The sequence below is a fragment of the Corynebacterium sp. genome (assembly GCF_030538285.1).
Lineage (GTDB): Bacteria > Actinomycetota > Actinomycetes > Mycobacteriales > Mycobacteriaceae > Corynebacterium.
In genome coordinates, this window is the sequence record NZ_JAUNUG010000019.1 from 1 (window position 1) to 54,524 (window position 54,524).

The 54,524-nt window shown below is 65.8% G+C and carries 56 protein-coding genes and 3 tRNA genes; 29 read left to right on the top strand and 30 right to left on the bottom strand.

Translation table 11 applies throughout. From position 1 onward, the window contains the following. The 4 genes from yidC to rpmH form a co-directional block, all read right to left on the bottom strand. On the bottom strand, positions 1-742 hold a 742-nt coding region (gene yidC / locus Q4G50_RS07815), incomplete at its 3' end, for a membrane protein insertase YidC (RefSeq protein WP_303377095.1). Between the two features lie 6 nt (positions 743-748). Beyond that, positions 749-1,003 (bottom strand): membrane protein insertion efficiency factor YidD, encoded by a 255-nt coding sequence (gene yidD, locus Q4G50_RS07820; protein ID WP_303377096.1) that lies wholly within the window; start codon positions 1,001-1,003, stop codon positions 749-751. Beyond that, positions 996-1,352: a ribonuclease P protein component gene (rnpA, locus tag Q4G50_RS07825; protein ID WP_303377097.1), complete on the bottom strand. Its 357-nt coding sequence runs from the start codon at positions 1,350-1,352 to the stop codon at positions 996-998. Before rnpA ends, yidD begins: the two co-directional genes overlap by 8 nt. A gap of 16 nt (positions 1,353-1,368) precedes the next feature. Next, a complete protein-coding gene (rpmH, locus tag Q4G50_RS07830; protein ID WP_015402223.1) occupies positions 1,369-1,512 on the bottom strand; it encodes a 50S ribosomal protein L34 in 144 nt (47 codons plus the stop codon). Positions 1,513-2,249: 737 nt separating this feature from the next. On the opposite strand from rpmH, the gene dnaA reads away from it, so the two are divergent. The 5 genes from dnaA (at position 2,250) to gyrB (ending at position 9,281) form a co-directional block, all read left to right on the top strand. Beyond that, positions 2,250-3,722, top strand: a complete 1,473-nt coding sequence (gene dnaA / locus Q4G50_RS07835; RefSeq protein ID WP_303377098.1) for a chromosomal replication initiator protein DnaA — start codon at positions 2,250-2,252, stop codon at positions 3,720-3,722. A 530-nt stretch (positions 3,723-4,252) separates the two neighbouring features. Continuing rightward, on the top strand, positions 4,253-5,434 hold the full coding sequence (gene dnaN, locus Q4G50_RS07840) for a DNA polymerase III subunit beta (protein ID WP_303377099.1): 1,182 nt from the start codon (positions 4,253-4,255) through the stop codon (positions 5,432-5,434). 59 nt (positions 5,435-5,493) lie between these two features. Continuing rightward, positions 5,494-6,603 carry a DNA replication/repair protein RecF gene (gene recF, locus Q4G50_RS07845; protein WP_303377148.1) on the top strand — a complete coding sequence of 370 codons (1,110 nt, stop codon included), beginning with the start codon at positions 5,494-5,496 and terminating at the stop codon, positions 6,601-6,603. Then, positions 6,600-7,103: a DciA family protein gene (locus Q4G50_RS07850; protein WP_303377100.1), complete on the top strand. Its 504-nt coding sequence runs from the start codon at positions 6,600-6,602 to the stop codon at positions 7,101-7,103. The genes recF and Q4G50_RS07850 overlap by 4 nt, the downstream gene beginning before the upstream one ends. Positions 7,104-7,223: 120 nt before the next feature. Continuing rightward, positions 7,224-9,281, top strand: a complete 2,058-nt coding sequence (gyrB, locus tag Q4G50_RS07855) for a DNA topoisomerase (ATP-hydrolyzing) subunit B (RefSeq protein ID WP_303377101.1) — start codon at positions 7,224-7,226, stop codon at positions 9,279-9,281. Here gyrB and Q4G50_RS07860 read toward each other — a convergent pair. From Q4G50_RS07860 to Q4G50_RS07875, 4 genes are all read right to left on the bottom strand, one after another. Next, complete coding sequence (locus Q4G50_RS07860; protein ID WP_303377102.1) at positions 9,278-9,907, bottom strand: metallophosphoesterase; 630 nt, start codon at positions 9,905-9,907, stop codon at positions 9,278-9,280. The genes gyrB and Q4G50_RS07860 overlap by 4 nt on opposite strands. After that, the gene (locus Q4G50_RS07865) at positions 9,908-10,351 is read right to left on the bottom strand and encodes a hypothetical protein (protein ID WP_303377103.1); all 444 of its coding nucleotides are present in this window, start codon (positions 10,349-10,351) and stop codon (positions 9,908-9,910) included. Positions 10,352-10,651: 300 nt separating this feature from the next. After that, the gene (locus tag Q4G50_RS07870; RefSeq protein WP_303377104.1) at positions 10,652-10,918 is read right to left on the bottom strand and encodes a TetR family transcriptional regulator; all 267 of its coding nucleotides are present in this window, start codon (positions 10,916-10,918) and stop codon (positions 10,652-10,654) included. Further along, positions 10,915-11,127 (bottom strand): CopG family transcriptional regulator, encoded by a 213-nt coding sequence (locus Q4G50_RS07875; protein ID WP_303377105.1) that lies wholly within the window; start codon positions 11,125-11,127, stop codon positions 10,915-10,917. Before Q4G50_RS07875 ends, Q4G50_RS07870 begins: the two co-directional genes overlap by 4 nt. A gap of 128 nt (positions 11,128-11,255) precedes the next feature. Between Q4G50_RS07875 and gyrA the strand changes: the two genes are divergently transcribed. The 5 genes from gyrA (at position 11,256) to Q4G50_RS07900 (ending at position 15,511) form a co-directional block, all read left to right on the top strand. Further along, the gene (gene gyrA / locus Q4G50_RS07880) at positions 11,256-13,850 is read left to right on the top strand and encodes a DNA gyrase subunit A (RefSeq protein WP_303377106.1); all 2,595 of its coding nucleotides are present in this window, start codon (positions 11,256-11,258) and stop codon (positions 13,848-13,850) included. A 3-nt stretch (positions 13,851-13,853) separates the two neighbouring features. Continuing rightward, positions 13,854-14,198 carry a DUF3566 domain-containing protein gene (locus Q4G50_RS07885; protein WP_303377107.1) on the top strand — a complete coding sequence of 115 codons (345 nt, stop codon included), beginning with the start codon at positions 13,854-13,856 and terminating at the stop codon, positions 14,196-14,198. Between the two features lie 97 nt (positions 14,199-14,295). Further along, positions 14,296-14,372: transfer RNA gene (locus Q4G50_RS07890), tRNA-Ile, on the top strand. A gap of 9 nt (positions 14,373-14,381) precedes the next feature. Then, positions 14,382-14,454: transfer RNA gene (locus Q4G50_RS07895), tRNA-Ala, on the top strand. Positions 14,455-14,653: 199 nt separating this feature from the next. Further along, on the top strand, positions 14,654-15,511 hold the full coding sequence (locus Q4G50_RS07900) for a cation diffusion facilitator family transporter (RefSeq protein ID WP_303377108.1): 858 nt from the start codon (positions 14,654-14,656) through the stop codon (positions 15,509-15,511). Here the strand turns inward: Q4G50_RS07900 and Q4G50_RS07905 are convergent. Then, positions 15,508-15,765, bottom strand: a complete 258-nt coding sequence (locus tag Q4G50_RS07905; RefSeq protein WP_303377109.1) for a hypothetical protein — start codon at positions 15,763-15,765, stop codon at positions 15,508-15,510. The two genes, Q4G50_RS07900 and Q4G50_RS07905, sit on opposite strands and share 4 nt — an antisense overlap. A gap of 86 nt (positions 15,766-15,851) precedes the next feature. After that, entirely contained in the window at positions 15,852-16,496 is a 645-nt protein-coding gene (locus tag Q4G50_RS07910) for a hypothetical protein (RefSeq protein WP_303377110.1), read from the bottom strand. Between the two features lie 294 nt (positions 16,497-16,790). On the opposite strand from Q4G50_RS07910, the gene Q4G50_RS07915 reads away from it, so the two are divergent. The 5 genes from Q4G50_RS07915 (at position 16,791) to Q4G50_RS07935 (ending at position 22,261) form a co-directional block, all read left to right on the top strand. Continuing rightward, positions 16,791-17,765 (top strand): methylenetetrahydrofolate reductase, encoded by a 975-nt coding sequence (locus Q4G50_RS07915; RefSeq protein ID WP_303377111.1) that lies wholly within the window; start codon positions 16,791-16,793, stop codon positions 17,763-17,765. A 60-nt stretch (positions 17,766-17,825) separates the two neighbouring features. Further along, a complete protein-coding gene (gene metE, locus Q4G50_RS07920; RefSeq protein WP_303377112.1) occupies positions 17,826-20,135 on the top strand; it encodes a 5-methyltetrahydropteroyltriglutamate--homocysteine S-methyltransferase in 2,310 nt (769 codons plus the stop codon). A gap of 173 nt (positions 20,136-20,308) precedes the next feature. Continuing rightward, a complete protein-coding gene (locus Q4G50_RS07925; RefSeq protein WP_303377113.1) occupies positions 20,309-20,998 on the top strand; it encodes a hypothetical protein in 690 nt (229 codons plus the stop codon). 22 nt (positions 20,999-21,020) lie between these two features. Then, the gene (locus Q4G50_RS07930; protein WP_303377114.1) at positions 21,021-21,542 is read left to right on the top strand and encodes a peptidylprolyl isomerase; all 522 of its coding nucleotides are present in this window, start codon (positions 21,021-21,023) and stop codon (positions 21,540-21,542) included. 71 nt (positions 21,543-21,613) lie between these two features. Beyond that, positions 21,614-22,261, top strand: a complete 648-nt coding sequence (locus Q4G50_RS07935; protein WP_303377115.1) for a rhomboid family intramembrane serine protease — start codon at positions 21,614-21,616, stop codon at positions 22,259-22,261. Positions 22,262-22,711: 450 nt separating this feature from the next. On the opposite strand, the gene crgA is transcribed toward Q4G50_RS07935, so the two are convergent. From crgA to Q4G50_RS07975, 8 genes are read right to left on the bottom strand one after another with little or no spacing between them, the layout of a single operon-like run. Beyond that, entirely contained in the window at positions 22,712-22,984 is a 273-nt protein-coding gene (gene crgA / locus Q4G50_RS07940) for a cell division protein CrgA (RefSeq protein ID WP_303377116.1), read from the bottom strand. A 53-nt stretch (positions 22,985-23,037) separates the two neighbouring features. After that, on the bottom strand, positions 23,038-24,978 hold the full coding sequence (gene pknB, locus Q4G50_RS07945; RefSeq protein WP_303377117.1) for a Stk1 family PASTA domain-containing Ser/Thr kinase: 1,941 nt from the start codon (positions 24,976-24,978) through the stop codon (positions 23,038-23,040). Further along, positions 24,978-26,372 (bottom strand): serine/threonine-protein kinase, encoded by a 1,395-nt coding sequence (locus Q4G50_RS07950; RefSeq protein ID WP_303377149.1) that lies wholly within the window; start codon positions 26,370-26,372, stop codon positions 24,978-24,980. Before Q4G50_RS07950 ends, pknB begins: the two co-directional genes overlap by 1 nt. Beyond that, positions 26,372-27,805: a penicillin-binding transpeptidase domain-containing protein gene (locus tag Q4G50_RS07955; RefSeq protein ID WP_303377118.1), complete on the bottom strand. Its 1,434-nt coding sequence runs from the start codon at positions 27,803-27,805 to the stop codon at positions 26,372-26,374. Before Q4G50_RS07955 ends, Q4G50_RS07950 begins: the two co-directional genes overlap by 1 nt. Next, positions 27,802-29,157 (bottom strand): FtsW/RodA/SpoVE family cell cycle protein, encoded by a 1,356-nt coding sequence (locus tag Q4G50_RS07960; RefSeq protein WP_303377119.1) that lies wholly within the window; start codon positions 29,155-29,157, stop codon positions 27,802-27,804. The genes Q4G50_RS07955 and Q4G50_RS07960 overlap by 4 nt, the downstream gene beginning before the upstream one ends. Then, positions 29,158-30,591 carry a PP2C family serine/threonine-protein phosphatase gene (locus Q4G50_RS07965; protein WP_303377120.1) on the bottom strand — a complete coding sequence of 478 codons (1,434 nt, stop codon included), beginning with the start codon at positions 30,589-30,591 and terminating at the stop codon, positions 29,158-29,160. Continuing rightward, positions 30,588-31,052, bottom strand: a complete 465-nt coding sequence (locus tag Q4G50_RS07970) for an FHA domain-containing protein (RefSeq protein ID WP_303377121.1) — start codon at positions 31,050-31,052, stop codon at positions 30,588-30,590. The genes Q4G50_RS07965 and Q4G50_RS07970 overlap by 4 nt, the downstream gene beginning before the upstream one ends. Positions 31,053-31,055: 3 nt before the next feature. Beyond that, positions 31,056-31,853: a DUF3662 and FHA domain-containing protein gene (locus Q4G50_RS07975; RefSeq protein ID WP_303377122.1), complete on the bottom strand. Its 798-nt coding sequence runs from the start codon at positions 31,851-31,853 to the stop codon at positions 31,056-31,058. Between the two features lie 257 nt (positions 31,854-32,110). Here Q4G50_RS07975 and Q4G50_RS07980 point away from each other — a divergent pair. After that, positions 32,111-32,194 (top strand) — tRNA-Leu (locus tag Q4G50_RS07980). 120 nt (positions 32,195-32,314) lie between these two features. On the opposite strand, the gene Q4G50_RS07985 is transcribed toward Q4G50_RS07980, so the two are convergent. The 3 genes from Q4G50_RS07985 to Q4G50_RS07995 all read right to left on the bottom strand — a co-directional run bounded on the left by Q4G50_RS07985 (position 32,315) and on the right by Q4G50_RS07995 (position 33,684). Continuing rightward, positions 32,315-32,578, bottom strand: coding sequence for a hypothetical protein (locus Q4G50_RS07985; RefSeq protein WP_303377123.1), 264 nt, complete (start codon positions 32,576-32,578; stop codon positions 32,315-32,317). Then, the gene (locus Q4G50_RS07990; protein ID WP_303377124.1) at positions 32,578-32,988 is read right to left on the bottom strand and encodes an ATP-binding cassette domain-containing protein; all 411 of its coding nucleotides are present in this window, start codon (positions 32,986-32,988) and stop codon (positions 32,578-32,580) included. Before Q4G50_RS07990 ends, Q4G50_RS07985 begins: the two co-directional genes overlap by 1 nt. 99 nt (positions 32,989-33,087) lie before the next feature. Further along, a complete protein-coding gene (locus tag Q4G50_RS07995) occupies positions 33,088-33,684 on the bottom strand; it encodes a M23 family metallopeptidase (protein ID WP_303377125.1) in 597 nt (198 codons plus the stop codon). 154 nt (positions 33,685-33,838) lie between these two features. On the opposite strand from Q4G50_RS07995, the gene Q4G50_RS08000 reads away from it, so the two are divergent. The 7 genes from Q4G50_RS08000 to Q4G50_RS08030 all read left to right on the top strand — a co-directional run bounded on the left by Q4G50_RS08000 (position 33,839) and on the right by Q4G50_RS08030 (position 40,104). After that, the gene (locus tag Q4G50_RS08000) at positions 33,839-34,999 is read left to right on the top strand and encodes a CdaR family transcriptional regulator (RefSeq protein ID WP_303377126.1); all 1,161 of its coding nucleotides are present in this window, start codon (positions 33,839-33,841) and stop codon (positions 34,997-34,999) included. A gap of 170 nt (positions 35,000-35,169) precedes the next feature. Further along, the gene (locus Q4G50_RS08005; protein ID WP_303377127.1) at positions 35,170-36,582 is read left to right on the top strand and encodes a GntP family permease; all 1,413 of its coding nucleotides are present in this window, start codon (positions 35,170-35,172) and stop codon (positions 36,580-36,582) included. A gap of 18 nt (positions 36,583-36,600) precedes the next feature. Beyond that, a complete protein-coding gene (locus tag Q4G50_RS08010) occupies positions 36,601-37,347 on the top strand; it encodes a 3-hydroxybutyrate dehydrogenase (protein ID WP_303377128.1) in 747 nt (248 codons plus the stop codon). A 17-nt stretch (positions 37,348-37,364) separates the two neighbouring features. Next, positions 37,365-38,078, top strand: a complete 714-nt coding sequence (locus tag Q4G50_RS08015; RefSeq protein WP_303377129.1) for a CoA transferase subunit A — start codon at positions 37,365-37,367, stop codon at positions 38,076-38,078. Between the two features lie 3 nt (positions 38,079-38,081). Beyond that, complete coding sequence (locus Q4G50_RS08020; protein WP_303377130.1) at positions 38,082-38,735, top strand: CoA transferase subunit B; 654 nt, start codon at positions 38,082-38,084, stop codon at positions 38,733-38,735. Then, complete coding sequence (locus tag Q4G50_RS08025; RefSeq protein ID WP_303377131.1) at positions 38,732-39,895, top strand: thiolase domain-containing protein; 1,164 nt, start codon at positions 38,732-38,734, stop codon at positions 39,893-39,895. The genes Q4G50_RS08020 and Q4G50_RS08025 overlap by 4 nt, the downstream gene beginning before the upstream one ends. Beyond that, the gene (locus Q4G50_RS08030; RefSeq protein WP_303377132.1) at positions 39,892-40,104 is read left to right on the top strand and encodes an OB-fold domain-containing protein; all 213 of its coding nucleotides are present in this window, start codon (positions 39,892-39,894) and stop codon (positions 40,102-40,104) included. Before Q4G50_RS08025 ends, Q4G50_RS08030 begins: the two co-directional genes overlap by 4 nt. Here the strand turns inward: Q4G50_RS08030 and Q4G50_RS08035 are convergent. Then, complete coding sequence (locus Q4G50_RS08035; protein ID WP_303377133.1) at positions 40,089-40,721, bottom strand: flavin reductase family protein; 633 nt, start codon at positions 40,719-40,721, stop codon at positions 40,089-40,091. The two genes, Q4G50_RS08030 and Q4G50_RS08035, sit on opposite strands and share 16 nt — an antisense overlap. Before the next feature lie 178 nt (positions 40,722-40,899). Between Q4G50_RS08035 and erm the strand changes: the two genes are divergently transcribed. Beyond that, a complete protein-coding gene (erm, locus tag Q4G50_RS08040) occupies positions 40,900-41,691 on the top strand; it encodes a 23S ribosomal RNA methyltransferase Erm (RefSeq protein ID WP_303377134.1) in 792 nt (263 codons plus the stop codon). A gap of 15 nt (positions 41,692-41,706) precedes the next feature. On the opposite strand, the gene Q4G50_RS08045 is transcribed toward erm, so the two are convergent. Beyond that, the gene (locus Q4G50_RS08045; protein WP_303377135.1) at positions 41,707-42,675 is read right to left on the bottom strand and encodes a pirin family protein; all 969 of its coding nucleotides are present in this window, start codon (positions 42,673-42,675) and stop codon (positions 41,707-41,709) included. Positions 42,676-42,733: 58 nt separating this feature from the next. Here Q4G50_RS08045 and Q4G50_RS08050 point away from each other — a divergent pair, with 58 nt between their 5' ends. Both Q4G50_RS08050 and Q4G50_RS08055 read left to right on the top strand, forming a co-directional pair. Beyond that, complete coding sequence (locus tag Q4G50_RS08050) at positions 42,734-43,039, top strand: CHY zinc finger protein (protein WP_303377136.1); 306 nt, start codon at positions 42,734-42,736, stop codon at positions 43,037-43,039. An 82-nt stretch (positions 43,040-43,121) separates the two neighbouring features. Beyond that, on the top strand, positions 43,122-43,559 hold the full coding sequence (locus Q4G50_RS08055) for a helix-turn-helix domain-containing protein (protein WP_303377137.1): 438 nt from the start codon (positions 43,122-43,124) through the stop codon (positions 43,557-43,559). Here the strand turns inward: Q4G50_RS08055 and Q4G50_RS08060 are convergent. Together Q4G50_RS08060 and Q4G50_RS08065 are read right to left on the bottom strand one after the other, a co-directional pair. Further along, the gene (locus tag Q4G50_RS08060) at positions 43,556-44,392 is read right to left on the bottom strand and encodes a DUF3039 domain-containing protein (RefSeq protein WP_303377138.1); all 837 of its coding nucleotides are present in this window, start codon (positions 44,390-44,392) and stop codon (positions 43,556-43,558) included. The two genes, Q4G50_RS08055 and Q4G50_RS08060, sit on opposite strands and share 4 nt — an antisense overlap. A 299-nt stretch (positions 44,393-44,691) precedes the next feature. Continuing rightward, positions 44,692-45,492 (bottom strand): SGNH/GDSL hydrolase family protein, encoded by an 801-nt coding sequence (locus Q4G50_RS08065; protein WP_303377139.1) that lies wholly within the window; start codon positions 45,490-45,492, stop codon positions 44,692-44,694. 71 nt (positions 45,493-45,563) lie between these two features. On the opposite strand from Q4G50_RS08065, the gene Q4G50_RS08070 reads away from it, so the two are divergent. Continuing rightward, on the top strand, positions 45,564-46,202 hold the full coding sequence (locus tag Q4G50_RS08070) for a lipocalin family protein (RefSeq protein ID WP_303377140.1): 639 nt from the start codon (positions 45,564-45,566) through the stop codon (positions 46,200-46,202). A 1-nt stretch (position 46,203) separates the two neighbouring features. Here Q4G50_RS08070 and Q4G50_RS08075 read toward each other — a convergent pair whose 3' ends face one another. After that, on the bottom strand, positions 46,204-46,749 hold the full coding sequence (locus Q4G50_RS08075) for a DUF488 family protein (protein ID WP_303377141.1): 546 nt from the start codon (positions 46,747-46,749) through the stop codon (positions 46,204-46,206). Between the two features lie 80 nt (positions 46,750-46,829). On the opposite strand from Q4G50_RS08075, the gene Q4G50_RS08080 reads away from it, so the two are divergent. After that, positions 46,830-48,041: an MFS transporter gene (locus tag Q4G50_RS08080; protein WP_303377142.1), complete on the top strand. Its 1,212-nt coding sequence runs from the start codon at positions 46,830-46,832 to the stop codon at positions 48,039-48,041. A gap of 74 nt (positions 48,042-48,115) precedes the next feature. Here Q4G50_RS08080 and Q4G50_RS08085 read toward each other — a convergent pair whose 3' ends face one another. From Q4G50_RS08085 to Q4G50_RS08100, 4 genes are all read right to left on the bottom strand, one after another. Continuing rightward, a complete protein-coding gene (locus Q4G50_RS08085) occupies positions 48,116-49,111 on the bottom strand; it encodes an ABC transporter ATP-binding protein (RefSeq protein ID WP_303377143.1) in 996 nt (331 codons plus the stop codon). 1 nt (position 49,112) lies between these two features. Then, positions 49,113-50,711 carry an iron ABC transporter permease gene (locus Q4G50_RS08090; protein ID WP_303377144.1) on the bottom strand — a complete coding sequence of 533 codons (1,599 nt, stop codon included), beginning with the start codon at positions 50,709-50,711 and terminating at the stop codon, positions 49,113-49,115. A 3-nt stretch (positions 50,712-50,714) separates the two neighbouring features. Next, positions 50,715-51,794, bottom strand: coding sequence for an ABC transporter substrate-binding protein (locus Q4G50_RS08095; RefSeq protein WP_303377145.1), 1,080 nt, complete (start codon positions 51,792-51,794; stop codon positions 50,715-50,717). A gap of 209 nt (positions 51,795-52,003) precedes the next feature. Next, positions 52,004-53,329, bottom strand: coding sequence for a M20/M25/M40 family metallo-hydrolase (locus Q4G50_RS08100; RefSeq protein ID WP_303377146.1), 1,326 nt, complete (start codon positions 53,327-53,329; stop codon positions 52,004-52,006). Between the two features lie 86 nt (positions 53,330-53,415). On the opposite strand from Q4G50_RS08100, the gene Q4G50_RS08105 reads away from it, so the two are divergent. Then, positions 53,416-54,513 (top strand): hypothetical protein, encoded by a 1,098-nt coding sequence (locus Q4G50_RS08105; protein ID WP_303377147.1) that lies wholly within the window; start codon positions 53,416-53,418, stop codon positions 54,511-54,513. The last annotated feature ends 11 nt before the right edge of the window (positions 54,514-54,524 follow it).

The window sequence follows — 54,524 nt, forward strand, 5'->3', positions numbered from 1 at the left end:
CCCACAGCATCATCTTGTTCATCATGCCCATCTGCATGGCCATCATGTCGGCGTTATCGCCAGTCGGGGCTGACTGCTTGCCGGAGGCGATACGGGCCTTCTGGCGGTCGATGGACATACGCGCGTTGAAGTGGGTCGCGACGGCAATGATGATGGCCAGCGGCGCGGCCACCAGGATGATGTCGGTGCGCGTGAAGTCGACCGGCTCAAACGCCTTGTACATGTCCTGCGGCATCGAGATGTAGGAGGACAGCGGCACGCCGAAGAAACGGGCGTCGATGAAGGACTGGACCTCGTCGACACCGAAGATGTAGTTCGGGGTGTTGCGGTTTTCCTCGATGCCCATGCCCAGCTGGCCCACGCCCTCACCGGTGCGGTTGAAGGAACGCAGCACGTGGAACAGGCCGATGAAGACGGGGATCTGGATGAGCATCGGCAGGCAGCCGAGCAGCGGGTTGACGCCGTGCTCCTTCTGGAGCTTGCGCGTCTCCTCCATCATCTTTTGCTGGTCGTTTTTGTACTTGGCTCGGATCTCCGCCATCTTGGGCTGCATTTCCTGCATCTTGCGGCCCGAGCGCAGCTGATTCTGGGTGGGCTTGAACATGATCGCCTTCACCGTGAAGGTGAGGAAGACGATCGATAGCACCCAGGTGATGCCGAGGTCCGGGTCCAGCACAAAGCTGAACGCCTTGTGCCAGAACCACAGGATGGCCGAGATCGGCCAGTAGATGAAGTTGAGCACTGTGAGTCAGGACTCCTTGCTATCGGTTTTTTCAGGGACGGGATCATACCCGCCCGGATGCCATGGACCGCACTTGCTCAGTCGGGCCAGCGACAGGATAGTTCCGCGCACCGCCCCGTGACCGCGGACGGCGTCTAAGGCGTAGGCACTGCACGTCGGTTCAAAACGGCAGGACGATCCCATCTTAAGGGGCGAGATGTTCTTTTGGTAGAACAGCACCGCCGCCTCCAGGGCGCGCGCCACCGGCGACAGCCTAGTCATGCAGGGCCCCCAGGCGGGTGAGCGCCTTGCGGATGTCACGCTCCAGATCGCTTGACGACGCCCCACCGGAAGCCGGCAACGCCCGGATAACGAGGTCAGCGGTGGGGGAGAGGGCGTCGAAAAGCGCTGCCATGACATGGCGTAGCCGCCGGGAGGTGCGGTGACGGATGACCGCGTTTCCGACGGCTTTGGAAACGATGAGCCCGACGCGGGGGCCGCCCTGGTGGGCGACCGGTGCGTCGGGCTCATAGAAATGGACCACTACGGTGCGGGTACCGGCGCGGCGTCCACGTTTAATTGTCCGGCTGAATTCAGTCGGAGACGTGAACTTGTGCTGCTTCGGAAGCACCTCGGGTGCGCGTCTTTTAAGCGGTGAGCTTGGCGCGGCCCTTACGGCGACGCGCCGAGACGATGGCGCGACCGGCACGGGTGCGCATACGGGTACGGAAGCCGTGCACGCGTGCACGACGACGGTTATTCGGCTGGAACGTCCGCTTGCCCTTTGCCACGGTTGTTCTCCTTTGAGTTTCTGACGCGGTCGGCCGTACGGGACCGGCAGACCGCTGAAGTTTTCATTAACTTGATGAGATGTGCTGCGTCCGCACTGACGCGCGGCGGGTGCCGCGGCCCGGTGATCCGGTGCCGACGCTGCTCTCACACACATCCGCCGGCGCCTCCCCGTGACGGGGCGCATCCGGCGGTGTGACAGACCCTCACAGACTACGCGAGGAACCACGTCTCGAACAAATTGCCTTTTCCGGCGTGTCGCCGGGGCGGGGTCGGGGGCCCCTGAAATGACATTCTTGTGATTAGTGCCAGCTCACCGGGGATGTTTGGGCATTTTCCCAGCGGCCCTCGGGGCGGGCGGAGAAATGGCCGGGCCGTTCGATGGACACCCACGGGATTCGGTGGGTAACAATGTAGGGACTCACAGAAAACCACAGAGGACCACCAACACCCCTGTGGATAACCGTCAATCTGAGGTTGAGGGTTTTTCACAGCGGTCGTGTTTCCGCAGGTAGGGAAGTAATCCCACCGAAATCGTTTTATCCACAGCCCATCGACTAGGCTGTGGAAAGATTTCGGCCCCGGATACTCCACACCTGTGGATAACTCTGTGGATGGCGAGGTTGAGGCCACAATCCCCCTGGGGGCAGGCCTGTGAACAGATGCGGCGTGAACACCTCGTGAATTAGCCCCGGCCGCAACACCCGACGATGGAATTTTTCAAAGGAGCAGCCCCGACGTGGCGGATCAGCAACAGTCACTCGCCGACACCTGGCAGGCGATCAAGGCGGAACTCCTTGACCAATCCGAGCGGGCGGACTCCTCCATCCCGACGTTCACCCACCAGCAGCGCGCCTTCCTCGGCCTGGTGCAGCCCATCGTCCTAGTCGACGGTTACGCCGTGCTGGCCACCCCGCACGCCATGGCCAAGCAGGTCATCGAGGATGATTTCGGCCCCCACATCGTCAAGGTGCTCACCGAACGCACCGGCCGCCCCTGCAGCCTCGCCGTGTCGATCGAGCCCGAGGCCATCCCCGAACCGCCTGCACCCGAGCCCGTGACGGCGCCTGTCCAGCAGCAGATCACGGACCACCAGCTGGGCTGGAGCACCACCACCGCGCCGACCCCGGCGCCTCAGCGCCTGCACCGCGAGACCCCGGCACATGACCCGAACCGAGAGAAGTCCCTCAACCCGAAGTACACCTTCGAGAACTTCGTCATCGGGTCCTCCAACCGCTTCGCCAACGGCGCCGCGGTGGCGGTGGCCGAAAACCCCGCGCGGGCCTACAACCCGCTGTTCATCTGGGGTGGTTCCGGCCTCGGCAAGACGCACCTGCTGCACGCCGCAGGTAATTATGCCCAGGTTCTCCAGCCGGGTCTGCGTGTGAAGTACGTCTCCAGTGAGGAATTCACCAACGACTACATCAACTCGGTGCGCGATGACCGGCAGGAATCCTTCAAGCGCCGTTACCGCAATCTGGACATCCTCATGGTCGATGACATCCAGTTCCTCGAGGGCAAGGAGGGTACGCAGGAGGAGTTCTTCCACACCTTCAACGCTCTCCACCAGGCAGATAAGCAGATCATCTTGTCCTCGGACCGCCCGCCGAAGCAGCTAACCACGCTGGAGGACCGGCTGCGCACCCGCTTCGAGGGCGGGCTCATCACCGATATTCAGCCGCCGGACCTGGAGACCCGCATCGCGATTCTGGAGAAGAAGGCCCTGGCCGACGGCACCCACGTCGACCGGACGGTGCTGGAGCTCATTGCCTCGCGTTTCGAGTCCTCCATCCGCGAGCTGGAGGGCGCACTCATCCGTGTATCCGCCTACTCCTCACTCATCAACGAGCCGATCAACCAGGAAATGGCGGAGATCGCGCTGCGCGACATCCTGCCCGACGCCGCCGATGTGGAAATCACCGCGTCGACCATCATGGAGGTCACCGCCGACTATTTCGGCGTTACCATGGACACTCTCACCGGCGCCGGCAAGACCCGCGCGGTGGCGCATGCCCGCCAGCTGGCGATGTACCTGTGCCGCGAGCTCACCGACCTCTCCCTGCCCAAGATTGGCCAGGAGTTCGGGGGTAAGGATCACACGACCGTCATGTACGCCGACCGGAAGATCCGTAAGGAGATGACCGAGAAGCGCGACACCTACGACGAGATCCAGGCGCTCACGCAGTTGGTCAAAAACCGCGGTCGCGGCTAGTTTCAGCGCTTGATCACGCCCCGTTCACCCTCTGGTGGACGGGGTTTTCGTAGTTTTCCACAGCGTTATCCACACCTGTGTAATTACAGCAGTGTAATTCCGAGAAGTTTCTCACATAGTGGTGCGGGTTACTCCGCCTTGCAGCCCTGTGGATAACCCTGTTTTCCCTGTTGAGAACCGGTGAATGGATGCGGCCCCTTCTGTGGATGGATCGCACAGGCCGGAAGTTATCCACAATCGCCCAAAGTTATCCACAGTTAGTCCACACGCCGAATCACATCCCGGATCCGATCGGCTACCTTGTCGTTTAGGCCCCCATCCACAGGTTGCACAGGACTTACTGTTACTCCCATCTTTTAAACTTGTAATTTCTATAGAAGAAAGAGGATGTGGGGAGAACGCGGCCTAGTGCCTGGCGCAGAGCGAATGACAACAATCGTTGTGGGGGCGAGGCGTCGGGTACGTTGGAGTTTGTTGTTTTGAAGGGGGTCCGCGACGGCGGATCACAAATTTTCAAGGAGCCCGCAAGCATGGAGTCTCAAGCAGTGTCATTCCGGGTGGCCAGGGAGGATCTGGCCCACGCCGTCGGATGGGTGGCCCGGAGCCTGCCCACCAAGGTGACGCAGCCGGTCCTGCGCGCCATGTTGATCACAGCTGATGACAATGGTCTGGAGTTCGCGGGCTTCGACTATGAGGTTTCCACGAAGGTCAAGATCGCGGCCGAGATCGGTGACCAGGGGCGTATCGCCGTCGCCGGCAAGCTCATCGCGGAGATTGTCTCCAACCTGCCGAATAAGCCGGTCGAGCTACGGGTCGACGGATCCAAGGCACTGCTGTCTTGTGGTTCCTCCCGCTTTGAGCTGCCGTTGATCCCGCTCGATGATTACCCGCAGATCCCTTCTCTGCCGGAAGTCACGGGCTCGATCGATCCAGTCCTGTTCAACGAGGCTGTCACCCAGGTGGCCACCGCCGCAGGTAAGGATGACACCTTGCCGATGCTTACCGGTGTGCACATGGAAATTTCCGGTTCTCAGGTCAAGCTGGCTGCCACTGACCGTTTCCGGTTGGCGCTGCGCACCTTTGAGTGGGATCCGGAATCCCCGGAAGTGCAGGCCAAGCTTCTGGTTCCAGCGAAAACTCTGCTGGACAACGCCCGCAGCCTGGACACCACGAACCCGGTGGAGATCGCCGTGGGTACCGGCGAGCAGATCGGCGCGGCGGGCCTGTTCGGTATCCACACCGATTCCCGGGAGACCACGGCCCGCATGCTGGATGCGGATTTCCCGAACATCCAGCCGCTGCTGCCCAAGACACACACCTCGATCGCCAGCGTGGAGATCGCTCCGCTGCAGGAGGCGATCCGCCGCGTCAGCCTGGTCACCGAACGTAACGCGCAGATCCGCATGCAGTTCATGGAGGGTGAGCTCATCCTCTCGGCCGGTGGTATGGATTCCGGTCATGCGGAGGAGCGCCTGCCCTGCGCGTTCACCGGCAAGGAAGAGCTGGTCATCGCGTTTAACCCCGGCTACCTGCGCGATGGTCTGGGTGTCATCCACACCAACCGGGTGGTTTTCGGATTCACTGAGCCCTCCCGCCCGGCGATCCTCGTGCCGGAGCCGGAGGAGCTCCCGGAGGCAGACGCCGACGGAACGTTCCCCACCCCGGAGACGGAGTTCACTTACCTGCTCATGCCGGTGCGTTTGCCCGGATAGGTGGATGCGCCATCTACATCAGGACGCTGGATCTGCGGGATTTCCGCAGTTGGCCGGAGCTGACGCTCGAGCTGGAACCGGGAATCACCCTGTTCGTCGGCCGCAACGGCTTCGGTAAAACCAACATCATCGAGGCCGTCGGGTATGTCGCCCACCTCTCCTCGCACCGGGTGGCACAGGATGCGCCGCTGGTGCGACAGGGGGCGGACAATGCCCGCGTCTCCGCGACGGCCGTCAACCAGGGCCGCGAGCTGACCACCCACCTGTTGATCAAACCGCACGCTGCGAACCAGGCGCAGATCAACCGCACCCGACTGGGTTCCCCACGGGAATTGCTAGGGGTGGTGCGCACGGTATTATTCGCACCGGAGGATCTGGCGCTGATCAAGGGAGAGCCGGCAGAGCGTCGTCGCTACCTCGATGACATCATCGCCACCCGCACCCCCCGCTTAGCCGGGGTGAAAGCGGATTATGACAAGGTGCTGCGCCAGCGCAATGCCCTGCTGAAATCGGCGAACTCCGCTTTGCGACGCGGCTACCGCGACGATGACGGCGCCAGTGCCCTGGCCACCCTCGATGTGTGGGATGGCCAGCTGGCTTCCCTCGGCGCGCAGGTCATCGCCGCGCGCCTGGCCCTGGTCGCAGAACTCACCGAGCTCATCGCCGAGTCCTATGCTGGCATCGCACCGGAATCACGTCCGGTGCGGGTGGAGTATCGGGGGACGGTGGCGTCGATAAGCAATGAACCAGCAGTGCTCGAGGCGGAGATGCTCGCCGAGTTGGGCCGGGGACGCAACCGCGAAATTGAACGCGGCATGTCGCTGGTGGGCCCGCACCGCGATGACCTGGTGCTTCATCTGGGGGATGCGCCGGCCAAGGGTTTCGCCTCCCACGGGGAGACATGGAGTTACGCGATTGCGTTGCGGCTGGCGGAATTCACCCTGCTACGTCGCGACGGCAGCGACCCCGTTCTCATCCTCGACGATGTTTTCGCCGAGCTGGATGCCCGGCGGCGCGAAAAGCTCGTTGATCTGGCGGCAGATGCGGAACAAGTGCTCATCACTGCTGCCGTCGATGGCGATCTTCCGGCCAATATCACCGATACCGCGCGGAAATACGTGGTCACGGTGCGGGATACCGAACAGGGCAGGATCAGTGAGATCCAATGAGTGAGCAGGATCCGGTCCAGGCGGCCTTCGAGGCCATGCAGAAAGTGGCGCGCACCCCGCAGGCGCCGCACAAGCCCCGCCGCAACACCACCCCGCCACAGTTGGGGCGGCCCACCGGCAAGGATGGGCGCCGGCGGCGTCGGCCGCTGGATGTTGATAATTTGGGTTCCTTGCTCGGTAGGGAAATTGACCGGCGTGGCTGGGAGAAGGAGATAGCCGGCGGCTGGGTGTACGGCAACTGGCAGGAGTTGGTGGGGGAGAAGATCGCCCAACACACCAAAGTCGAGATGGTGAAGGACAAGAAACTGTTCATCACCTGCGATTCCACCGCCTGGGCGACGAACCTGCGGATGATGCAGAGACAGATCCTGCAGGTCATCGCCGAAAAGATCGGGCCCAACATCATCGTCGAGTTAAGGATCTTCGGACCGAAGGCACCGAGCTGGCGCAAGGGTCCGCTGCATGTGAAAGGGCGCGGGCCGCGCGACACATACGGGTGATGCGGCCATAAACGCACGAGAATGGCCCTGCGGCTCGCGTGACCCCTTCCCTGGTAGAGGCCCCCGCGGTGTAGACTGGTGAGGTCTGAATTACCTTCTAGCGAGGAGATCTCGTTTCACGTGGCTAACGCTGAACACAATTACGACGCGTCATCGATCACGATTCTCGAGGGCCTCGAAGCCGTCCGTAAGCGCCCCGGCATGTACATCGGTTCCACCGGGCCGCGCGGTCTCCACCACCTGGTGTGGGAGGTCGTCGACAACTCCGTCGACGAGGCTATGGCCGGTTACGCCTCTAAGGTCGAGGTGACCCTCTTGGCCGACGGTGGTGTGCAGGTCGTCGATGACGGTCGTGGTATTCCCGTCGAGATGCACCCCTCGGGGGCGCCGACCGTCCAGGTTGTCATGACCCAGCTGCACGCCGGTGGCAAGTTCGACTCCGAGTCTTACGCGGTGTCCGGCGGCCTCCACGGCGTCGGTATTTCCGTGGTCAACGCCCTGTCGACGCATGTCGAGGCGGATATTAAGCGTGACGGCAAGCACTGGATCCAGAATTTCAACAACTCGATCCCGGATGATCTCATTGAGGGTGGCAACGCCCGCGGTACCGGCACCACCATTCGTTTCTGGCCGGACGCCGACATCTTCGAGACGACCGAGTTCGACTACGACACGATCTCGCGTCGTCTGCAGGAGATGGCCTTCCTCAACAAGGGCCTGACCATCAGCCTCAAGGACGAGCGCGTCAGCGAGGAAGAGCTCGAGCTCGAGGCGATCGCCGAGGAGGGAGATACCGCCCAGCTTCTCGATGGCCCCTCCTTCGACGACACCGAGGTCGAGGAAGCTGCCGCTGGCGAGGCCCCGAAGACCCCGAAGAAGCGCGAGAAGAAGGTCACGTACCACTACCCGGAGGGCCTGGTCGACTACGTCAACCACCTCAACAAGGGCAAGAACGTTATCCACCCCTCCATCGTCGGTTTCGACGCCAAGGGCGAGGGCCACGAGGTGGAGATCGCGATGCAGTGGAACTCCGGCTACAAGGAGTCCGTCCACACCTTCGCCAACACCATCAACACCCACGAGGGTGGCACCCACGAGGAGGGCTTCCGCTCTGCTCTGACCTCCCTGATGAACAAGTACGCGCGTGAGCACAAGCTCATCAAGGACAAGGATCCCAACCTCACCGGTGAGGACTGCCGTGAGGGCCTGGCCGCCGTGGTGTCCGTGCGTGTCGCCGACCCACAGTTCGAGGGTCAGACCAAGACCAAGCTGGGCAACACAGAGGTGCGTTCCTTCGTCCAGCGCATGGCCAATGAGCACGTGGCCATGTGGTTGGATGCCAACCCGGCGGAGGCCAAGGCCATCGTCAACAAGGCGGTCGCTTCCTCCCAGGCACGTATCGCCGCACGTAAGGCCCGTGAGCTGGTGCGACGCAAGTCCGCCACCGACCTTGGTGGACTGCCCGGCAAGCTGGCCGACTGCCGCTCCAAGGACCCCTCCGTCTCCGAGCTCTACATCGTGGAGGGCGACTCGGCCGGTGGTTCCGCCAAGGCCGGCCGTGACTCTCTCTACCAGGCGATCTTGCCCCTGCGCGGCAAGATCCTCAACGTGGAGAAGGCCCGCCTCGACCGGGTGCTGAAGAACGCCGAGGTCCAGGCCATCATCACCGCGCTGGGCACCGGCATCAACGAGGAGTTCGACATCTCGAAGCTCCGCTACCACAAGATCGTGCTCATGGCCGATGCTGATGTCGACGGCCAGCACATCGCCACCCTGCTGCTCACCCTGCTCTTCCGCTTCATGCCGGACCTCATCGCCGAGGGGCACGTCTACCTGGCGAACCCGCCGCTGTACAAGCTCAAGTGGCAGGGCAAGGGCGAGCCCGGTTTCGCGTACTCCGATGATGAGCGCGACGAACAGCTCAAGGAGGGCCTGGCCGCCGGCCGCAAGATCAACAAGGACGACGGTATCCAGCGCTACAAGGGTCTCGGCGAGATGAACCCGAACGAGCTGTGGGAGACCACCCTCGACCCGAGCATGCGCATCCTGCGTCGCGTCGACCTAGAGGATGCCCAGCGCGCCGACGAGCTCTTCTCCATCCTCATGGGCGATGACGTCGCGGCCCGCCGCTCCTTCATCACTCGCAAGGCGAAGGACGTCCGCTTCCTCGACGTTTAAGGCAGGGCCGGGACCTCCAGTTCCAGCATCTGCCCCATGCCGATCCACCCGGTCCACGGCTCCTCCTGGAGCACGACCGGGGAATGGACATGACCCATCAGGCAGGCGGAGTAACCGCGGCTAAGCAGGAAGTCCGCGGTGATCGGCAGGCACGGATTCTTCGTGTACTGCCCCTCGACCTCGGTGTGCAGCACCGCTATGTGCCCGGGGCCGTCGACTTTCCCCAGCTGTTTGAGCGTGGTCCGGGGATCCGGATCCTCGATGACGTTGACGGCATGGAATACCAGCGGGATCCCCGGGACCTGCAGCTGCTCAATATCCCCGCCCTCCGGGCGATACACCCCCTCAATCGCGGGGAATTCATCGATGAAACCCGAGCCCACGTCGTGGTTGCCCCACACGTGGACCAAAGGTTTGCCCAGGTCCTGGGTGATGAAGCGGAAGAGGTCGATGGAATCCTCCAAGTCCGCTCGGGTGGCCTTTTTCTTGTCCAGCAGATCCCCGGTGAAGATGATGATGTCGGCGTCCGGGGCGGCGTCGACAAGCGCCTGGCGGGCCCACTGCAGGCCAGGCGCCTTCTTTCTACCCAGATGCAGGTCGGCGAAAACGGCCAGTCGGACCGACATCTACTTCATGTGCTTCTGCAGGATGCGGCCGAGCTCCGGGATCTCGGGCTCGATGAGCTTCGCAGCCTTGTTGCGCAATCCGTTGTAGGCCTTGGCCAGCGGGGCCACGGTGATGGATTCGGCGTTGCGGTCCGCGATGGCCATGAGCGAATCGCCGACCTGGGAGGAACGGGAAGCCAGGAAATCCCCGAAGTCAGTGGCATTGTCGTCGGCGTTGAAGGCCTGCCAATGGGGCTGGAGATCGCCGAGCACGTCGGGGAGCATGCGGTTGATGCCCTTCGGCACGATGTCACCGTCGACCTTCTTGGCGGCGGCGACGGCGGCCTTGATCGCGGTGCCCGTGAGCCCGGATTGCTTGGCGACGGTCGCCTCAGCGAAACCGGCCAAGTCATCGACGAGGGGAGCGCGCTTGTCGGCGCTCAGGAGCTGGGAGAGATCAGTCATGAGCCTAGGATATAAGGAAAAAGCGATCACCATGGTTGAACTCATCCGGTTGTCGGGGCCGGGTGGGGACAACGACGGAGATCGCCATCGTGTTGCAGCTCTTCCGCCACAGTTTCACGTTCGTCACATCAGCAACTCTGATTCACTGCAACCACAACGGTTACAGACCTTACACACCTCCTGCGCCTCCCGCCAATGATTGGACTTGCAAACATCTTCGCTGTGAATTTCGCTGCGCTGCGATGGGAGAAAGTAGCCCGGTGGCCTGCGAGGACGAGTATTTTCCCCCGCCGGGGGATCTTAAGCGGACAGGCGTACGTACACAGCACGGCAGGCGGCGGCGAAGAGCTCGTTGCGGGCCGTCAGAGGCCGTAGGGCGCTGACGGCCGCGGCCAGGGAATCGGCCGCGGCGGAGGAGTTGTCGTGCACCGGAATGCCAGCGATTCGCGCCCCGGGCACGGCTGCAGCGGCGACCAGCGCCCCGAAATCCTGCACCTGGGTGCCGTGGGTGGTACAAAACTCATCGGCGATGAGCAGTAACTGCTCGGGACTCAGACGAGGGATCATCCCCGCGCCCGCCTGATCCGCGACTCTAAAGCCGCCTGCCCAGGGATGACCTCACGGGCGAGTTCGGCGACGGCCGCGTCGTGAAGCAGGCGCGAGGCGGCGGTGACAATAGCCCGCACTGCAGCCTCATGCTTACTGGAGCCCTGCGCCTCGGCGAGAAGGCTCAGGGCGCGATCCTGCTCGGGGGTGAGTCGAAGTGTCATGGCCATACCCAGTTGATACCACAGCGGCGGCGAAGTTGGTATCAAAGTGATACCAACGGGACGTCGATAAGCACCGTAGAAGGCCGTACAGGTAACATTGAGGGGTATTTCAACCCCGAAAAAGATAGGTGATCATGAGCGACGACACCACGCAGGGTGGCGGCGACCTCTTCGACCGCATCCTCCCCATTGACATCAATGAGGAGATGCAGACCAGCTACATCGACTACGCGATGTCCGTCATCGTGGGCCGAGCGCTGCCCGAGGTCCGCGACGGCATGAAGCCCGTCCACCGCCGCATCATGTACGCGATGTTCGACTCCGGCTACCGCCCGGAACGCGGTTATGTGAAGTCCGCCCGCCCCGTCTCCGACACGATGGGCCAGTTCCACCCCCACGGCGACGTGGCCATCTACGACACCCTGGTGCGCCTCGCCCAGCCGTGGAACATGCGTTATCCGCTGGTCGACGGCCAGGGCAACTTCGGCTCCCGCGGTAACGACGGCCCCGCCGCCATGCGTTACACCGAGTGCAAGATGACCCCGCTGGCCATGGAGATGGTCCGCGACATCCGCGAGAACACCGTCAACTTCTCCCCGAACTACGACGGCAAGACCCGCGAACCGGATGTCCTGCCCGCGCGCGTGCCCAACCTGCTCATGAACGGGTCCGGCGGCATTGCGGTCGGCATGGCCACCAACATCCCCCCGCATAACCTGGGTGAGCTTGCCGACGCCATCTACTGGCTGCTCTCCAACCCGGAGGCGGATGAAAAGGAGGCCCTCGACGCGTGCATGAGCTACGTCAAGGGCCCGGATTTCCCCACCTCGGGGCTTATCGTCGGCGACCAGGGCATCAAGGATGCCTACACCACCGGTCGCGGCTCGATCCGCATGCGCGGTGTCACCTCCATCGAGGAGGCGGGCAACCGCCAGACCATCGTCATCACCGAGCTGCCGTACCAGGTCAACCCGGACAACATGGTGGCCAACATCGCCGAGCAGGTCGCCGCGGGCAAGCTCGCCGGCATCTCGCGTATCGACGATGAGTCCTCCGACCGCGTGGGCCTGCGCATTGTCATCACCCTCAAGCGTGATGCCGTGCCGCGCGTGGTGCTCAACAACCTGTACAAGCACTCCCAGCTGCAGACCAACTTCAGCGCGAACATGCTCTCCATCGTCGATGGCGTGCCGCGCACCTTGCGCCTGGATCAGATGCTGCGCTACTACGTCGCTCACCAGATCGACGTCATCGTGCGCCGCACCCAGTACCGCCTCGATGAGGCCGAGGAGCGTGCCCACATCCTGCGCGGCCTGGTCAAGGCCCTCGATATGCTCGATGAGGTCATCGCGCTCATCCGCCGCTCGCCCACCGTCGACGAGGCCCGCTCCGGCCTCATGTCGCTTCTCGACGTCGACGAAGTCCAGGCCGATGCCATCCTCGCGATGCAGCTGCGCCGCCTCGCCGCCCTTGAGCGCCAGAAGATTGTCGATGAGCTCGCCGAGATCGAGCTGGAGATCGCGGATCTCAAGGACATCCTCGCCAAGCCCGAGCGCCAGCGTGCGATCGTGCGCGAGGAACTCGAGGAGATCGTCCGCAAGTACGGCGATGACCGCCGCACCCAGATCATCGCCGCCACCGGCGATGTCTCCGAGGAAGACCTCATCGCCCGCGAGAACGTGGTGGTCACCATCACCTCCACCGGCTATGCCAAGCGCACCAAGGTCGACGCCTACAAGTCGCAGAAGCGCGGCGGCAAGGGCGTGCGCGGTGCGGAGCTCAAGCAGGATGACGTGGTCCGCCACTTCTTCGTCTCCTCCACCCACGACTGGATCCTCTTCTTCACCAACTTCGGCCGCGTCTACCGCCTCAAGGCCTACGAGCTGCCCGAGGCCTCCCGTACCGCCCGCGGCCAGCACGTGGCCAACCTGCTGGAGTTCCAGCCGGAGGAGCGCATCGCGCAGGTCATCCAGCTCCAGACCTACGAGGACGCCCCCTACCTGGTGCTCGCCACCGCCCAGGGCCGCGTGAAGAAGTCCCGCCTCACCGATTACGAGTCCGCCCGTTCCGCCGGCCTGATCGCCATCAACCTCAACGACGGTGACCGCCTCATCGGCGCAGCCCTGTGCTCGGACGACGACGACCTGCTGCTCGTCTCCCAGCTCGGCCAGTCCATCCGCTTCACCGCCGATGATGACCAGCTGCGCCCCATGGGTCGCGCCACCGCCGGCGTGAAGGGCATGCGCTTCCGCGGGGATGATCAGCTGCTCGCCATGTGCGTCGTCCGCGACGGCGACTACCTGCTCGTGGCCACCTCCGGCGGCTACGGCAAGCGCACCCCGATGGAGGACTACAACTCCCAGGGCCGCGGCGGCCTCGGCGTGGTCACCTTCAAGTACACCCCGAAGCGCGGCCACCTCATCGGTGCCCTCGCCGTCGACGAGGACGACGAGATTTTCGCCATCACCTCCGCCGGCGGTGTCATCCGCACCGAGGTCAACCAGATCCGCCCGTCGTCACGCGCCACCATGGGCGTGCGCCTGGTTAATCTGCCGGGTGACGTCGAGCTGCTGGCCATCGACAAGAACGTCGAGGAGGAGGGCGAGGAAGAGGCCGAGGCAGTTGCCAAGGGTGACGTCGCAGGCCCGACTGAGCGTGCTCAGCAGAAGATCGTTGTCGAGGGCATCCAGTCCGTCGACGAGCCTGCCGACTACGAGGACGAGGAGTAGGCCATGGCCAGCCGCGACATCGCCGTCACGCGCATCTCCCCGCTGTCCGCTTTCCGGGTCGGCCTGGCCATGTCCCTCGTGGGCCTGGTCGCCTGGCTCATCGCCTGCGCCCTGCTGTTCTTCGGCATGGACGCCGCCGGCATCTGGGACCAGGTCAACTCCCTGCTCGGTGACATCGGCGGCGAGCAGACCGTGACCTTCGGCCTCGTCATGTCCGTGGCGGCGCTACTCGGAGCGATCAGCGCCATCCTCACCTCGGTGCTGGCCCCCTTGGCGGCGTTGGTCTACAACGCCATTGTCGATCTCTTCGGCGGCCTGCAGCTAGGCACCCAGGAGGAAGCCTCCTAACTCGCTTATCGACGCTCGCCTGGCCCCCCATTTAACCCGGGTGACCAGGCGATTTGTCTTTAGGTGGGCGTACTGGTTAAAGTTATCAACGTTCCAAGGGCCTATAGCTCAGTCGGTTAGAGCGCATCGCTGATAACGATGAGGTCGCAAGTTCGATTCTTGCTAGGCCCACCAGGAACGCAAGGGGCATTAGCTCAATTGGTAGAGCATCTGCTTTGCAAGCAGAAGGTCAGGAGTTCGATTCTCCTATGCTCCACAGGTAGAACCCGCCACCGGATCTCGTCTGGGAGGCGGGTTCTCTGATTTCGGGTGTGTGCTCCCGGAATGGTCGAGAGGCGACGTTCGAGAGGGGACTGATCGCGAACTCTCGCGGACCCCGATGGACGGGCCCTGTCAAACGTCTCTCGAAGGTTTCGGTGGGTGTGGGGGTCGCGCATAAGCGATAGCCTGAGGTCATGGCACACGATCATGACCACGGGCACGCACCCCTGCGCGCGCTCGGCATCGCCGTCGGCATTACCGGCACCGTGTTCCTCGCCGAACTCATCGGCGGGCTCGTGTCCGGCTCCCTGGCGCTGCTCTCCGATGCGATGCACATGCTTTCCGACGCCGCCGGCCTCATCATCGCGCTGCTCGCGGCGGTGGTGGGGAAGAAGGCGGCGTCGGCAAGTGCGACCTTCAGCTACCGCCGTGTCGAAGTGCTTGCGGCGCTGCTCAACGCCATCGTGGTGAGCGGTGTGGTGATGTGGATCCTCGTGCAGGCGATCGGGCGCCTCGGCGGGGAGCACGACATCGACACCACACTCATGCTGGGAGTGGCCGTCATCGGCCTGGTGGCGAACGCGGCCTCGGCGTGGGTGCTGTCCCGGCATCGCGCGGACAACCTCAACATCCGCGGCGCGTTCCTGCATGTCATCGCGGACATGCTCGGCTCGGTGGCGGTCATCATTGCAGCCCTGGTCATCCGCTTCACCGGCTGGGCACACGCCGACACGGTGGCCTCTCTGGCGATCGTCGCGTTGGTCCTGCCCCGGGCACTCAGCCTGCTGTGGCAGACGCTGGGGGTGCTCATGGAGAAGGCGCCGCGGGGCGTCGATACGCAGGAAGTGGAACGCGTACTCTCCCGACTACCGGGCGTGATCGCCGTCCACGACCTGCACGTCTGGTCCACGGACGGACAGACCCCGCTGGCCACCGCCCACCTCGTCGTCGACGAGGCGTGCGTGCCAACGGGGGAGTGCGGGGTGCTCGGGGCGGCGCAGGAGGCGCCGCGGGAACTGCGTATCGAGCATGAGGTGGTTTGCCGGGGTTAGTGACCGCGGATGGCGGTGTCCTCCATCATCTCGACGTCGTACTGCGAGATCTCGGCGGCGGGGATGGCGCGCTGCTTCCCGTGGAGGTCCTCGCACTCGAAGGCGGCGTCCGGGTCCTCGGACTCCAGGACGGCGCGGAGGCGCTCGACGTTATCGACCTCCGGCAGGCCGTTCTCGTCCTTCTCCTTGGACTGGGCGCGGAAGTAGAGGGTCAGGTCGTCGATGGTTTTGACGGTCAGCACGTTCATTCGCATGACGCCGAGCGTACCTGTGCCACCGGTCACATGCAGAGCATGGAAAAGCGCCCTTCCCCGCGAGGGGAAAGGGCGCTGACGGGGGACTACTTCTTATCGCCGGACTCGGCATCCGGGTCGGTGACGTCGTCGACGGTCTCTTCGTTGATCGGATCCTCCTCGGTCACCTCAACCTCGTCTCCGTCCTCGGAGCGGTGCTTCTCCAGCTGCTCGTCGAGCGAGCCCAGAAGCTCCTCGTCGCGCTCGGTGGCACCCTCCTCCGGGGAGCCCGGGGTGGTGGTGGAGTAGACAAGCTTCGACTCGGTCTCCGGGGTATCTGCGGAGAAGTCCTCCACGCGCGGCGGGACATCGCCCGGGGCCTGCTGCTGGCGGGTGAACCAGTAGACGGCGCCACCGATGGCGGCGACCAGCAGGGCCGCCAGGCCGGCGAGGCTCCAGTTGCGGCGGCAGCGGGCCTTCTTCGCTCGCTTGCGGGCCGGGGTGTTGTCGGCCACCTTGGCCAGGCGCTTCTTGGCGTCATCCAGGCGCGCGTGGGCTGCCTGGGTGACTACGCCTGCTTCCTTGCGGCCTTCGTCGAGAAGCTCTTCACCGCGGGAACGCAACTCGTCGATGTCGACGTGATCGGACAGCAGATCGTAGGCCTCGCGGGCCTTCTTCTCGTTGTACTCCTTGACGCGGTCACGCACGGTGGAGAAACCGTCGATGAGCATCTTGATGGTGGCAGGGTTCATGTTCGTCTCCTTGCGGTCGGTTTGTCTGCCCTCCAGCGTAGCCAGGAACGGGGCAGTGGTGCCGGAAATTGCCGGTGCGGATCCTGGGAAAACAAAACTGAACAGCTTGGTTCATTTTTGGGCCGATTTCAGCACCGTCGGGCGAAATATATTCATCGCTGGGTGGAATGGTTGCAGCAGGTCAACGCCACAACCCTAAATAATACCTTTAGGAAAAATACCCGGAGCAAACCCTTGGCTTGCTACATTCACAGCCACTTGCCCACCGGGATGAAGAACAGGAGGAGAAACACCATGAACGCAGCCGCGCCGCACCACAGCGCCAAGCGTCGATTCTCCGCCTCTGCCCCGCTGGACACCTTCGACCCGGAGGAATACCGCCAGGCCCGCGTCCCGCAGCGCACCTCACTGTCTTTCGAGGTCATGCCCCCGCGCCACGACGCCGACGAAGCCGCCATCGAGGAACTGCTCACCACCCTCGAGTCCTACAACCCGGACTACATCTCCGTCACCAGCTCCAAAAACTCCGGCTGGCTGGAAGGCACCGCGCGCTTCATCGAGAAGATCAGCACCTCCACCCGCATCCCGACCCTGGCCCACCTGGCGTGTACCGCTGGTACCCGCGAGGAACTCATCGGCTGGATTAACCGCCTCATGGATTCCGGCGTCCGCGGTCTGCTGGCCCTGCGCGGCGACCTCGCCGAAGGCCAGACCGAGATGCCCGCCGGCTACCTGGCCCACGCCACCGACCTCATCAACCTCATCCAGTCCATCGAGGACGACCAGGTCGCCCGCTTCGGGGCCGGCCGCCTGGCCATCGGCGTCGCCGCCTACCCCAGCGGCCACGAAGAATCCGTCAACATGGATGAAGACATCGACGTGCTGCTGACCAAGCAGCGCCTCGGCGCCGACTTCGCCATCACCCAGCTGTTTTTCGACGCCGAGGACTACCTCCGCTTCAGCGAACGCGCCCGCCTCGCCGGGGTACGCATCCCGCTCATCCCCGGCATCATGCCCATGACATCGGTCGCGAGACTGCGCCGAATGGGCCAGCTCTCCGGACTCACCGTCCCCGACCGACTGCTTCGTCAGTTGGAGGCGGCCGGGCCGGAGAGCGAGTACCAGACGGGCCTCGACCTCACCGCCGAGCTCGCGCAGACCATCCTGGCCGCCGGTGCCGGGGGGATGCACGTGTACACGTTCAACCGGCCGGACACCACCACCGAACTGCTCGACCGCATCGGCATCGCTCGCCCGACCACCGGGTGAGCCCCCGCGGCACATAGCACCGATAAACCCTGAACTTATTGACGAAAGGTCCACCTCTCCATGTCTTCCTTCCCCACCTTCACCATCGAGGGCTACCCGCGCGTCGGCGCCAACCGCGAGCTCAAGAAGGCCCTCGAGTCCTTCTGGGCCGGCCGCATCGACGAGGAGACCTTCGTCTCCTCCGCGCACTCCATCCGCGTCGAGAACTACGCCCGCCTGCGTGACCTGGGTCTCGACCAGGACTACGCCATCCCGGCCGACGTCGCCCTCTATGACCAGGTGCTGGAAACGGCCGTCACCGTCGGCCTTATCGGTGGCGACGCCGCCGAAATCGACCTCACCGAGTACTTCGCCCTCGCCCGCGGTAACTCCGAGCGCTCCCCGCTCGAGATGACCAAGTGGTTCGACACCAACTACCACTACCTCGTCCCGGAGGTCTCCGCGGACACCGTCATCACCCCGCGCCCGCAGCGCATCCTCGACATCGTCACCGAGGCCAAGAACGCCGGCCACACCGTCCGCCCGTACCTCGTCGGCCCGGTCACCCTGCTGGCCAAGTCCAAGGCCACCGAGGACGCCGGCGAAGGCTTCAACCCGCTCACCCGCCTCGCCGACCTGACCGCCGCCTACAAGCAGGTCCTGGCCGCCCTCAAGGAGGCCGGCGTCGAGTGGATCCAGCTGGCCGAGCCCGCCCTGGTCGCCGACCTCACAATTGCATCTGACCAGGAGCTGGCCGACCACGCCGCCACCGTCTACGGTGAGATCCTCGGCGAGACCAACCGCCCGCAGGTACTCATCACCACCCCCTACGGCGCCCTGCGCGCCGGTCTCGACGCCCTCGTCGGCGCCAAGCCGGAGGCCCTGGCCGTCGACCTCGCCCCGGTCACCCTGGGTAACGAGGAGGGCTACGTCGAGCGTGTCGCCAAGGCTCTCGCCGGCACCGACATCACCCTCGCCGCCGGTGTCATCGACGGCCGTAACATCTGGGCCGCTGACCTGCGCGAGCGCCTGTCCGTGCTGGAGGAGTTGAAGAAGGGCGGCGTCGAGAAGCTCGCCGTCACCTCCTCTGTCTCTCTGCAGCACGTCCCGCACACCGTCGCCGTGGAGAAGAACCTCCCCGTCGACGTCGCCGGCTGGCTCTCCTTCGCCGACGAGAAGATCGGCGAGGCCAAGGCCCTGGCCGCCGCCCTCGAAGGTGGCTCCGTCGCCGCAGCCGACGCCTTCGCCCGCTCCGACCGCGCCGTGCGCACCCGCCGCGAGTCCGCACGCACCCACAACCAGGCAGTTCAGGACCGCGTCGCCGCGCTTCCCGACGGCCAGGTCGCCCGCCAGCCCGAGTTCACCGGCCGCGTTGAGGCCCAGAAGGCCCTCGGCCTGCCGCAGCTGCCGACCACCACCATCGGCTCCTTCCCGCAGACCACCGAGATCCGCAAGGCCCGGGCCGACCACCGCTCCGGCGAGCTCACCGACGAGCAGTACGTCGACGCCCTCAAGGACGAGGTCAAGTCCGTCATCGAGCTGCAGGAACGCCTCGGCATCGACGTGCTCGTCCACGGCGAGCCCGAGCGCAACGACATGGTTCAGTACTTCGCCGAGCTTCTCGACGGCTTCGTCACCACCGAGCACGGCTGGGTCCAGTCCTACGGCTCCCGCTGTACCCGCCCCTCCATCGTCGTCGGTGACGTCTCCCGCCCGGAGGCCATGACCGTCGAGTGGGCCAAGTACGCCCAGTCCCTGTCCGAGAAGCACGTCAAGGGCATGCTCACCGGCCCGGTCACCATCCTCGCCTGGTCCTTCACGCGTGACGACGTGCCGAAGTCCGTCTCCGCCGACCAGATCGGCGTGGCGCTGGCCGACGAGGTCGCCGACCTCGAGGCCGCCGGCATCGACATCATCCAGATCGACGAGCCCGCCCTGCGCGAGCTGCTGCCGCTGCGCGAGGAAGACCGCCCCGCGTACCTCGACTGGGCCGTGCGTTCCTTCCGCCTCGTCTCCCTCGACGCGCAGCCGACCACCCAGATCCACACCCACCTCTGCTACTCGGAGTTCGGCCAGATCATCGACGCCGTCGCCGCGCTTGACGCCGACGTCACCTCCATCGAGGCCGCCCGCTCCCGCATGGAGCTGCTCGCCGACCTCGACGACTCCTTCCACTCCGAGATCGGCCCCGGCATCTGGGACATCCACTCCCCGCGTGTCCCGGACGTCGCCGAGCTCACCGAGCTGATTAAGGCCGCCCTGGTCAACGTGCCCACCGAGCGTCTGTGGGTCAACCCGGACTGCGGCCTGAAGACCCGCGGTTACGAGGAGACCGAGGCCTCCCTGCGCAACATGGTCCTCGCCCGCGACCTCGTGGTCGAGTCCCTGTAGCACCTGCGTGATCGCTGCGGGCCCGGTTCCACCTCAGGTGGGGCCGGGCCCTTGTTGATTCCTGGGGGGCCTGCGTTGTGGCGTATCCCTTTGTGTCCGAAAGTGGCCAGAAAATCGGCTTGCCGGGGTGAATCGGGGTACGTGCGTACGCGGTGCCTGCTTTAGTGGGCACCATGAATATCGACCGGCTAGTGGCGTACTGCGAGGAGAACCTCGGGGATCCGGATCTGTGGCACACCCCGGACGGCTATCCGGGAAGCCTGGCGCTGTGCATCATCGACGCTCTTTACTCCACCGGTTCCCACTACACCTCCGTTGTCAACGTGATCAACCGCTACAGGAGGAAGTACCCGGAGGAGAACCACGGGCCGCAGGACCTGCTGGAGTCGATGCGGGTGGTAGGCGGTGCCAGGGCATGGGCTGAGGACGTGGTGGAAAACGTAAAACCGGCGCACACCGGTCGCAATGCCAGGCTCAAGGCGGAGGTTATCGAGCAGGCTGCTGAGCTCATGTGTGAGCGGAGCATCGCCACCGTCGCGGATTTTCGGGGGGCGGTCGCGCGTGACCTCTACGACAATGATGTTCGCACCGGTTGGCTCGGGTTGCCTAGCCAAAGCTCGGGCGTCACATACAACTACATGCTCCTTCTCGTGGGACTCCCGTCAATCAAACCGGACCGGATGGTCCTTCGTTTTCTTGCCGACGCGCTCGGCGAGGATGCGGACCTGAGCGAGAAGCAGGCGGTGGAGCTTCTGGAGCGCACCGCCGAGCGGATGAACGTCGACGCCGGGGCCCTGGACCACATCGTGTGGCGTGCTGCGTCGGGTCGTGAACTCACCGTCGAGGGTGAGCGTCGATCGTAGGGACTTCGCTAGACTGGCCGCCATGACCAACAAGACCGCAACTGCGACTCTGCACACCAACCAGGGTGACATCGTCATCGAGCTCTTCGGCAACCACGCCCCGGCCACCGTCGACAACTTCGTCGGCCTGGCTGATGGTTCCAAGGAGTACTCCACCGAGAACGCTTCCGGCGAGAAGTCCGGCCCGTTCTACAACGGTGCCGTGTTCCACCGCGTCATCGACGGCTTCATGATCCAGGGCGGCGACCCGACCGGCACCGGCCGCGGCGGCCCGGGCTACATGTTCGCCGACGAGTTCCACCCGGAGCTCCAGTTCGACCGTCCGTACCTGCTGGCCATGGCTAACGCCGGCCCGGGCACCAACGGTTCCCAGTTCTTCATCACCGTCGTCCCGACCCCGCACCTGAACAACCGCCACACTATTTTCGGTGAGGTTGTGGATGAGGAGTCCCGCAAGGTCGTCGATGCTATCGCCACCACCGCGACCGATCGCATGGACCGCCCGAACGACCCGATCTTCATCGAGTCCGTCACCATCGCTTAAGTTCCAGAAGCTGTGGCCCGCACGTCGCTTTTCGACGTCGCGGGCCTTTCCCTTTTCCTCATGGAGTCACCGTGATCACCCTGCGCCGTTTCTGGGCCGAGGCCCCGGCCACCGTCTTATTCACTGCTCTGGCGGTCATCGTGTACCTCATCACCGCCGCTGAGTCGTTGTCGCTGATGAACAATTTGCATGATTCGGCCCTGGGCCGGGCGTGGGTCCTTTATGGCCCGGAGGTGTCCTCGGGTGGGTGGGATCGCCTGCGTGCGCTGGGGGCGGTGTTCCTCCACATCGACTTAGGTCACGTGGCGATCAACAGTTTCCTGCTCATGTTGGTGGGCAGGGAGATCGAGAAGTTCGCGGGGACAGCGCTGTATGCGGCGGCGTTTCTGGCGGGCGGCATCGGGGCGAGCGCCACGGTGCTGTGGATGGACTGGGCGCAGCCGACGGCCGGGGCCTCGGGGGCACTGTTCGCGCTCATGATGTTACTCGTCGGAGTGGCGCGGGTGCGGGGTGGGGATCTGCGGGCCCCGCTGACACTCGTCGCGGTGAACGTGGCTTACACGTTTGTGGCGCCATCAGTGTCATTGTGGGGGCACCTGGGTGGGTTGTTCGCGGGGGCGGTGATGGTGTGGTTTTTCGTGCACCGGGAACACCGTGTGCGCTGGGCGGGGGTCCTTGCAGTGTTGGCTGCGTCCTGTGCGGCGGTGCTGGTCGTCTGACCTGTGAGTGGGAAGTTATCCACAGGCTGGGGATAAAACTGTGGAGAATGTGAAGAATCTCTCGATCCGGGCACACTCCACAGCCTGTGGATAACTGTGTGAACAGTTTTCCCCACCTGCGCAAATGTTCGAAACTCCTGCGGAAATACCAGGTACATTGTATGCTCTTGAGTTCTGCGGGCGTGTCATTCGAATAATGACATCCGTGTAACTATCCACAGTGTGGATAACTCCTGTGGATAGTTTCAAGGGGTGTGGATCGGTGGATAAACCGGTGGATTCCTCTACGAGGCTGGGGATAACTCACCCGGTTGTTCACAACTGTCACAACCGCCCCGATCCTCCCTGGCGAAGCACTTCACAACGTTGGCAGGTCGAACGCCGACACCAAAAAACCACCCCGCCCGCGATCATCGCGGACGGGGTGGTCAGCACCCGTGAAGTTGAGAGCTAGCGCCAGCCCATCGTCATGAGCAGGCCGATGATGAACAGGCCGAAGCCGATGCCGTAGTTCCACACACCGAGTTCCACCATGAAGGGGATCTGGTGGCCGGCGAGGTAGTTGACCACCAGCCAGGCCAGGCCGAGGAGCATGAGCCCGAACATGATGACCTTGTACCACAGCGGGGTGCCACCGGTGTTGATCTTCACCGGGGTGCGGTTGGCGCTCGAGGTGGAGGAGGTGGTGGGCAGTGCGCTGCGGGTGATCTTCGCCTTGGGCATCGTCAGGGGCCTTTCAACGTCGGGTGTCAGGTGGGTCTAAGAGTAGCAGCGGTTTAACCGCGTCGGCCGAGGAGCCCGTCGAGGGGGTTGGCCGGCCTGGGGTCGGGGTCGTCGTCGGGGATGAACACGCCGACGTCGAACTCCCACAGCCGCAGGGTGACCACCGCGTCCTTGCGGAACTCGGTGCCAGCGGTGGGGTTGTGGGCGGCGGTGAGGCCGGCGTCGACAAGCGCGCCAGTTTTGACCGGCTCGCCGATCCGCAGCTCGCCGGTCCAGCCGGCGGATTCCAGGGCCGCGCGGGCGTCGGCCTCGTTGCGGCGGGTGAGATCCGGCATGGTGATGATCATGCCGTTGGAGACCTCCAGTCGCACGGTGGTGCCCGGGCGGGCCTGGGCGCCTTCGTTTTCCACGGTGAGAACGCGGCCCTCCGGCTCGGCGGAGTCGACCATGTCGACCTGCGGGATGAAGCCCAGGCTGTCGAGGGTCGCCTCCGCCTGCTCGACCTGCATGCCGGACAGCGCCGGGATGCGGATGAGCGCAGGACCCGTGGAGACGGTGATGGTCACGCGGGAGCCCTTCGGCACCTGCGCGCCAATCGGCGGGCTCTGGTCCATGACGCGCCCAGCGGTGATGTCGTCGGAGGTATCCTCCTCGACCTGTTGCTCCAGCAGCAGGCCGACATCGGCGAGCGCGCGTTCGGCCTCGGCGGGAGTCATGTCGGTGACGTCCGGGACGTCGGTGATCTCCCGCCCGCTGGACACCGTCAGCGTGACCGAGGTCCCCGGTTGCAGCTGCGAACCGGCGGTCGGGTTGGTCCGGATGACCGTGCCGCGCGGGATGTCGGGGGAAGGCTCCTCGTTGATGTCGACGCGCAGCTCCAGCGCCTCCAGACGGGCGGTCGCATCCTGGCGGGACAATCCGGTGACATCCGGGACAGACACCATCTGCTGGGAGGACTGGTTCCGGTCGGCGACCATGTCCCACACGAAGCCACCACCAATGCCCAGGGCGATGATGGCCAGCAGCGCCGCCAGCCACACCATCCACCGGTTACGGGGTGGTTCCTCCTCGCGGACCACGGGGGTCAGCTCGGTCGGGGCTTCCGATATCGGCTCCGGTTCCGCGATGTAGTGGCGGGCGGCCTCGGTGACGGCGTTGCGGGACAGGCGCTGCAGATCCTCACCCATCGCGGCGACCGACTGGTAGCGGTCCGCGGGGTGCTTGGCCATGGCGGTGAGCACTACGGCGTCGATGTTGACGGCGGCGGTGGGGGAGAGGGCGTCGATAAGCGACGACGGTGCCTCCGGATCCTCCTGCACATGCTGGTAGGCGACGGCGAACGGTGTCTCACCGGAAAACGGTGGGCGGCCGGTGACAGTTTCGTAGAGGACGCAGCCGAGGGCGTAGACATCGGAACGCGCGTCGGCGGCCTTGCCGCGCGCCTGCTCCGGGGACAGGTACTGGGCGGTGCCGATGACCGCGGAGGTCTGCGTCATCGCCGAGGTCGAATCGTCGAGGGCGCGGGCGATGCCGAAATCCATCACCTTCACCTCACCGGTGTTGGTGATCATGATGTTCGCCGGCTTGACGTCGCGGTGGATGATGCCCGAATCGTGGCTGTGCTGCAGCGCATCCGCCACGGGCAGGAGTACACCGGCGGCGCGCGCCGGGGTCATCGGGCCGTCCTCGCGGACGATGTCGCGCAGGGTCCGGCCGTGGACGCGTTCCATGACGATGTAGGGGACGTCGATGCCGTCGATAACCGTCTCACCCGTGTCGAGCACCGCGACAATCGACGGGTGGTTCAGTTTGCCCGAGTTCTCTGCTTCTCGACGAAAGCGTTCCCGGAAACTGACATCGCGCGCCAACTCCAGGCGCAGCATTTTCACCGCCACGCCACGCCCCAGGAGGCTGTCCTGCGCGGCGAAGACCTCGGACATGCCGCCGGTGCCGATGATCTCGGCCAGCTCGTAGCGGTCCCCGACGACAGTCATCAGGTACCTCCGTTGGTGAGGTTCCCCAGATCATCGACGAGTTGATCCAGGCCGGGGATCTCCGGCGCGGCGGGTGGCTCCACCGGCGGCTCCGGTTCTGGTTCCGGAGTCGGCTCCGGGGTGGGGGTGACCCACTCGGTGACGGTCTCCGGGGCTTGTTCGGTGGTCGGCTCCGGGGTCGGCTCCGGTTCCGGGGTGGGCGTGACCCACTCGGTGATGATCTCCTGGCTGGTGGGCTGCTCGCTGGTGGTCGGCTCAGTGGAACCGCCCTCGAACAGGCCGGCCTGCCACGCCAGGTACATGCCGCCGCCGAGCAACCCCGCGATGAGCAGGGCCAGCAGCAGGCCGGTGCCGAAACCACTGTCATTGCGACGCGGCTGCACGGCTGGTTGCTGTGGCACCGGGGTGCGGGGTGCGGGGTGGATGGTCTGGGCAGGGCGGATCGTCGTGGGGTTGGTCACCGCGCCGAGCATGCGGGTCGACTCGGTCGGGGAAGGCTCCCGGGCGACCTGCGTCATCGCCGCCGATGCCGGCTGCGGGGGGCGCTTGCCCAGGCGGACGGCGGACACGGCCAGGGCCATCTCATTGCCGTCGGCGAAGCGTTGCTGCGGTTCCTTACGCAGGGCGATGCCGATGAGCTCGCGGGCCTCGGCGCTGACCTGCGTGGACAGGGCCGGCGGGGACTGCGAGATATGGGCCAGTGCTACCGACACCGAGGAGTCCCCGGTGAACGGGCGCTGCCCGGCGAGCATCTCGTAGCCGACGACACCGAGGGAATAGATGTCGGAGGCGGAGGTGACGTCCTTGCCCTGCGCCTGCTCGGGGGAAACGTACTGCGCGGTGCCCACGACCATGCCGGTGCGGGTCAGCGGCACGGCGGCCGCGGCCTTCGCGATACCGAAGTCCGTGATCTTGACCTGCCCGTTCTGGGTGATCATGAGGTTGCCCGGCTTGATGTCGCGGTGCACCAGGTCCATGCGGTGGATGATGGACAGACCATGGGCGGCCTGCTCGAGGACATCCAGGGCGAGCGACTCGTCGAGTGTCTTCTCCCGGGCCAGCAGGTCCGCCAGCGATTCGCCGCGGACATATTCCATGGCGATGAAGCAGAAGGTGTGGCCGGCGGGGTCGGGGATCTCCCGGTAGTCGTAGGTGCGTACGACGTTGTCGGAGTCGATGAGCTCGGCGGTTTCTGCTTCGTTGCGGAAACGGGTGAGGAACTCCCGGTTGTCGGAGAATTCGGGGCGCAGGATCTTCAGCGCCACCTCACGGTCGTGGACGAGGTCGTCGGCGAGCCAGACGGTGGACATGCCGCCGTGGCCGATGATCCACTGCAGCTGGTAGTCGCCGCCGATGAGTTCCTGGAGCCTGTCGCGGCCGTCGATGTCAGCCATCATGCACCTCCTGCGGCGTCGAGGACGGCACGCCCGATGGGGGAGGCCACCTGTCCACCGGTGGCGCCGGTGCCCAGGCCGCCACCATTCTTCACGACGACGCCCACCGCCACATCCGCATCCGGCAGGTACGCGACGTACCACGTGTGCGGGGCGGTGTTCTCGTCGCCGTGCTCGGCGGTACCGGTCTTGGAGGCGATGCCCGCGCGGCCGCCGGCGGTGTTGCGCTCGGAGGCCAACATCAGCTCCTCCAGCTGGGCGGCCACCTCCGGGGTGATGGCCTGGGTGACCTCGTGCGGGTCGGCCGAGCGCAGTTCCTTAAGGTCCGCACCCGTGATCTTATCGACGACATACGGTTCCATCCGGCGTCCCTCGTTGGCGACGGTCGCCGCCATCACCGCCGCCTGCAGCGCCGACATGGTGACGTCGCGCTGGCCGATGGCACTTTGGCCGAGGGCAGCATCATCGCTGATGTCGCCGAGCCCGCCGGGGGAGGTGGGCAGACCCAGGTCCGGTTCCTCGCCGATGCCGAAGGCCTCCGCGGTGGAACGCAGGGCATCCGCGCCGACGTCGACGGACATCTGCACGAAGGCGGTGTTGCAGGACAGGGAAAACGCGGTCTCCAGGGTGACCTCGCCGCCGCCGGCGCAGGCCTGACCGCCGTAGTTGGTCAGTGTCGTCGTGGTGCCCGGCAGGGTGATCTCCGGGGCGCCGGTGAGCATCGAGTTGGCGGAGTAGCCATTGCCCAGACCTGCGGCGGTGGTGATGATCTTGAAGATCGACCCCGGCGGCAGGGTGTCCTGCGTGGCGTGGTTGATCAGTGGGTTACCCGGGGCCTGGGTCACCTGCGTCCACGCCTGCTCGGCGGTTGCCGGGTCGACGATGGCGTTCGGGTCATAGCCGGGGGAGGACGCCAGGGCCAGCACCTCACCACTCGACGGGCGCAGAGCCACGACCGCACCCTCATAACCGTTGCCGCTGAGCTGCTGGTGGGCGATCTGCTGCATATTCGGGTCGAGGGTCAGTTCCAGGTTCGCGCCGACACTCTCCTGGCCGGTGATCGTGTCCATCCACCGGGAGGTGAACAGGGCCGGATCGGTGCCGTTGAGCACCTGGTTGTAGGAGGCCTCTAACCCGGAAGCACCGTACTGGTCAGACAGGTACCCCGTGACCGGCACGAAGGCAGCCGGATCAGCCGAAGGATAAGAACGCTGGTAGAAACCGTTGGCATCCTGCGTGGAGGAAGCCAACACCATGCCCCCGCTGGCGATCTGCCCGCGTGGGATGGATTTCAGCTCATAGAAGCCACGCTGATTGAGCGGGTTGTTGGCGTACTGCTCCTCGCGGAAACCCTGCACCCAGGTGAGGTTGACCAGAAGGACCAGGATGAGCAGCACCGCGAAGCCGGCGGCGAAACGAAGCGAACGATTCATCGCGCACCACCCGCCTGGGCGCTGAAGAGGCCGGTGCCGGGGGCGGCGTCGATAAGCGGGTCCTGCTCGGCAGGACGGCGCGCGGAATGGGAAATCCGCAACAACAGGCCGAGAAGAATGTAGTTCGCCATGAGGGAGGAACCGCCGGCGGACATGAACGGGGTGGTCAGCCCGGTCATGGGCATGAGCGCGGAGATACCGGCAGTGACCACGAACACCTGGATCGCGATCGTCAGAGACAGGCCACCGGCGACGAGCTTGCCGTAGGTGTCGCGCACCTGCAGTGCCGCGCGGAAACCGCGGGTGATCAGCAGTGCGAACAACACCAGCACCGCGGCGATACCGACCAGGCCCAACTCCTCAGCAACGGCCGCCAGGATGAAGTCAGAATGTGCCACGGGCACGATCTCCGGGTGGCCCTGGCCGAGGCCGGTGCCGGTCACCCCACCCCAGGACATGCCGAACAGGGCCTGGGATAGCTGGTAGCCGGTGGAATCGTAGTTGGCCACCGGGTCAAGGAAATTGGTCACCCGGTCCTGGATCTTCGCCGAGACCTGGTACACGGCCGTACCGCCGGCGGCCACCAGCATGACGCCGATGAGCAGCCAGGAGGCACGCCCGGTCGCCAGGTACACCATGCCCAACACGGTCGAGAACAGCAGCAGCGCAGGGCCGAAGTCATTGGAGGCGGCCATGATGAGAATGGCGATGGCCCACACCAGAAGGATCGGCGCGAGGTCGCGCAGGCGTGGGAAATCCAGGCCGAGGAAACGGTAACCGGCCACGTTGAACAGCGCGCGCTTGGAGGCCAACAGCTGCGCGAAGAACAACAGCAGCAGGATCTTGGAGAACTCACCCGGCTGCACAGAGAAGGGACCGATGGTGATCCAGATGCGGGCATCAGCGTTGATCGACGTCGGCCACACCAGTGGCAACGCCAGCAGGATGAGTCCCAGCAGGCCCAGCAGGTAGGAGAATTTCGACAGGTGTCGGTGCTGGCGCACCACAAACAGCACCCCGACTAACAGGACGATGCCCACCAGCGTCCACATCACCTGCCGCGAGGCCAGCGACGTGCCGTTGGCGATGTCCAGCCGGTGGATGACCACCAAACCGATGCCGTTGAGCAGGGCCGCGCCAGGCAGCAGCAGCTGATCGGCGTGCGGAGCGGTGATGCTCAGCGCCACGTGCGCGATGGTGAACACCACGATGAAACCGGCGATCAGCTGCAGCATGTCCGTGGTCAGGGCGTTGCCCTGCGAGAGCTCCAGGCTGGCCAGCATCACGGTGAGGATGACGGCGGCGAGGATGAGCAGGAAAAGTTCGGTACGGCGAGCCAGCAGGCGCGACATTTACTCCACCTCCCGGCAGTTGATGCCCGGGCGGGAGAGGTTGCCGTCGGCTTCCTCTTCGTCCGCGTTTTCATCTTCGGTGGCCCGGTCGATGCACACCGGCAGCGCCTGATCCGCCAGACGGCGCAGTTGCAGGGTGACATCATCGTAGGAGCCGGTGTCCAGGCCCTCGACCTGGGAACGCACCGACTCGGGCAGGTCCTGCAGCTGGAAGGGGGCGCAGTTCTCCGTGGAACCGACGTCCACCAGGCGCAGATCCCCCTCAGCGTTGAGGCAGGCCTCCTGGAAGGGCGAATGCAGGTCGCGGCCGAACACGGAGTAATTCACCCCGTGGTGGATGACCAGGTGATCTTGGGCGCCGGTGGTGATGAAATAGGAATCATCGATGGTGCGTTTGGCCCACCAGCCGCCCAGGGCCAGGCCGATGAGCAGCAGCAGTACCGCGATCAGTGCGGGGAGACGAAACGAGCTCCGGCGGCCGGCATCACCTGCCGGGGCGGCAGCAACCTCCTGCGCACCGGATGGGGCCTGGCGGGCACCCGTGAGCGGCTGTTGGGTGATCTCCCCGTCGGGGGAGATCGTCTTCGGCTGGCGGGAGAGCAGCGCGGCGCGGCCGGCGGAAGTGTCCGGGTGGGACTCCTCCTGGGTCTCTCCCAGCAGGGCGCCGGCGGTGACGGGGGAGGCGGGAAGGGCGGCGCGGGCGACGTCGTCTAGCTCGTCCGTCTCGACGACATCCGCCACAACCACCGTGATGTTGTCCGGACCACCCGAACGCAGGGCCAACTCGATCAGGCGCCGCGCGGCATCGGAGGGGGAGCCCTCCGCCAGGGTCTGCTCGATCGTCGAGGCGGTGACGGGATCCGACAGCCCATCGGAGCACAGCAGGAGGCGATCGCCGGGGCGGGCGTCGAGATCCCGCAGCGTCGGCTCCACCGGGCGGCCCGTGTAGGCCTTGAGGATGAGCGATTTCTGCGGGTGCGAGGAGACATCCTCGGGGTCGAGCTTGCCTTCATCAACCAGCGACTGGACGAACGTGTCGTCCACCGTGATCTGCTCCAGCTTCCCCTCGCGCAGGCGGTAACCACGCGAATCGCCGACGTGGATGAGCCCGAAGGAATCGCCGTTGAACATCAAAGCGGTGAGCGTGGTGCCCATGCCGTCGGTCTCCGGGTGATCCTGAATCGCCTGGGAAATCTCCCGGTTCGCATCATCGGCGATGCCGCCGAGTAGGGCGAGCATGTCATTGTCGGCCGGGTCAGCGTCAAGACGCTCCAGGTGAGTGACCATCAGCTGGCTGGCGACCTCGCCCGCTGCGTGCCCGCCCATGCCGTCGGCGATGACGAGCAGGTTCGGGCCCGCGTAGGCGGAGTCCTCGTTGTTGCCGCGGACCAGCCCCCGGTCGGAGAGCACGCTGTAATTAAGTTTCAGACTCACGGGACCAACCTCACTGTCGTCCGGCCGACCTTAATGTCGGTGCCTGTGCCCACGCGTTCAGGCTGGTCAATGCGGTATCCGCCGACAAACGTGCCGTTGCGGGAATCCAGGTCCTCGACATACCAGTCGGAGCCGCGGCGGAAGAGGCGGGCGTGGCGGGCGGATGCGAAATCATCGCCCAGCTGAAAGGAGCACTCGGGGCTGCGGCCCATGACCACCTCTTCGAGGGTGGACACGGCCATGTGGGAGCCCTTGAGGGGGCCGTCGATGACGGCCAACTGCTTCGCCGCTTCTCGACGCCCCGTCGGCAACGCCGTCCGCTGTTGCGGCGCCGCCGCGGAGGGCAGGACCCCCTCCGCGGCGCGGAGATCCTTCCGCATGGCGCGCACCGCCATGAAGATGAAAAACCACAGTAAAACCAGCAGAGCAATCTTGAAAATGAGCAGTACCAGTGAATCCATGGCTCACCTCCCCGCCGTCTTCATCGGATCCACGATGCGGACCTCGATGTGGGAATGACCGACGGTGATGACATCGCCGTCGGCAAGCAACCAGTTCTCCACCGGAGTGTCATTGACGGTGGTGCCATTCGTCGACTGCAGATCCACCAGCACCGCATCCTGCCCATCCCAGGTGATCTCCGCGTGCTGACGCGACACCCCCGTGTCCGGCAGACGGAAATCCGCATCGTTGGAACGACCGATGATGTTCGAACCCTCATTGACCATGAACGTCCGGCTCGAACCATCCTGCAGCAGCAGCGTCACCACCGGGTCCTGCGGCATCTCCGTCAGCTCGGTGGGTACATCCTGCTGGTTCATCGACTTCTCCTGGTTGTTGACATGATCGGTGGTGATCGCCTCGAAACCACTGCTTTCCGAAGGCTCGGCATCCCGGTAGGACGACACCCGCAACTGCCCGGTGTGCAGCCCCGACTCCTCCGCAATCCGCACCACCATCGGCCCGTGAGTGCTCCACGCCCGGTTCCGGCACCAGCGAGTGAGCTGATCCGCGAAACCAGCCGCCAGATCATTCGCACCCTGCGAGAGGTTCTCCAGATCCTTTGAGGACACACCCACCATGTAAATGTTGGGCGCGTACACCACACCGTCCTCGACGACGAGGTTGTCTTCCGCCTCCTGCTTGAGCAACTCCTCAATCTCGGCGGGCACCACCTTGCCTCCGAAGACCAGGGCGAAACCATTGTCCAGGCCGCGCTGCAAAGCACTGTCCAGCCTGGCGAACTTGGCCATGATCGACATCGGGCGCGGCCTCCTCTCGGGCGTTACGGCTAACTAGTAAATCGCGCGGGGTGACTGACCCTCGCGCGCATGACAGGCACCAGTATAGGGTGCGCACAGATGGAAAACGTACCCGAGTAACCTGCGTTACACGTACCCATCGCCTGCTTATGGGCTGCGGAAACATGGATTGTACTGGCGATTTGCTTAATCTCACTGAGTCCGTGTTATCTTGTACTAGTCCACAGAGCGGGTTATACCGCTTGAATGGCCACCCAGCCCGGGTGGCGGAATTGGCAGACGCGCTGGCTTCAGGTGCCAGTGTTCGCAAGAACGTGGGGGTTCAAGTCCCCCCCCGGGCACAGATGAAAATCCCGGTCCCTCTCAGAGGGGTCGGGATTTTCGCGTCCCCGGGCTTAGTGGTCGATAGCCGGTACACTCCCCGATTCTCAGGACCTCAAAACGGGCGAGTGTACCGGCTTTCACCACCGGCGCCGCGCGAGCGCTATTGCGACTGCCCCCAGCACGGCGGCCATGCCGAGCAGCACACCGACTGAGGTGATGTTCCACGGCTCGTTCACCCACGAGCGGGCGACCAGGTCCGCCAGTTGATAGGAGGGTGAAAAGTGGAAGATGCGGCGGATGCTCTTGTCGAGGATCGCGACCGGGACGAACGCCCCGGATGTCAGCATGAGAAGGATCATGAGGATGTTGCCGAGGGCCGCGGCGGCCCCCACGCTGGGCATCAGGCTGCCCAGGGTGTAGTCGAGGGCCAGCATCGCCGCCGGAGAGGTCTTCCACGCGGGAGGTGGCCTTGTCGCTCATCCGGGTCGCGGGGCGCGGCGTAGAAGGATGCGAACAGGGTGATGGTTTCGCGGACTGTCAGGCGGGGCAGGGAGGTGGATTCCTGGTGTTGGCTGCACAGGCGGTGCACCAGTTCGGCGTGGTTGGCGATCGGGTCGAGCCCCAGTACCTCCACTGTGCCCGCGGTGGGGCGATCCAGACCTTGGATCTGGTTGAGCAGGGTGGTTTTGCCCGAGCCGTTGGGCCCGAGCAGACCGTAGATCTGGTGCTTATCGACGTCGAGGGTGACATCCTCCAGTGCAATCGTACTGCCGAATTCCCGCCTGACTCCGATGCAGATGATGGCGCTCATGGGCCTCTTCCTGGTGGTACATGCAGTTATACCCCAGGTTAGCAACACGGTGACGCTAAAAACCTGCCGGACGCGGTGTGCCCGCCAGCCTCGCGGTTCTTAGAAGTGGATGCCGTGGTGTGCGAACCACGGGACCGGATCAACCGGGCCGGAGCCGGCCGGGTGGATCTCGAAGTGCAGGTGGGAGCCGGTGGAGAAGCCGCGGTTACCCATGCCGGCGATGTGGTGGCCGGCGTCCACGCGCTGGCCGACGCCCACGTGCAGGGTCTCCATGTGACCGTAGACGCTCATGGATCCATCATCGTGGCGGATCCGGATCCACTGGCCGTATCCGGAGGCCGGGCCGGAGTCGATGACGGTGCCGGCCATGACGGCGTAGATCGGGGTGCCGATCGCGTTGGCGATGTCGATGCCGTAGTGGAAGGTGCCCCAGCGCGGGCCGTAACCGGAGGTGAAGGCCCCCGTGGCCGGGCGGACCACGGAGGGGGTCGGGGCGAGCTGGGCGACACCGGTGGCGGCGGCAACCTCGTTGATGATGTTGCCGCCGGAGGACATGGCGGCGAAGTCCTGGGCATGGGCGGTGGGGGAGACCAGGCCGGAGGTGGCGGCGGTGCCGATGGCCAGGGTGCCCAAGGCCAGACGACGCTGGAGACGGGCGGTGGTGCTGGGCTTGCGGTGGCGGCCGATGTAGCTCATGGGTGGTGCTTCCTAACCTTTGGTCACGGGCGGATGATCTTTTGTAACCATTCCGTTATCAAGTTGTGACCAGATTAGGGGTCGCGGCGAGTTATGTCCAGTCGTGCATCTGAGCTGGGCCCCTTGTCGGGTTGAGGGGATACTGTGGCATGTCATGGACAATCACTCCACTGACCGGTGGCAGAACCTCCTTGATCGCCTGCAGAAGGACGATGAGTCGCTGGTGGACACGACGGTGGCGCAGCTGCTCGACACCATTCCGGGATACGGGAAGGTGGGCCCAGCGCCGCTGGCCTTTTCCGTGCGCCGCAACATCGCGCTGAGTATCCGCATCATCCGCCACGGTGCAGAGCCCACGTTGGATGATGTTCCCGAGGCGCATGCCCTGGCCAATGAACGCCTCGGGCAGGGCGTGCCGCTGGGTAGCGTGCTCAGCGGTTTCCGTGTCTCCATGATCATGATCCTGCGTCGCCTCATCGCCTTGGCCCCGGAGTTCGACGTCCCCACCGATGAGGTGCTGGAATGCTCCACACTCTTGTGGTCGCTCGCGGACGCCTTCTCGACGCGGGCCACGGCCGTCTACCGCGACCGGGAGATTGCCCGGGCGGTGGCGGATTCCGCGCGCCGTTCCGAATGGATCGGCAACGCGGTCCGGGAGGGGATGGAAGCCTCGGAACTGATGTGGGGTGCGGCCATGTACAACGTGCCCACGGATGTGCCGCTGCGCGCGGTGGCCGCTTTCTCCACTCTGGCCACCGGAGCGCCAGCGGAACCCCTGCTCGTGGCCTGGGCGGAGCGGTCGGGTCTGCGGCTGCTCACTTCGGTGCAGTCGAGCATCATCGTCGGCATCCTCATCGGCGAACTCCGCGAGGGGGCGCAGCAGGAAGCCAAGCAGGGGATGGTCATCGGCCTGGGGCAACCGGAGTTGCTCAGTGAGCTGCACGCTTCCTTCTCCTCTGCCACGCTCGCTCTGCGGGCTGCGGAACAGGTAGGGGAGGAGGGGCTCGTTGACCTGGAGAATCTCTCGTGGCGGCTGGCCATCCACACGTGCCCGGAGGCGACGGACCTGCTTAAGCGCCGTTACCTGGATCCCCTGCGGGGGGTGGGGGAGTTTCGCACGGAGCTGCTGGAGTCTGTGCGGGCCTATCTGGAGCACCGGATGAACATTCCGGCGGCGTCGAGAAGCATCCCTGTCCATGTGAATACTCTGCGTTACCGTCTGCGGCGATTTGAAGAATTAACTGGTGCGGATTTGGGGGACGTGCAGTCCGTCATTGAGGTCGCGTGGGTATTGGCAGCGCACCCCAAGTTGTAGCTAGCTACAAGATTTGGTCTAAAAGGTTGCACCCATAGATGTAGTGCGGATCACATTCGGGGATGCATGCTGGAACACAACGCCAGCCACATAGTGTCGTGCATCACAGTAGTGGTGCCAGGCTCCATAGGCGGCTCCCACCTATCCCTTCCCACTACAAGGAGGAGCTGATGATCCTCGGAATCATCGGAATCCTGGTTTCCCTCGCGTTGCTCATCACGCTCGCGTACCGCGGAGTGCCGGTGCTCATCGCCGCCCCCGCCGCATCACTGGTCGCCCTCATCTTCTCCGGCGCCCCGATGCTGCCCGCGTACACGGAGATCTTCATGCCGGCGATGGCCAACTTCGTCGGCAGTTTCTTCCCCGTCTTCCTCACCGGTGCCATCTTCGGCATGCTCATGACCGTCACCGGTTACGCCAAATCAATCGCCACCAGCGTCACCTCACTCATCGGCGGCAAGGGCGCCATCGCCGCCACCGTCATCACCTCAGCGCTGATGACCTACGGCGGCATCAGCCTCTTCGTCGTCGCCTTCGTCATGTACCCGCTGGCCCGCGAGCTCTTCCGCGTCGCAGACATCCCGCGCCGCCTCATCCCGGCAACCATCGCCCTGGGTATTTTCACCTTCACCATGACCGCCCTGCCGGGCACTCCGCAGGTGCAGAACATCATCCCCGGCCAGTTCTTCGATACCGGCTCCTTCGCCGGCGCGCTCATCGGCATCATCGGATCCCTCATCATCCTCGCCTTCGGCATGGGTTGGCTCGAGTTCCGTCGCCGTCAGCTCGTCCGCAATGGTGAGCACTTCTCCAGCCGGGAGAACGATGGTGAAGAGGACACATCCAGCGGGATCAGCAACGGCACCGAGAACCACCTGCCGGAGCCCACGAACCGCTTCATCCCCTTCGTGCCGCTGCTCACCGTGTTCGCCGTCAACTTCCTGTGCACCCTCTACATCTTCCCGGCACTCGACTGGAGCTACCTCTCCGAGGACAAGTATGGTGGCGCCACCTTGTCCAGCCGTGCCGCACTGTGGGCCGTGCTCGTGGGAATCACCACCGCGATCCTGGTCATCCTGGCGCTCAACGCCCGCCACGTGCAGAAGCTGTTCCGGGCCCTGGGAGAAGGCGCGAAGAACTCCATGTTCCCGGTGTTCAGCACCGCCTCCGAGGTCGGCTACGGAGCGGTCGTCGCCTCCGTCGCTGCCTTCGCCCTGGTCCGTGATTCCGTATTCAACATGGGCGCCAACGCCATCATCACCTCCGTGGTCACCGTCTCCATCACCGCCGGCCTCACCGGTTCCTCCTCCGGCGGCATGACCATCGCTCTTAACGCCCTTGGTGAGCAGCTCCGCGACATGGCCGTGGCCGACGGCATCAGCATGGAAGCCATGCACCGCCTCACCGCCATGGCCGCCGGCGGCCTGGACACTCTGCCGCACTCCGGCGCCGTGGTCACCCTGCTCATCGTCTGTGGACTCACCCACCGCCAGTCCTACAAGGATGTCGCCATGATCACCATGGCCGGCCCGCTGCTGGCCGTCGCCCTCCTCGTCGGCGCCGTGTCCGCCGGCATCCTCTAAATCCCTGAAAGGAACATCATGCATTCCCTTGCTTCTCGACGTGCCCTCATCACCGGAGGTGCCTCCGGTATCGGCGCTGCCTGCGCCCGCGCCTTCGCCGCGGCTGGTGCCCACGTCACCGTGTGCGACATCAACGACGATGATGCCCGCGCCCTGGCCGAGGAAATCGGCGGCGAGCACTGGAGCGTCGACCTCTCCGACACCGTCGCCCTCGAGGACCTGAGCCTCGAGACCGACATCTTGGTCAACAACGCCGGTATCCAGCGCATCTCCCCGATCCACGAGTTCGACCCGGGCGACTGGCGCCTGATCAACCGCCTCATGGTGGAGGCCCCGTTCCTCCTCGTCCGCGCTGCCCTGCCAGGCATGTACGAGCGTGGCTTCGGGCGCATCATCAACATCTCCTCCATCCACGGCATGCGTGCCAGCGCCTTCAAGTCCGCCTACGTCACCGCCAAGCACGCCCTCGAAGGCTTCTCCAAGGTCACCGCCCTGGAGGGCGCCGAGCATGGGGTGACATCCAACTGCATCAACCCGGCCTATGTGCGTACCCCGCTCGTCGAAAAGCAAATCGATGACCAGGCCAAGATCCACGGAATCGGGGCGGACGAGGTCGTCGAAAAGATCATGCTCACCGAATCCGCCGTCAAGCGGCTCGTCGAACCGGAGGAGGTCGCCTCCCTGGCCACGTGGCTCGCCTCCGAACACGCGGGCATGGTCACCGGCGCCGCCTACACCATCGACGGTGGCTGGACCGCCAGCTAAGCAGGAAGGAACCACACATGAGCAAGTACACAGACACCATCCGGGACGCCCTGATCCCGCAGCTGCATGACGGCATGACCCTCGCTGTCGGTGGATTCGGAATCTGCGGCATCCCCTCCACCCTCATCGACATCGTCCGGGACTCCGGCGTGCGCGACCTCACCGTTGTGTCGAACAACCTCGGTATCGACGGCGTCGGCCTCGGCCGCCTCCTGGAGAAGGGCCAGATCGCCCGCGTCCTCGCCAGCTACATCGGGGAGAACAAACTCTTCATGGAGCAGTACCTCAGCGGGGCCGTCGAGGTTGAACTCGTACCCCAAGGCACCCTCGCCGAGCGGATGCACGCCGGCGGCGCCGGTATCGCCGCCTTCTACACCCGCACCGGCGTGGGCACCGAAGTGGCCGAAGGAAAACCCACCGCCGAGTTCGACGGCGAGACCTACCTGCAGGAACGCGCGATCATCGCCGATATTTCCCTCGTCCGGGCGCACACCGCCGACGTCGACGGCAACCTCCGCTACCGCCTGGCCGCCCGCAACTTCAACCCCGTCGTCGCCCAGTGCGGACGCCTCACCTTCGCCGAGGCCGAGCACGTTCTCGCCCGCGGAGAGCTGGGCCCCGACGACATCCACACTCCCGGCGTCTACATCCACCACCTGGGGGACGCCACCATCCCGACCCAGATTGAGCAACTCACCACCCGCCCCCGACCCAGCGATCAGGAGGACTAAACCATGACCTGGACACGAGACGAAATGGCGGCCATTGCCGCCCGCGAACTCGAGGACGGCGACTACGTCAACCTCGGCATCGGCATCCCCACCCTCATCGCCAACAACCTGCCCGCCGGCGTCGACGTCGTCGTGCAGAGCGAGAACGGCATCCTCGGCATGGGCCCCAACCCCTACCCGGGTGAGGAGGACCCCGACCTCATCAACGCCGGCAAGCAGACCATCACCCTGCAGCCCGGGGCGGTCATCTTCGACTCCGCCACCTCCTTCGGCATGATCCGCGCCGGCAAGATGAAGGCCGCCTTCCTTGGTGCCATGGAGGTCTCCGGCAGCGGAGACCTGGCCAACTGGAAGATCCCCGGCAAGCTCGTCAAAGGCATGGGCGGGGCCATGGACCTCGTCGCCGGGGCACGCCGCGTTGTCGTGCTCACCGACCACAACGCCAAGGACGGCTCCCCCAAGATCGTCGAGGAGTGCTCGCTGCCGCTGACCGGCGTGGGGGTGGTCAACCGGATCATCACGGACCTGGCGGTCTTCGACGTCGTGGATAGGCAGCTCATCCTGCGCGAGATCGCGCCGGGACACACCGAGGACGAGGTGCGCGAACGTACCGGAACCGACTTCACGGTCGAGCTCGCGGAAGGAGCACAGGCATGAGGAACGTCATCGTCGCAGGCATCGGGGAAACCCCGATGGGCCGCTATCCCGACCGCGGCCTGCACGCCATGATCGAGGAGGCCGGTAGCGCCGCGCTTATCGACGCCGGCGTCGACCCCGCCCGCATCGGTGCCGCCTACGTGGGCAACTTCGCCGGCCAGCCGCTCACCGGGCAGGCCCATATGGGCCCGCTGCTCGCCGAGACCCTGGGCATCCCCCATGTTCCGGCGCTGCGCGTTGAAGGCGCGTGTGCCTCCGGCGGGCTCGCCCTCTACCAGGCGGTACAGGCCATCCGGCACGGCATCCACGACGTCGTGCTGGTCGGCGGCGTGGAGAAGATGACCCACCAGACCACCGCCGTGGTCACCGAGGCGCTGACCTCCGCCATGGACGTCGAACTCGAGGCCCAGTCCGGGCTCACCTTCCCCGGCATCTTCGCCATGGTGGCCCACCGCTACTTCCATGAGCACCGCGACGTCCGCCGCGAAATGGCCCAGGTGGCCGTCAACGCCCACGACAACGCCCTGCTCAACCCCCACGCCCAGCTGCAGAAGGCGATCGACGTGGACAAGGTGCTCTCCGCCCCCCGCATCGCCGACCCCTTCGGCCTCTACGACTGCTCCCTGGTCACCGATGGCGCCGCCTTCCTCGTGCTCACCGCCGAGGGTGTGGACACGGCCTCGACGGCGCGCCGGGTGCGCATCACCGGTTCCGGCCACGGCGGCGACACCCTGACGCTGCACGGCCGAAAATCCCAGACCAGCTTCGCCGCCACCCGGCAGGCCGCGGCCACCGCCTACGAGCAGGCCGGGGTGGGCCCGGGTGACATCGACCTCGCCGAGGTCCACGACTGCTTCACCATCACCCAGATCATCAACACCGAGGACCTCGGGTTCTTCGAGCCCGGCCGCGGCGGCGACGCGGTGGCCGAGGGGCGGACGGCCCGCGGCGGCGACATGCCGATCAACACCTCCGGCGGCCTCAAGGCCAAGGGCCACCCGGTCGGGGCGACGGGCATCAGCCAGGCCATCGAGGTCATCACCCAGCTGCGTGGCGACGCCGGCGAGCGCCAGGTGTCCACCGCCAACATCGGGCTCACCCACAACCTGGGCGGCACCGCCGGCACCTGCGTCATCAACATCTTCGAGGGAGAATCATGAGTTCCACCATCTTCACCTACACGATCGTGCGCACCCCACCCCAGGGCGTCGAAGGTGCGCCCTACTGTGTGGCCATCGTCGACACCGACGGCCATCGCGAGACCGCCCGCGTCGCCGGCTACACCGACGGGCGGGAGGTCAGCATCGGGCAGGCGCTGCGCGCACTCGACCAGCCGGATGAGTTCGGGGCGCGCTACAGCCTGGACTGATTGGCCTCCGGGCGGGGCATCTCGAAGCGGGCCTCTTCGGAGATGGTGAAGTAGGTCGCGGGGCCGCCACCCCGGCTGATGGGGTCAGCCAAGGTGGTTTGGTAGATGCCGTCGACGAGCAGTGTCTTGTCGATGTGCACGCCTACGACCTCCCCGAACACCATTCTCGTCTCGGTCGGCGCACCGGCGGCATCCTCCAGATGCACGATCTGCGTGGCGCGGCACTCGAAGACGACGCGGGCCTCGCCGACGTGGGGGACGTCGATAAGCCGGGAGGGGGCGGGGGTGAGCCCGGCGAGCGCGAACTCATCCACCTCCGGGCCGGTGATCCGCGCCGACTCGTTCATCGCCTCCGCCAGGTCGCGTGTGGCGAGGTTCCAGCAGAACTCTCCGGTTTCGCGGATGTTGGTCACGGAGTCCTTCTCCCCGATGCTGGCGAATCCGATGAGCGGCGGCGTGTACGAGAAAGCGTTGAAGAAGCTGTAGGGCGCCAGATTGAGGGTGCCGTCAGCGGCGCGCGAAGAAATCCAGCCGATCGGGCGCGGCGCGATGATGGCGTTGAAGGGCGAATGCGGCAGACCGTGGCCGGCGGCCGGCTCGTAGAAGTGGAAGTCCATGCGGCCACAGTAGGTGGTAATGTCGTTGACATGTTGATCTTGGGAACCGCCTTCATGCGGTTGCGCCGCAACCGCTGACAGCGGCTGACCCTCCAGTAATGGTCGCCGCTCCGGTCCATGAGCCGGGCGGTCCCTTTGTCGTGCCCGGCTCCAGAACACCTCATTCTCGGAGCACCCCTTGTCTGCATACTCCCACGGCCGTCACGAGCACGGCCAGAACTTCCTCACTGATTCCCGCGTTATCGCCTCGCTCATGGAGCGCGTCGCATCCACCACAGGCCCTCTCATTGAGATCGGCCCCGGCGAAGGCGCTCTGAGCCGCCCGCTGGCCGGTATCGGTCGGTCCCTCACCGCCGTGGAGATCGATCCCCGGCTCACGGAGGCGTTGCGGCTGGCACTTGGCCCCGCGGTCACCGTCATCAACGATGATTTCCTGCGTTACCGACTGCCCTCGCATCCGCACGTCATCGTCGGAAACATCCCGTTCCACCTCACCACGGCCATCCTCCGACGTCTGCTGCATGCGCCTGCCTGGACCGATGCCGTCCTTCTCATGCAATGGGAGGTCGCCCGGCGGCGCGCCGGGGTCGGTGCATCCACCATGATGACAGCCCAATGGGCACCATGGTTCACGTTCGAGCTCGGCGAACGCGTCCCCCGGGCAGCGTTCACTCCCCGGCCCGGGGTCGACGGCGGTGTCCTGCACATCCGGCGCCGCACGACTCCGCTGGTGCCGACGAAGAACCGCAAGGCGTTCCAGGCGCTGGTGCATACCCTCTACACGGGGCGCGGTCGCGGCATCGGGGAGATCATCACCCGGGCCAGGATCCTCCCCTCCCGGCAGGCGGCGCAGGCGTGGGCGGAACGATCCGGGGTGCGCCCCACTGCGCTGCCCTCGGATCTGTCGGTGGTCCAGATGGTCAGCCTCTTCGAGAGCAGCGGGGCGGCCCCGCCCCGACGCCGCAGGTAGAAGAAGGTCCGGACATTACGGGCGCTGCTCGCTCCCGTCGGGGAAGCGGGCGAAGCGACCGGCATCGCGGGGGAAGACCTCCTCGGTGGTGGGCCACGGCCAGCCGCCGAAGCGGGTCTCCTGATAGTCGATGAACGCCTGCTGCAGCTCCGCATGCGAGTTGGCCACGAAGGGGCCGTGCTGATGCACCGGCGCCCCGATGGGCACACCCTGGAGGACCAGCGCGCGCACCGTCTCCTGACCTGCGGTGATCTCGGTGCTCTCCTGCCCGACCTGCTGGTAGCCCCAGCCTGCGGCCACCGTCGACCCCTCGACCTCGGCGTCTCCGGAGAAGACGTAGAGGGTGCGGCGGGTCTCGTCATTCTTGGAGGCCGGGAGGGTGAGGGACTGCCCGGCCTCGACCTCGATGAGCCAGACGGCGACATCATGGGCCGGGTCGGCGGCCCAGGAATTCACCGGCGGGTTGAGGGGCGTGGCATCGCCGAGCGCGCCCGCGATGATGCGCACCGATCCGCCTTCGGCCTGGTGGACCGGGATATCCTCACCCCACTGCATGGTGAATTCCGCGGGGACGGTCTTGGATTCCGGCGGCAGGTTGAGCCAGATCTGGAAGAGCTCGAGGGGGTTGGGGGAATCCTCGTTGATCAGCGGGAACATCTCCGAGTGGGTGACGCCTCCGCCGGTGGTCAGCCACTGGGCGTCACCCTGGCCGTAGCGGGCCGCGGCGCCGACGGAGTCGGTGTGGTCGACGTGTCCGGAGGTGACCAGGGTGATGGTCTCGAAGCCGCGGTGCGGGTGAGCGGGGAAGCCGGGGATCTTCCGGCCGTGGTACATGCTCCAGCCCTCGGGCCGGGCGGAGCCGGGGCCCATGTCGGCATCGCCGGCCGGGAAGGCGTCCTGGTGGAAGACGGCGAAGAGGAAGGGATCGGTGCCCTGCCAGGGGTGGGTGAGGCGGAAGGGAACATTGGAAGTGGTCATGTACATGTCAACAACTTCGGGGAGGGTTTGTTCCCGCTGCGAGACGGGCCCGTACCGTGGGGGCATGAGTATCCGGGGAGTCGGCGTCGATGCGCAGGGTCGCTGCGCCCACTACCGCAGCGACCGCGACGTGGTGGCCAACCGCTGCGCGACCTGCGGGGATTACTGGGCGTGCCACGCCTGTCACGCGGAGCTGGCGGATCACCCCTTCGGTCGGATGCCGTTGGTCGAGTCGGGCTCGGTCATGTGCGGGGTGTGCGCCCACGGGATGGATTATGCGGCGTACTCGGCGGCGACGGCCTGCCCGCAGTGCCGGCACCCCTTCAATGCGGGGTGCGCCGCGCACGCTTCGCTCTACTTCCTGATCTGACCCCCGGGCGGGATGACAGGGCGGCGTACACTTGTTACAGTTGTTGCAGATAATTCCAGGTACTTCAGTTGGGAGGGCCGCTGTGGCCGACGTCATGCGCATCGATCAGGAGGACCTCACGGAAAGTGAGCTGTGGGAGCACCTCTCCCTGCTCAAGGATCTGTGCCGCAGGCTGCCTGTGCATTCTCCCGTGGCTGAATTGGTCGGGCAGCTTGCTTCGGCACTGGAGGGCGGACGGGAGTTCACTGCAATTGTCGGCGAGAAGGATCTCAGTCCGAACGAGGCGGCGAAACTACTCGGAATCAGTCGGCCCCACCTCATGGAAAAGTACGTCCGAACAGGCCTTCTTGAGGCAGGTAAGGTCGGGACGCACTATCGCATCTCGGCCAGCGCTGTCGCGGATTTCATCGAACGCCGGGAGCGCGCGGCCCAGGACGTGGCGGAAGCGATTTCGCATTCATATGAAACGCGCGAACTCGACCTCCGTGACGAGGATCTGGAGGAGCTCGCTGAACTCTAGTCGGTGGGACTACCGGACGCTTCGATCCGCTTGATTAGGCTCTGCAGTTTCTGCGCCACGGGTTGGATGCTTTCACATTCCTCGCAGATGGGCAGGTCGGGTGCCGAATCTCCGTCGCGGGTCGGGACGAACCAGACACCACACAGTGCCTTGACTGCTTTTCCGAGAACATATCCGGCAGTCAGCTCATTGATACCTGCCCAGTGGAGGACTGCGGGAGCAGCGGGCTGTCGGCGTGCCACGTGTCCGTCAGTTGCGATCGTGAGGAACTGCGCGAGTTGGGCATGTGTCACCAGAAGGTTGAGAAGGATCCTTCGATAATCGGGGCCGTAAACCTGTTCTCTCAACTCAGCATTCGGTTGGAGGAAGGGGACGTAAAGTCCCAGGAATCTTGACCGGAGGTTGTCGTTGTCTGCGTCGATGGTCATGCTCACAGTCACCTCAGCCGTCGACTCATGCATCGTGTCTACAGAATTTGATACCTCAGAAAAATCGATTCTGACGAGGACTTTCGCCGGCATGTTCTTCGGGAGGGGGACAAGACTGTCACTGCCTGGAGCATTCACCGCCCGTTCCATGGCCCGGCAGAAACTTTGCAGCAGTTCGATATCCTCGGCCGATGTCAGACGGGCAGCCCTGTCCCGGTCTCGAAGCTGTTGATCGATTCGGGAAGGAAAGGCACTGCTACTGCTTGATGACAACACGTCAGCAGTGCTCGCGTGAAAGCGGTCATGGGTGTCTGCATGGACCAGCCACCAGTCGCCTTCTGCGTCGACGATGACTGCACCACGCCAGGCTGCCCCCTGGTGAGAGCGCACCTCGTAGACAGGCACTCCACATTTCCGTGAGCTGCTCCGGTGCAGATCCGGAAGCGCACTACTGTCCAAGAAGGATCGCGCATCCTTGAGCAAGGGATGATCCAATTCATCCAAGTTCAGTGACGCGAGGATCTGTCGGCGAAGGTCATTGGGGGCGGAAGCCAGTCGGCGCACCGCGTCGTATGTGGTTGGGTCAGCGAACGAATCCCTGGGCAACCTCTTGATGACGCGGAGCGTGGGTCGGATCGCATGCATAAGGGACAGACTAGTGGAGGGGTCGAACATATGATCGCCGCTGGAGGGAGACTCGCCCTCTACAGCTGATCGAGCACCGCTTCCGCCATCGCGCGCTGCCCCAGGGGTGTCGGGTGCATGGGATAGGCGTCCGTCTCCTCCCCGGTGATGTCGGCCCAGCGCTGCACGGGTTCGGCACAGGCGGAGTGCTCGGATGCGTCCGCAGGCAGGACGAACTCGGCGCCGTGGCGTTCCGCGGCCGCGCGGACCACGTCGTTGATCTGTTCGGTGAGGGCCACCGCCCAGGCGCGGTGCTCCTCCGGGACGGCCTCCAGCTCCGGACATTCACCCGCCGAGACCAGCGGGAGGTAGCCGGTGGCGATGACCCGTGCGTCGGGACTGGCCTCCGCGATGAGGCCGTAGACCTCGTCGAGGCGGGCGGGGACGGAGTCGAGCTGTTCGTTGACGGGGGCGTCGAGAAGCGCAGGGCAGTCGAGCGTTTCGCTCATGGCGCGGCGGAAGCAGCCGGCGATCTCGGCGAAGCGGATGTCGTTGCCGCCGATGGACAGGGTCACCAGATCGGTGTCCGGGGTGAGGGCGGCGGCCTGGCCGGGGATGTCGGCGGTGACGGCGCTCGAGCAGGTGACGTCCTGACCGGCGGCGACGGGGGCGTCGATAAGCAGGAGGGAGGGGTAGTTGTCCGCGGAGCGGAAGCACTCGAGGGGGCCGGAGGTCGGGGCGCTGCGGCTGCCCATCGCGGCGAAGGAGTCCCCGAGGGCGACGTAGTGCCGATAGGTGACGAGTTCCGGTGTCATGTCGGGGGCCGTGCAGGCGGCGAGCAGCCCGGCGCCGAGGAGGGCGGGCACGGCGCGGAAGTTCATGACTCCAATGTACGAATCAATCAGTCCGACCGCATGTAGTGTCGGAAGTCACACCTCAGAAAGGTAGATACATGCGCCGGATCCTCCTTGCCCTCGCCCTGGGTGCCACCTCGCTCAGCCCTGTCGCCGGGGCGCAGGACCTTTTCGATGGCGGCCGTCTCGGGGGCGGCTCCTCCCAAATCATCCCGCAGGGCTCCTCCCTGCCGGGCGCCGAGCTCCCCGAGGTCAACCGGGCCGTCGACCTCGAGCGCTACTCCGGCACGTGGTACCAGGTCGCCGCCCTCCCGCAGCCCTACACGCTGCAGTGCGCGCACCACACGACTGCGGAGTACGGGGTCGTGGATGCGCAGACCATCTCAGTCCGCAATTCCTGCGGCACGCTCCTCGGCCCGCGCTCGACCATCGAGGGCACCGCCACGGCGGTGTCCGACGCCTCCCTCCGCGTCACCTTTCCCGGCGTGCCCTTCCAGCAGGTCGACGGGCCGCCCAACTACCGGGTGACCCATCTGGAGGAGGACTACTCCCTCGCGGTCGTCGGTGACCCGCGCCGCCTGTCCGGGTTCGTGCTCTCACGGACGCCGGATCTCAGCCCCGGAGAATGGTCGCGGGTCCGGGGGATCGTCGAGTCCCGCGGCTGGAACTCGTGCACCTTCCTCACGGTGCCGACGCCCGGCGGCCGTGGCGATGTGGCGCCTCTCTGCGCTTTGTGACTCAAGCGCGGGTTTCTGCACCGTCATCGGGCGGGTACGTCAGCACCCCGTCGGTGACCACCGCGAAAGACGTGAGCTTCTCCGGCGTGGCCTTCGTCGGGCTCATGATGTCGTAGACCTCGTGGCCCTGGAGTAGCAGCGCATCGCCGATGAGCGAGCGGTGGCAGCGCCACGGGACCGCCTCGGCGCACATGATCGCGGTCGGGGCCTGCGCGGCGTAGTCGAGCAGCTCCGCCAGGCCGGCCGCGAATTCCGGCGTGAGCATGTAGTCGGCGTAGCCGCGGAAGGAGGCATTGCGCCAGGCGCCGTTGGGGGAGTCCGCCCTGGTCTTCCGCAACCCGCCGAGCTGGGGGAACCACCGGTAGTCGATCCCGGCCGCCGCGAGGCTGGCCTCGAGGGCAGCGCCCCAGAACTGCGGGTTGTGGCTCGACTTCGGCACCGTCCGGACGTCGGCGACCTGCGCAATCTCGTGTGCCCGCAACAAGTCGGTGAATTCCTCCGCGGAACGGTTGGAGTGGCCGACGGTGAAGATCTGCAGGGCGTCCATGGGCCCCAGGGTAGGGCGCTGCCGATGCTGTGGCGCTGACGAGTAGCCATCTTGTACACACACTGGCTTAAGGTGGCTGCATGGCTCACGTTGCATCCCGCCGTCGCGTCCTCACCGCCCTCATGATTGCCCAGGTCATGGCCGGGCTGGCACACGGCGTGACCTTCTCCATGGGGGCGATCCTCTCCGCGGACATGGCCGGGCCGGCCTGGGGCGGGGCCGCGTCGACGGTGACCACCATCGGTGCGGCGTTGTGGGCGGTGCCGCTGGCGGCGATCGTCAACCGGCGGGGACGCCGGGCCTCGCTGAGCACCGGCCTGGCCCTCGGCTCCCTCGGCGCGCTCTCGGCGCTGTTCGCCGCGCAGACCGGTATCTACCCCTTCCTGCTGGCGGGCTTCTTCTTCCTCGGTGCGGCCGTGGCCATGAACCTGCAGGCCCGTTTCGCGGCCGCCGACGTGGCCGACCAGAAGCGCAAGGGGCGCGACATCTCGCTGGTGGTGTGGGCGACGACGATCGGCGCGATCCTCGGCCCCAACCTCTTCGAGCCGACGGAACGCCTCGGCGCCAGCCTCGGCCTGGCGAGCTTCTCCGGCGCCTACCTGGTGTGCATCGCGGCGCAGTGGGCGGCGGTCCTCGTGCTGCAGCTCATGCTCCGCCCCGAGCCCGCCCCCGTGGTGGTCACTGGCCCGAAGCCGCGGACGAACCTGCGGGAGCACCCGGTGGTGGCCTCCGCGATCATCACCAACGCGTTCAGCCACTTCGCGATGATCGCCATCATGTCCATGACCGCCGTCCACATGCACGGCCACGGCGCCTCAATGACCCTCATCGGCCTGACCATCTCCTTCCACGTCGGCGGCATGTACGGCCTGGCACCCGTGTTCGGGTGGCTCGCCGATTCGTGGGGCGCGCTCCCGACGATGCTGCTCGGCCTGGCGGGCACCTTCACCGCCGCGGCGCTGCTCGTGCCGTGGTCCGGGAACGAGTCGATCGTCGTGGCCGCGCTGCTCCTCCTCGGTATCGGGTGGTCCGCCACGCTTGTCGGCTCCTCGGCGGTGGTCGCCGCGGCCGCGCCCCCCGAGCAGAAGGCCGGCCTGCAGGGTCGTTCCGACCTGACCATGAACCTCACCGGCGCCCTCGGCGGCGTCATCTCCGGCCCGGTGGTCTCCGTGTGGGGCATGCCGACGATGGCGGTGCTCGTCATCGTGCTCATGGTGGCGGTGCTCGCCGGGACTACTGCTTTGCGAAGCCGCGATAGGTATATCTCGCCAGCTATATCTTCCGATGTATAGGTCGAGTGGGATTGCCGTGGGCGCCACCGGCTACTCGACCTATACCTGTCGAGAAATACCTGCCGAGATATACCTTAGGACCGGTATCCCAGCGGCCCGCTGACACGCATCGTCACCGGGTCCCCGACGTCCGGGCGCGCCCCGCGCACCGTCGCCCGGAAGACGGTGTCCAGGGCGTCGAGGGTGAGGGACCAGTCGCCGGCGTCATAAAGCACGGAACGCACCTGCGCCGGGATGCCGTCGCAACCGGCGGGCAGCACCTCCACCATGTGGGGCAGTACCGCCAACGTCAGGGCCGAACCGCTGCCGATGACCTCGGAGGGCTCGACGTCGAGGGAGGCGGCGTCGAGAAGCGTCGCGTCCGCGATGAACGCGGCGACCTCGGCGGTGGCCGGGCGTGAGACGAGCTCGGCCGGGGTGGCGATCTGCTGGATCCGGCCCTCGCCGAGCACGACGATGCGGTCGGCGATGGACAGTGCCTCGGCGCGGTCATGCGTGACATGCACCGTGGTCAGGCCCTCGCGGCGGGTGAGCGAGACGAGTTCGCGGCGCAGGCTGTCGCGGAGGGGTTCGTCGAGGGCGGACAGGGCTTCGTCGAGAAGCAGGACGGTGGGGTCGGCGACGATGGCGCGCGCGAGAGCCACCCGCTGCCGCTGCCCGCCGGACAGCGATTCCGGTTTGCGACGCGCGAAACCGCCCATGCCGACCAGCTCGAGGGCGCGCTCGACGCGTTGCCCCCGCTCCCGCTTATCGACGCCCCCGCGTTTCAGCGGGTACTCCACATTCCCGGCCACCGACATGTGCGGCCACACGGCGTGCTGCTGGAAGACCATGCCCATGCGGCGTTTTTCCGGGGGCACGTCGGTGACGTCGCGGCCATCGATGGCGACATGCCCCGCGCTCGGCGCGATGAATCCGGCGATGGTGCGTAGCAGCGTCGTCTTGCCGGAACCGGAGGCGCCGATGAGGGCGATGAACTCCTCGGGCTGCACGTGGAGGTCGATGTCGGCCAGGCCCGTGGTGCCGTCGGGGAAGGTGACGCGCAGGTCATGGATGTCGATGGCGGACACGTCAGCTCCTGACTTTCGGGGATCGCACGGTAAGCGCCAGGGCGACGATGCCGACCACGGCGAACATGAGGGACAGCGCGGAGGCCTGATTGTAATTGCCAGCCTGCTGCAGGTTGAACACCTGCACGCCGAGGGTCGTGGTGCCCGGGGCGATGAGCAGGATGGACACGGTGAGCTCGCGCACGGCCGTCACGGCGACGAGCACCGCACCCGAGAACGCCGCCGGGATCGCCATGGCGCCGGTGGTGCTCAGCAACGCCCACAGGCGACCGGCGCCGGAGATCCGGGCGGCCTCCTCGACGGCCAGCGGCGTGCCCTGTAGCGGGGCACGCACCGCCTGGAGCACCAGCGCGGTGAAGGCACACACGTAGGCGCCGAGGATGACCCACATCGTGTTGTATGTGCCGGTGTAGCGGCCGAGGATGAGCCAGCCGACACCGATGATCAGCCCCGGCAGGGCCGTCGGCAGCAGCACCGTCAATGTCAGCGCGGTGTTGCCGACAAAGCGGGTACGGGTGACCAGCAGGCCGATGAGCCAGCCGAGCACACCGCAGATCAGCGCCGCCGACAGGGCGAGTGTCACCGAGTTGGAGAAGCCCTCCACCACGCGCGGATTGGCCAGGGAGCGGCGGAAATTGTCCAGCGTGATGGTGTCTAGGGTGAAGGGGATGCCCGGGGCGGGCAGCAGCGCGCGGTAGGCCAGACCGAGAATGGGGCCGAGCGTGACGGCCAGGCCGAGGACCCAGGCCAGTAGGGTCACCGGCCAGCGGGCGCCCCCGAGATCGAAACGCAACGCCTGCCCGGTGTCCTGCAGCTTGGAGCCCGCCCACTGGGACACCAGGTAGTCGGCGGTGACGGAGGCGATGCCGAGGAAGAGCAGGACCACACCGATCGTCGAGACGGTCTGCAGCGGGTTGGCCACGGTGCCGGACTCCATGAAGCGGTAGATCATGGTGGCCAGAGTCTCGAAGCGCGCCGGGGATCCCAGCAGCGCGGGGATACCGAAGTCCGCCAGGTTCGCCACCGCTGTCAGCGTGAACGCCGAGAGCAGGGCCGGGCGCAGCAGCGGCAGGGTGACGGTGCGCAGCACGGTGGAGGTACCGGCACCGGAGATCCGAGCGGCCTGCTCCAGATCCGAGGGAATGGAGCGCAGGCCCGCGGCGACGATGACGTAGACGATGGGGTAGGAGTGCAACACCAGCAGGAATGTCACGCCGTCGGCGCCGTAGATGTTCCACACCTGCGTGCCGAAGAAACGGTTAAGCCCCTGGTTCGGGCCGAAGAGCTGCAACCACGCGATCGCCCCGATAAACGGCGGGATGAGCAGCGGGGAGAGCAGGAACAGGCGCAGCACCGTGGTGCCGCGGGCGTTGGTGCGGTCAAGCAGCAGCGCGATGGCGGTGCCGACGACCGTGGCGCCCACCGCCGAGAGCAGCGTCGTGTACGTGGAGTTCCACACCGCGGTGCCCAGGCCCTGGTCCAGCAGCACGGGAATCTGGTTGCCACCGGCGGCCAGGGCGACGACGAGCGCCAGGGGTGTGACGAACAGTCCGAGGACGATCAGCCACACCCCGAAGCGCATCAGGGTTAGCGCGGGCATGGACTACTGCATGGCGTTCTGGAACAGCTCGACGGCTGCGTCCTTGTCCTCTGTGACCACCTGCAGGTCCGGGGTCATCAGGGCGATCTCGTGCAGCGGCGGGGTGTCCGCCGGGGTGCCCACATCCTCACGCACCGGCAGGTAGGCCTGCTCGACGGCGATCTTCTGGCCCTCCTCGGAGAGCAGGAAGTTGATGTAGCGCTCGGCGGCCTCCTTGTTGTCGGAGGACTCGAAGACGCCGGCCGGCTCGGTGATGTACGGCGCGCCCTCGGTCGGGTAGACGGCGGCGATCGGGGAACCGGCCTCGGCCAGGTCGCGCACCAGGTAATCGACGACGACGCCGACCGGGTGGCCGCCGCCCGCGATCTCCTGGGAGGTGGGGCCGTTGGACTGGGCGATCATCGGGGTGTTTTCACCGAGGGCGTTGATCCAGTCCTCGCCGAGCTGGGAGTCGTTCTTCCACACCGAGGCGTTGAACGCGGCGGCACCGGAGACGGCCGGGTCAGGCATGACCAGCTGGCCCTGGAAACGCGGGTCGACGAGGTCGGCCCAGGACTGCGGGGCGTCGGCTTCGTCGATGATGTCGGTGTTGTAGGCGATGACGGTGGGGATGATGCGGGTGCCAACGTAGTGGTTGTCGGCGTCGAGGGCCTCGTCGATGAGCTCGGAGGTGTCGACGTCCTGCAATTCGGCGAGGTCACCGGCCTCCTTGTAGGTTTCGAAGGTGGCGGAGTCGGCGGCCCACAAGATGTCGGCCTCGATGGAGCCGGACTCCTTCTCCGCGGCGATACGCGCGTTGAGATCGCCGGTGCCAGCGCGGTAGACCTCGACCTTGATGTCCGGGTTCGCGGCCTCGAAGGCGGCGTTGATCTCGTCGACCTTCTCCTCCGGCTCGGAGGTGTAGACGGTGATGGTGGTGGTCTCGCCGGCGGCGGCCGCGGTGGTGGCGGTGGTGTTCTCCGCGGCGGTGGTCTCGGCGGTGGTGTCGTCCTCGGCGGGTTCGGCGCAAGCAGCCAGCAGGGCGGCGGAGGAGGCGAGGGCGGTCACCGCGAGGGTGGTGCGGCGGTGAAAGAAGTGGCGCATGGCGTTGTCCTTATGTCCGTACTTGTTTCGGAGCCCCGATCTTCCCACGGGTTCACCGTTCCCGCATGAGATGCGATAGCTGCTTCTCGAGCCGGGAGCTGTCGTAGGAAGAACAAACCCCTCCGCGGCCTTATCCGGTGTGCGGGCGACCTTATGCGGAGGGGAATACGCCTGACAGTGTACCCGGATTGACCAGGCATCGGTGGCACTTACACCCCGCAGAACCGCCGCACCAGGGAGCGGTAGGCGCGCACGGTGAGGTCGAGGTCCTCGAGTTCGATGTACTCGTCGTGGTGGTGGAGGAGCTGGAAGACGTCGCCGAGCGTGCGCTCGCGGGCGTGGAGGGCGAAGCCGTAGCCGTTGCCGCCGAGGCGGCGGCCGAAGCGCAGGTCGGAGCCGCCGGCCGCGATGGTTGGCACGACAGGGACGCCGGGGAAGAACTCGTTGAAGGTGGCGACGAGGGCGTCGTACAGCGGTCCCGAGGTGGGGGAGACGGTGGCCGGTTCGGAAATGAGCCGTTCGATGCGGACCTCGTGGTACATGTCGCCCAGCGCATCGGCGAGGATGGCGTCGACCTCATCCTGCGTGGTGCCGGGCAGGGGGCGGATGTCCAGGTCGAGGGTCGCGGACGAGGGCAGGACGTTGATGGCGGTGCCCGCGCGCAGGATCGTCTGCGAAAACGTCAGGCGCGACAGGGCGTGGGCGTAGCGCTTGAGGTCACCGAAGTGCTCGAAGGCCGTGTCGTCGGTGCCCTCCAGCAGGGCGCGTTCGATCTCCGGGTCAAAGCGGAAGGCGCGGACGAAGCCCTGCCAGAGGGGGTCGTGGGAGACGGGGACGTCGATAAGCGAGATACGACGGGCGACCTCGCCGATTTTCGCGATCGCCGACTCGCGGCCATAAGGGTTGGAGCCGTGGCCGGCGTCACCGGTGACGTGCAGGCGGCGCTGGGCAGCGCCCTTCTCGCCGACGACGAGGACGAGGGCGTCGGAGCCGTCGGCGATCGGCAGGTGCGAGCCGCCGGTCTCCGAGAGGGTGTTGCGCCAGGAAAACGCGTCGGGGTGCTCCTCGGAGAGCCACTTCGCGCCGAGGGTGCCGCGGGATTCCTCATCGGCCACACCCACGAAGGTCAGCGTGCCGGTGGGGCGACCGGTACGGGCGGCGTCGCGCAGCACGGCGGCCTGGGTGGCGGTGATGAACAGCATGTCCATGGCACCGCGGCCGTAGAGGCGGCCGTCGATGATCTCCGCGCCGAAGGGGTCGACCGTCCAGCGCTCGCGGTCGACGGGCACCACGTCGGTGTGGCCGAGGAAGGTGAGCGGTTCGGCGGCCGGATCCGTGCCCTGCAAGGTGACAACGATGCTCACGCGCCCCGGAGCCGACTCATAGCGGGTGATTTCCACGCCCGGGGTGTCGGCGAAGAAGCGCTCGAGGGTGTCGGCATTGCGCACCTCCTGGCCGGAGCCGGGGGTGTAGTCGTTGACGCAGGCATTGCGGATCATCTCGCGGAGGAGGGCGAGGGTGTCGTCGTAAAGCATGGGTCTAAGGTACCCCGCGATCAACTATGTACCCGATCCTCAACATTGTTAGCTCGCTGTGACCTGAATTTCAGTAGCGTGGAACTATGAATAACGCACTGATCGATCCGAACACTGACCCTGTCCGCCACGAAGATCTGCGCGCCCTCGCCGAGCTGGACGGCCCCGTCGTCTCCCTGCTCATCCCCACCCACCGCGGGGGCCCCGAGACCGTCAACGACCACCGCCAGCTCAAGCCGCTTCTCGACGACGCCCGCACCCAGCTCGCCGAGTCCTTCCCGGACACCGACGCGGATGCCCTGCTCGCCGAGGTCGCCGCACTCGCCGACGACGAGCCGTTCTGGCAGCGCCAGGCCGACGCGCTGGCCGTCTTCGCCTCCCCGTCCGGCACCCGCTACTTCCGCACCACGCTCGAGGGCCAGGCCCAGGTCAGCGTCGGTGAGTACGCCAACCTGCGCCCGCTGCTGCCGCTGGTCGCCGACGACATGCCCTTCCTGCTGCTCGCCGTGAGCCAGGACAAGGTCCGCCTGTTCGAGGGTGACCGCAACCACCTCGACGAGCTGCCCCTCGGTGACGCCCCGGCCTCCACCGACGACTCCGACTACTACACCCGCGAGCCCGAGTTCCAGCACCAGACGGGTGATTCCGCACCGGCCCACGGACATGACACCGGTGAGAACGTTGTCCGCGACAGCTTCCTGCGCGATGTGGCCAAGGCCGTCAACACCCGCTTCACCAACGATGACCGCCCGCTCATCCTCGCGGCCGTCGACGAGCACCGCGGCGGCGTCAAGGATTACCTGCCCAACGTGCAGCTTCTCGACGACACCGTCTCCGGCAACCCCGACCAGCTCAGCGAGGCCGAGCTGCATGAGAAGGCCTGGCCGCTGGCCTCCGCCGAGGCGGACAAGCGTCACGATGACCTGCTCGAGCGCTTCGGCGAGAACCTCGGCACCGGCAAGGGCACCCACGATGCCGCGAAGATCAGCCAGGAATCCGTGCATGGTCGCGTGGACACGCTCGTGCTGACCACGCTGGCCCTGCGCGAGAACACCCTGGGCGATTCCTCCAAGGCTGCGGATCTCGACGCCGCCGTCGCCCACACCCTGCGCAACAGCGGCACCGTGGATGTGGTGCCGACCTTCCACGAGGAGCGCGCGGCGGGAGCGATCTTCTGCTTCTAGCGTCCGGTTGG

What these genes read in the sequence shown, in the direction of transcription:
- yidD (WP_303377096.1), bottom strand. Translation starts at nt 1,003, where the DNA reads ATGACTAGGCTGTCGCCGGTGGCGCGCGCCCTGGAGGCGGCGGTGCTG.
- dnaN (WP_303377099.1), top strand. Translation starts at nt 4,253, where the DNA reads ATGGAGTCTCAAGCAGTGTCATTCCGGGTGGCCAGGGAGGATCTGGCC.
- Q4G50_RS07850 (WP_303377100.1), top strand. Translation starts at nt 6,600, where the DNA reads ATGAGTGAGCAGGATCCGGTCCAGGCGGCCTTCGAGGCCATGCAGAAA.
- Q4G50_RS07860 (WP_303377102.1), bottom strand. Translation starts at nt 9,907, where the DNA reads ATGTCGGTCCGACTGGCCGTTTTCGCCGACCTGCATCTGGGTAGAAAG.
- Q4G50_RS07865 (WP_303377103.1), bottom strand. Translation starts at nt 10,351, where the DNA reads ATGACTGATCTCTCCCAGCTCCTGAGCGCCGACAAGCGCGCTCCCCTC.
- Q4G50_RS07870 (WP_303377104.1), bottom strand. Translation starts at nt 10,918, where the DNA reads ATGATCCCTCGTCTGAGTCCCGAGCAGTTACTGCTCATCGCCGATGAG.
- Q4G50_RS07875 (WP_303377105.1), bottom strand. Translation starts at nt 11,127, where the DNA reads ATGGCCATGACACTTCGACTCACCCCCGAGCAGGATCGCGCCCTGAGC.
- gyrA (WP_303377106.1), top strand. Translation starts at nt 11,256, where the DNA reads ATGAGCGACGACACCACGCAGGGTGGCGGCGACCTCTTCGACCGCATC.
- Q4G50_RS07885 (WP_303377107.1), top strand. Translation starts at nt 13,854, where the DNA reads ATGGCCAGCCGCGACATCGCCGTCACGCGCATCTCCCCGCTGTCCGCT.
- Q4G50_RS07900 (WP_303377108.1), top strand. Translation starts at nt 14,654, where the DNA reads ATGGCACACGATCATGACCACGGGCACGCACCCCTGCGCGCGCTCGGC.
- Q4G50_RS07905 (WP_303377109.1), bottom strand. Translation starts at nt 15,765, where the DNA reads ATGCGAATGAACGTGCTGACCGTCAAAACCATCGACGACCTGACCCTC.
- Q4G50_RS07910 (WP_303377110.1), bottom strand. Translation starts at nt 16,496, where the DNA reads ATGAACCCTGCCACCATCAAGATGCTCATCGACGGTTTCTCCACCGTG.
- Q4G50_RS07915 (WP_303377111.1), top strand. Translation starts at nt 16,791, where the DNA reads ATGAACGCAGCCGCGCCGCACCACAGCGCCAAGCGTCGATTCTCCGCC.
- metE (WP_303377112.1), top strand. Translation starts at nt 17,826, where the DNA reads ATGTCTTCCTTCCCCACCTTCACCATCGAGGGCTACCCGCGCGTCGGC.
- Q4G50_RS07925 (WP_303377113.1), top strand. Translation starts at nt 20,309, where the DNA reads ATGAATATCGACCGGCTAGTGGCGTACTGCGAGGAGAACCTCGGGGAT.
- Q4G50_RS07930 (WP_303377114.1), top strand. Translation starts at nt 21,021, where the DNA reads ATGACCAACAAGACCGCAACTGCGACTCTGCACACCAACCAGGGTGAC.
- crgA (WP_303377116.1), bottom strand. Translation starts at nt 22,984, where the DNA reads ATGCCCAAGGCGAAGATCACCCGCAGCGCACTGCCCACCACCTCCTCC.
- pknB (WP_303377117.1), bottom strand. Translation starts at nt 24,978, where the DNA reads ATGACTGTCGTCGGGGACCGCTACGAGCTGGCCGAGATCATCGGCACC.
- Q4G50_RS07950 (WP_303377149.1), bottom strand. Translation starts at nt 26,372, where the DNA reads ATGGCTGACATCGACGGCCGCGACAGGCTCCAGGAACTCATCGGCGGC.
- Q4G50_RS07955 (WP_303377118.1), bottom strand. Translation starts at nt 27,805, where the DNA reads ATGAATCGTTCGCTTCGTTTCGCCGCCGGCTTCGCGGTGCTGCTCATC.
- Q4G50_RS07960 (WP_303377119.1), bottom strand. Translation starts at nt 29,157, where the DNA reads ATGTCGCGCCTGCTGGCTCGCCGTACCGAACTTTTCCTGCTCATCCTC.
- Q4G50_RS07970 (WP_303377121.1), bottom strand. Translation starts at nt 31,052, where the DNA reads ATGGATTCACTGGTACTGCTCATTTTCAAGATTGCTCTGCTGGTTTTA.
- Q4G50_RS07975 (WP_303377122.1), bottom strand. Translation starts at nt 31,853, where the DNA reads ATGTCGATCATGGCCAAGTTCGCCAGGCTGGACAGTGCTTTGCAGCGC.
- Q4G50_RS07985 (WP_303377123.1), bottom strand. Translation starts at nt 32,578, where the DNA reads ATGCCCAGCGTGGGGGCCGCCGCGGCCCTCGGCAACATCCTCATGATC.
- Q4G50_RS07990 (WP_303377124.1), bottom strand. Translation starts at nt 32,988, where the DNA reads ATGAGCGCCATCATCTGCATCGGAGTCAGGCGGGAATTCGGCAGTACG.
- Q4G50_RS07995 (WP_303377125.1), bottom strand. Translation starts at nt 33,684, where the DNA reads ATGAGCTACATCGGCCGCCACCGCAAGCCCAGCACCACCGCCCGTCTC.
- Q4G50_RS08000 (WP_303377126.1), top strand. Translation starts at nt 33,839, where the DNA reads ATGGACAATCACTCCACTGACCGGTGGCAGAACCTCCTTGATCGCCTG.
- Q4G50_RS08005 (WP_303377127.1), top strand. Translation starts at nt 35,170, where the DNA reads ATGATCCTCGGAATCATCGGAATCCTGGTTTCCCTCGCGTTGCTCATC.
- Q4G50_RS08010 (WP_303377128.1), top strand. Translation starts at nt 36,601, where the DNA reads ATGCATTCCCTTGCTTCTCGACGTGCCCTCATCACCGGAGGTGCCTCC.
- Q4G50_RS08015 (WP_303377129.1), top strand. Translation starts at nt 37,365, where the DNA reads ATGAGCAAGTACACAGACACCATCCGGGACGCCCTGATCCCGCAGCTG.
- Q4G50_RS08020 (WP_303377130.1), top strand. Translation starts at nt 38,082, where the DNA reads ATGACCTGGACACGAGACGAAATGGCGGCCATTGCCGCCCGCGAACTC.
- Q4G50_RS08025 (WP_303377131.1), top strand. Translation starts at nt 38,732, where the DNA reads ATGAGGAACGTCATCGTCGCAGGCATCGGGGAAACCCCGATGGGCCGC.
- Q4G50_RS08030 (WP_303377132.1), top strand. Translation starts at nt 39,892, where the DNA reads ATGAGTTCCACCATCTTCACCTACACGATCGTGCGCACCCCACCCCAG.
- Q4G50_RS08035 (WP_303377133.1), bottom strand. Translation starts at nt 40,721, where the DNA reads ATGGACTTCCACTTCTACGAGCCGGCCGCCGGCCACGGTCTGCCGCAT.
- Q4G50_RS08045 (WP_303377135.1), bottom strand. Translation starts at nt 42,675, where the DNA reads ATGTACATGACCACTTCCAATGTTCCCTTCCGCCTCACCCACCCCTGG.
- Q4G50_RS08050 (WP_303377136.1), top strand. Translation starts at nt 42,734, where the DNA reads ATGAGTATCCGGGGAGTCGGCGTCGATGCGCAGGGTCGCTGCGCCCAC.
- Q4G50_RS08065 (WP_303377139.1), bottom strand. Translation starts at nt 45,492, where the DNA reads ATGAACTTCCGCGCCGTGCCCGCCCTCCTCGGCGCCGGGCTGCTCGCC.
- Q4G50_RS08070 (WP_303377140.1), top strand. Translation starts at nt 45,564, where the DNA reads ATGCGCCGGATCCTCCTTGCCCTCGCCCTGGGTGCCACCTCGCTCAGC.
- Q4G50_RS08075 (WP_303377141.1), bottom strand. Translation starts at nt 46,749, where the DNA reads ATGGACGCCCTGCAGATCTTCACCGTCGGCCACTCCAACCGTTCCGCG.
- Q4G50_RS08080 (WP_303377142.1), top strand. Translation starts at nt 46,830, where the DNA reads ATGGCTCACGTTGCATCCCGCCGTCGCGTCCTCACCGCCCTCATGATT.
- Q4G50_RS08090 (WP_303377144.1), bottom strand. Translation starts at nt 50,711, where the DNA reads ATGCCCGCGCTAACCCTGATGCGCTTCGGGGTGTGGCTGATCGTCCTC.
- Q4G50_RS08095 (WP_303377145.1), bottom strand. Translation starts at nt 51,794, where the DNA reads ATGCGCCACTTCTTTCACCGCCGCACCACCCTCGCGGTGACCGCCCTC.
- Q4G50_RS08100 (WP_303377146.1), bottom strand. Translation starts at nt 53,329, where the DNA reads ATGCTTTACGACGACACCCTCGCCCTCCTCCGCGAGATGATCCGCAAT.
- Q4G50_RS08105 (WP_303377147.1), top strand. Translation starts at nt 53,416, where the DNA reads ATGAATAACGCACTGATCGATCCGAACACTGACCCTGTCCGCCACGAA.